A 57,671-nucleotide genomic window follows, 5' to 3' on the forward strand; every position below is an offset into this window, starting at 1 on the left:
GCCGGCGCGCAAATTGAAATTCCGCTGGAGTACACAAAGAAGTATCTGCCTTTTCGAAATTCTAAAGGAAACCTAGAAAGATCTAGCACGGGTTTCATCCATCCCATTCGCATTCTTTCTGTGCCCGCAGATTATCAAGATGAGTTCACCGTAGAAAAGATCAATGACTTCAATACCACGGCCGGTGGTTTATCTATCTTTGCTTCTATTATTGAAGATATTGAAGGGACCGAAGGCCACTTCGCCATTCATACCACGTCAGAACCTAATGAAGCATTTCTTGAGTACTTTCATGCCGACGGAAGGCCGAAATTTCGCTATTCAAAATCCATTCGTAAAAGATTTGGCTCACGACTCAATCACTTGGTGGATGGCAAATCGTTATCTTCCGAAGAAAGAGAAAAGTGGCGCAGCATTTACTCTGAACTAAAAAGAGCGGCGACACGTACAGAGCCTTCAGAAAAGTCCTATATGATGATTGATTCCAAACTGGCCAAGCGTCTTTCAGCGCAGTTTGAAAAAACGGGTGCCATCTCTACGCGGGGAGCTTGGACCATCGCCACTCGAGCCACGGCTGTTCGTCATGGTTTTGAAAGTGTTCCGTGCGCCGAGTTTCAGTCCGAAGTTTTAAGGCAGGCTTATCAACGCGCAGGTTATCGAGTCACTGATGACTTTAATGAAAACAAAAAGAATCCATTGATCTGGCATCACACGGCGGCGGTGGTAAACTTCTCTGCAGCACTTTATCGAGCTGGTTGGATTCCGTGGGATGCTTCTGTTTATCGTCCCATCACTGGTAGCTTTATCATGCACCAAGTTGGAAAATCACCAGGCCACACATACATATCTGCAGGCGAAGACGGAATGATTGTCGTTGATAATGGCTCACCTCAGGGAAAGGACCTTCGCAAATCCAGTGCTCGTGTGCTGTCTATGATGTATCAGTCAGGCGTCTTCTTTTTACCGCCGGGAATCAACCCGCCCGCTTGGTCAGAGTAAGAATATTTCCTAAAAGACAAAGAACGACGCCGGTAATAATATACGGCGTCCACACAAAGTTTTCAAAAAAACTGGAAAGAGTGATCGCGATCACCGGAGAAATAACGCTGGTGTAGGCCGCTTTTTCAGCACCGATTTTTCCTGCCAAAGATAAATAAGCCCCAAAAGCGATGACCGAGCCGAATAACGCCAAGTAAAGAAGCGCACTTAAGAAACGTGCGTTCAGTGGTATAGCTAAGCTATCGCCATGAATAAGTGCTACGAGTAACGTGAAAATGCTTCCGTAAAGCATTCCCCAGGTGTTTGTGATTAAGACGGGAATACGCAATTGATAACTTTTTTGCGCGACCATGTTTCCAATCGAAGCGGACATGGTCGCAAAAAATCCGATCACAAGACCAAGAATGGTTTTTGAATTCGTATCAAAATGCAGAATCTCGTTAAGAAAAATAAAAACAATTCCTAGGCCACCTAAGAGTGAGCCCACAATCACACTGCGATTAATGGGTTTTTTGAAGAAAACCCTCATGCCGAACATGTTATAATAAATCAAAAGCGTGAAGGTCAGCGCCACCATCCCAGAGCTGATCATTGTTTCCGCGATATAGGTCAGCATGTAGTTCACTGAAAACATGAAAATTCCCTGAAGGGCGAAAAGAACATGTTCTCGACGCTGATACTTAAGATTTTGTTTTTTAAAGAAGCAAAAACCAAAGAGCAGAGCCGCGGCTAATAAGAATCGCCAGAAGACCGAAGTTATCGGAGAAGCTGCATCGACTTGAAATGTGATCACAAGGTAAGTAGAACCCCAGATCAACGTGCAGATGGTATACAGAATTAGGTTATCGAATCGTGCGGTCTTCATGAACTATATGTAACAAAAACGGACTTCGGGGTCACTTCGCATTTGTATGTGAACACACGCTTTCAATCGATCTTTAACCGCCGCTTCATTCAGGCCATAATGTAAGAGAGTTTTATTCGACGGAATTTCAAAAGGAGGTCCCAATGCTTAGAGCCGCGATTATCTTCTTCATCATCGCAATCGTCGCTTTTATCTTCGGAGCTTCAGGAATCGCAGGTATGTCGATGGAAATCGGCCGCCTACTGTTGATGGTATTCCTGGCTTTGGCGGTAATCACTTTCCTTATCAATCTTATCGGTGGGAAACGGGGACACAGGTGACGTCGTTGTTATAGCTTAAGAAATAAAAAAGCCCCAGTAATGGGGCTTTTGCTTTTAACGAAGCTTCTTAGTCTTCGTCGTCTTCGTAATCTTCATCATCCTCATCGTCGTCATCATCATCATCTTCGTCTTCATCCTCGTCATCGTAATCTTCATCAGCTTCGATGCGGATCAACCAACCCTCTTCGTAAGGGTCTTCCATGATAATAGATGGATCTTCAACAACTTGAGTGTTCACTTCAATCACAGTTCCAGACACTGGAGAGTAGATATCCAACGGACCATCGTCAGTCTCTAAAGTACCAATGACAACGTCAGCGTCGATTTTTTCTTGCTCAGCCGGAAGCTCAACAGAAGAGATCTCTTCAAAATCTTCCAAACCGTCTTCGTTGATGCCGATAGTGATAACACCATCTTCCTGACGGATCCAAAGATAACCCATAAAATTTCTTACGTCGTCTGATGCCATTGTCTTTTCCTAAGTTGTGTATTTTTAGAGATTATTCCCTAACCAGGGAAAGATGTCCAGCGGGAGCAAGCAAGCTTGCCCCCACTTCTTTTGAATAGCGCAATTAACAGTCGTAGTACAAGTGGAATTCGTACGGAACAGGTCTTTGCTGAACCGGACGCACTTCTTTGTCGATTTTGTACTGGATCCAAGTTTCGATCAGATCTTCACTGAACACGTCGCCCTTTTTTAAGAAGCTGCAGTTATCGCGAAGATTATTCAAACTTTCTTCCAAAGTTCCAGGGACAGAAGGAATTGCCGCTGCCTCTTGCGGAGGAAGACCGTAAATATCTTTATCAAGTGGATCACCTGGGTGAATCTTATTGATAATACCATCAAGGCCCGCCATCAAGATCGCCGCCTCAGCAAGATAGATATTTGCCGTTGGATCTGGAGTACGGAATTCAATACGACGCGCTTTTGGATTTGGTCCGGAATTCGGGATACGCATTGCTGCAGAACGATTTTTAAAGCTGTAAGCCAATTTTGTTGGTGCTTCGAAACCTGGAACCAGACGTTTATAAGAGTTTGTCGTTGGATTGATAATGCCGCAAAGAGCAGGAGCATGTTTCAAAACGCCGCCAATATAGTAAAGCGCCATTTCAGAAAGACCCGCATATTTGTTACCCGCGAAAAGATTTTTTCCATCCTTCCACAAAGACATATGAATGTGCATTCCAGAGCCGTTATCACCGAAAACAGGTTTTGGCATGAACGTCGCTGTTTTGCCGTAACGTTTTGCCACGTTTTTAACGATGTATTTAAACCACATCATTTTATCGCCCATGTTCAAAGCTGTATCGAAGCGGAAGTTGATCTCGCCTTGACCTGCAGAAGCTACTTCGTGGTGATGACGTTCCACTTGCATTCCGCATCTTTCAAGTTCCAAGCAGATCTCGGTGCGTAGATCTTGTTGTGTGTCTGTTGGAAGAGCTGGGAAGTAACCTTCTTTGCTACGTACTTTGTAACCCAGGTTACGGCCGCCTTCATCGCGACCCGTGTTCCAAACAGCCTCTTCGCTGTCGATCATATAGAAAGCGGAGTTGCTGGTTTGTTCATAACGAACATCATCAAAGATAAAGAATTCAGCTTCAGGACCGAAGTAAGCCGTATCGGCAATGCCTGTTGACTGCATGTAAGCGATCGCTTTTTTTACCAGCTGACGAGGGTCGCGGTTGTAAGGCTGCAGAGTCTCTGGCAAACAAACGTCACAGATAAGTGAAAGAGTTGGAACCTGCATGAATGGATCCATCATGGCTGTGCTTGGATCCGGCAAGATGATCATGTCAGATTCTTCAATACCTCTCCATCCGCGGATAGAACTTCCGTCAAAGCCGAAGCCGTTTTCGAAAGTTTCATCAGTCAATTGATGAAGGGGAACAGTTAAGTGTTGCCAAGTTCCGATCATGTCACAGAACTTGAGATCTACCATCTTTGCGCCTTTTTCATTGGCGAACTTCAGTACGTCTTTACCAGTCATCTGGGTCATTTGGGCCTCCGAGCCTTGCTTAAAAAAACAATCCTAAAGTGCCTGCTCGTCCTTCTCACCAGTGCGAATGCGAAGAACAGATTCCACAGGAATCACGAAGATTTTTCCGTCACCAATTTTTCCTGTGTGTGCAGTTTTACGAATAGCCTCTACTGCGCTATCGATCAGAGCGTCAGGCAGAACTACTTCTATTTTTATTTTTGGTAGAAAATCGACGACGTATTCGGCGCCCTTGTAGACCTCGGTACGTCCTTTTTGTCTTCCGAACCCGCGAACTTCTGAGACAGTGATACCTTCTACGCCGACTTCTGCTAGTGCGTCGACGACATCATCGAGCTTGAAGGGTTTTATGATCGCCTCAATTTTTTTCATTGAACCTTTTGTTCGGGAAAACGTTGTGAAGAGGATAGCAAGTTCACGCAAGAATGCAAAAACTGTTAAAGTCATTTAATTTTTTTAATTGCCAATAACGCAAAACAGAAACTGTCACTTCTTGGAAAAAAAGAGCAACTGCTCAGAAAGCGGCTTGCGGTGCCCTGTGGTTTTTGGTACACACGGGACCTCTTTTAGGAAAAGCCACTATTGTTGTCGTACTCGGGGGGGATAATGACTACAACACGTTTTTTCGTCTACGGATCTTTCTGTGAAGGCATGGTTCACTTTAACAAGATCCAAAATTTCTTGGAATCTTCAGTACTTGCGCGCGTTAAAGCGACGGCTTACCGATTAAAAGTAGGCTTTCCGGCTATTGTTAAAGCCGGCAGTGACCTGGTTCCAGGTCAGCTAGTGGAACTGAAAAGCTCAGAGTTGCTTTTGAGCCTCATGGATGAGTTCCACGGCTACAACCGCCACGATCCAGAGCAGAGTCTTTATTCTAGAGAAGAAGTGGATGTGTATCCAGAAGGCGCATCGACTCCAGTCCGCGCTTGGATTTACTTCCTAAATCCATTAAAACTTCCGGTGAATGCCGCTGTGATTCCTGGCGGAGACTGGAAACGTTCTCTGGAAGAACATCCATCTTTGACGTCGAAGCTTTCAGAAAAGCAAGTGACGTACATTCAAAAGCTAGGAAAATCGACTGGCCGAGAGATTGTTCCTATTGACCTGACTTTGTATCGCGAACTCATGAACTTAGAGCTGATCGTCGATAAAGGTCGTCGTTTAGCTTTATCCAAACTTGGCCAAGAGGTTTATAAGCATCTTGCCTAGTTCTGATTCGCAAAAACTTTTCCGCATTGTTCTTATCGAGCCCGAAATTCCGCAAAACACCGGAAACATCGGGCGCACCTGTGTTGCCACCAACTGCGAACTGCACTTGGTCGGCAAAATGGGTTTTGAAATCAACGACACCAACTTAAAACGCGCTGGTCTCGATTACTGGCCCCATCTTTCCTGGCACCGTCACGCCACATTTGAAGACTGGTGGAGCAAAGTCGAAGACACATCCCGCATCTGGCTCTTCACAACAAAAACAAAACGCACTTACTTCGAACCCAAATTCCAACCCGGCGACTGGTTCGTCTTCGGAAAAGAAACCAAGGGCCTGGATCCTGACCTCTTACTAAAATACCCAAACCAAACAGTAACAATCCCCATGATCGGCGAAGGAGCGCGCAGCCTAAACCTCGCTACTAGCGTTGCTATTGCTGCTTACGAAGGGGTTCGTCAGGTTAATTATTCGAAGTAGTTCTTTGCTTCACACGACGGATTTGCGCTTGGAAAGTGGGCTTAGCCTTAACCGCTGAGTCGCTTCGGCGGGCACGCCCTCCAGGCTCAGTCGGTGCCGAGCCTTTGGCTCGGTTCGCGCCATCGTGGCGCCACCGAAGGCCCTTCTTCGGACTCATCGCTTAAGGCTAAGCCCACTTTCCAAGCGCAAATCTGGTGTAAAGAAAATCTTTTTCGGAAAAGAACTGATGTACTTGTATGCGAGAATTTAGAAATGCGTAGGAGTTTTCTGTAAGCTTCCGCGAGTGGTTTTTCTGGCCTTCGGCGTTTTTTAAAAAGCGCTATGAGTATTAATTAAAAAATTTTAAAAGACGAAACCAACTTAATTTTAGTCATCAAAATATTCACAATTTATTTGTCGCTACCTCTGACGCAAAGACGAAGACGGGGAATGAAGAGGAAAAATAAAGTTCCACAAAGTTAGCTTATGCGAGCCTTCTTGGAGGGGAATTTAGGTGGTGTGTCTCCGAAGACAGGCCTTTGCCGGCGCCACGATGGCGCGAACCGCACAAAGTGCGGCGGCAACTGAGCCCGGATGGCGTGCCGAACGAAGCGAGAAACACCACCTAAATTCCCCTCCAAGAAGGCGTCGTCCGAAGCCAACCTTTCGTCGAGGAAATGTATCTTTTCCGAATGAATGACGCAGACTAGTTATGGCACGTTACCTTGCCGCCTTAATGGATTTGGGTCTATTCTCTAAGACTATGATTACACAAGCGCTTACAAAAATTTTCGGTACGAAGCATGATCGTGAAATGAAGAAGATCCAGCCTACAGTGGATCGTATCAATGCCCTAGAGCCAAAGATGGCGGCTCTCACGGATGAACAACTTAAAGCAAAGACTCCAGAGTTCCAAGAGCGTCTTCGAAAAGGCGAAACTGTTGATGATATTTTGCCAGAGGCGTTTGCGGTTTGTCGTGAAGCTTCGAAGCGCGTTTTGGGAATGCGCCATTACGATGTTCAGATGATCGGTGGTATCGTTCTGAATCGCGGTAACATTGCCGAGATGAGAACGGGTGAAGGTAAGACGCTTGTGGCGACTTTGCCAGTTTATTTGAATGCGCTTACAGGTAAGGGTGTGCATCTTGTGACAGTGAATGACTACCTAGTACGTCGTGACGCTGAATGGATGGGTCGTCTTTACGGTTGGTTGGGTCTTACGACAGGTATCATCGTTCATGGTTTGAACGATCAACAACGTAAGCAAATGTATGCTTGTGATATCACTTATTGCACGAACAATGAATTGGGCTTCGACTATCTTCGTGACAACATGAAGTTTGATTTGAATGACTACGTTCAACGTGGTCACAACTTCGCGATCGTGGATGAGTGTGACTCCATCCTCGTGGACGAGGCTCGTACGCCGCTGATCATTTCAGGTCCTGCGGAATCTTCGACGGATAAATACTATGCGGTGAACGCGATCATCCCTCACTTGAAGCGTGATGTTCACTTCACGATGGAAGAAAAAACGAAAACAGCTTCTTTGACTGACGAAGGTAACGCGAAAGTTGAAGAGTTGATGGGTCTTTCAAATCTTTACGATCCACAAAACATCGAAATTCTTCACCACGTTTACCAAGGTTTGAAGGCTTACTACCTTTACCGTCGTGACGTAGAATACATGATCAAAGATGGCGAAATCGTGATCGTGGATGAGTTCACGGGCCGTCTGATGCCGGGTCGTCGTTGGAGTGATGGTCTTCACCAAGCGATCGAAGCTAAAGAAGGCGTTGAAGTTAAATCTGAAAACCAAACTTTGGCGACAATCACTTTCCAAAACTACTTCCGTATGTACACGAAGCTTTCAGGTATGACGGGTACGGCGGATACAGAAGCGGTTGAGTTCAAAAAAATCTACAACCTTGATGTGAATGTGATTCCAACAAACAGACCTATTCAACGTAAAGACCAAGAAGACGTTGTGTATAAGTCTGAAAAAGCAAAATACAAAGCGATCACTGCCGACATCAAAGAGCGTATCGCCAAAGGTCAGCCGATCCTTGTTGGTACCGAGTCTATTGAAAAATCTGAATCTTTAAGTGCGTATCTTCGTAAAGAAGGTATTAAGCACGAAGTTCTTAATGCGAAACAACACGAACGCGAAGCCGAGATCGTAGCGCAAGCCGGTCGTAAGGGCGCTGTGACTATTGCTACCAACATGGCCGGTCGTGGTACCGACATCATGCTGGGTGGTAACGCAGAAATGTTGGCAAAAGCTTCTGTAGGCAATGATGATTCACCAGAATTCCAAGAAGCCTTGGCAAAAGTTAAACCTCAAGTTGAAAAAGAGCGTGCGGAAGTGCGTGAACTTGGCGGTCTTTATATCATCGGTACAGAAAGACACGAATCTCGTCGTATCGACAATCAGCTTCGTGGTCGTGCTGGTCGTCAAGGGGACCCAGGTGAGTCTCGCTTCTATCTATCTCTAGAAGATAAATTGATGAGAATCTTCAATGGTGAGCGCATCCAGAAAATCATGGAAATGCTGAACATCCCTGAAGATGAACCAATCACCGCAAAAATGGTTACGAATGCGATTGAAGGTGCACAACGTAAAGTCGAAGGTCACAACTTTGATATTCGTAAAAACTTGATGGAGTACGACTCTGTCATGAACGCGCAAAGAAACGCGATCTATGGCATGCGCCGTAAGGTCTTAGAAGGCCAAGAGATCGAAAGAACCACTTTGGATTGGTTGGGTGACGTGGTTTCTAATCTTCTTGATACTTACGCTCCAGAGGGCGGCAAGAAAGAAGATTGGAGCATGGATGGTTTGAACAACTCTCTTGTTCAAAGCTTCGGTTTCAAAATTGATTTCGCTAACATGCCAATCAACTCTGATACGGTGACAGACGCTGTGAAAAACGGTGTTAAAGAAGTTTTTGAAAAACAAAAATCTTCAATGGGTCCTTTCTTTGAACAAGTTCAAAAAATGATTCTTCTTCAAAGCATCGACCATCACTGGAAGAACCACCTTTACGTGATCGATAAATTAAAAGAAGGTATCGGTCTTCGTGGTTATGCTCAGAAAGATCCTTTGATCGAGTATAAAAAAGAAGCCTTTAAAGCTTTTGAAAACTTGAATAACACGATCAAGAGCGATGCGATCGAAAAAATCATGCGTGTTCAATTGGTAGCGCAGCAATCAGAAGAACAAGTTCTTGAAAGCTTGCGCCCGGAAGAAGCGGATCTGGATGAGTTGGATTATTCTTCTCCTTCAGAAACTGACATTGGTCACACTCTTCCAGAAGTTGAGACTTCGGCAGATGCACCAACACGTAAGATGACTTTCCAAAGCGGACCTCGTGATGATCGTCCGATGAATCGTGAAGAACGTCGTCGCCTTGAAAAACAAGGTAAAGGAAAAAGATAATTGATCCCTTGTCCGAGTTGCCAGTCACCGGTAGAGATTCTTGATAAGCATTTGGGGACGTTATTCACGTGCCCCCATTGCAACGCAGTTTACTTTATCGATTGGAACGGACAGCCTGAGATGGCGGAGCATGAACCTGAAGCTCCGCCGGAACCTGAAATACAATCTGGTACAGAATTCGAAGGTGGAGCTGATTTTCAAGCGGGCACTTCTTTCGAAAATCCTACGCCGCAAGATTTTAATGCCTATGGTGTAAATCCGGTTGAGCCCGCGCAAGACTTTTCTGCCGGCGCTGAGCCGACGGTTTATCAAGGACAGATTCCACAAGAAGTTCCCGAAGAAAACACGCCTCAGGAAGATCCTTATTTAACTCCCGCGGATGAGATTCCTCCGGGCAGTGAATTTGAAGTTCCAGGTGGTGTTAATTATCAAACTTCGGATTCTTCTTACGATACGCCGGTAGAGGCTCCTGTCGAGACGCCTTTAGAAGAACCGTCAGAGCCTATTGAAGAGGCTCCTTACGATTTCTCTCAGACTTTAGATCGCATGCCGGAGTCGACCACGAATGTGGCGACGCCCGATACTCCCGACTTCTCGGACGTGACTGATTTTGCCAATGCCGACACCTTGGCTGGCCCAATGACCTATGCCGTGATCATTGAGGGTATAGAGTCCAGTCACCTGGTGATGCAGCTTAAAGAGGCTATGACGGATTCCCGCTTTGGTTGGGATGTGACTGAACTTCTAAATCAGATTGGTCAGGGAAGACTGGTCCTAAAAGGCTTGTCTCCGGCTAAAGCCAGCGTCCTAATCAACCGAATTAAATATCTGCCTTTTAAAATTTCTTGGAGGCAAGATGTACTCTCTGGTTCTTAAAATTTCGTTGAGCTTTTTGACACTATCTTCGGTGGCGGTGGCTAATGAAGCTCCGGCTGCTGAACATGGCGAAGCCCCTAAAGAAGGTGCAAAAGCCGAAGCTCCTCCGAAAGAAATCAAATCCAGTGAAGATTCTTATGCCGTTGTACAAGCACGCGTGCAGGCTTTAGAAGCCAAAGTGCGTTCTGCCGAAACAGAAATTCAGAAGCTCATCACTGAGAAACAACAAACAAAAGACTCTGCGCGTGTTGCCGAGATCATCAATCAGATGAAAACGTTGCATAAAGATCTGAACACGAACGTGAAAGAATACGATCAACAGCGGGCTCTTTTGAAATACCGTTATCCAGAAAAAGGTCAAACAGAGAAGCGCGAGTACGAGCGCATCGAAGTGAAATCCATTGAAGAAATGGAAACTCAGATGAGCTTGGGGAACTCCGTGAAAAAGACTTTGCAAAAGGTGCGCATTCAATACGAGAAGCCTAACAAAAATGAAATGGGACATACGGTTGCCGAAGAAAAGAAAAAGTCCCCAGAGTCCGCGCCAAGTATCGTTGATCCGGTCATCCTAAAGAAGTAATAGTTCCTATATTGACTCTTATTTTGGACGTTATTTAATACTCCTCAGGGACACTGAGGGGTTTCAATGAAACAATTTTCTTTCTTAATTGTATCGGCGTTAACGATCACAGCTTGTTCAGGTGGAGGCGGCTCCGGATCCGAAGCGCCGGTTGATCAATTCCGTCCTTTTGAAAAGCCAGCCAATGCGATGACGGCGGCGGATGTTACCTACTATACGGATCTCAACAAAGCCTTAATAAAAATCGTTCCCGCACCCAATGCTATCTTCACCTCTGTTGTCAGCGGGGCATCCGCAAAAACAGTGGAGGTTGAAGAAAGGCAAAAATCCATCGAAAAACTTTCACCTGAAGGTGTGGCTCTTTTAAAGAGAATCAAAAAAGAATGTGAAGTCTTTCCCGCTTTCGGGGCGCAGTGGGGAGACACGCAAATTCGTGAAGGTTCTGTTTCGGGTGAACGGGCCCAGATGTCGATTGCAGCAAAAGGATGTCCGCTCAGCTTCGTCGAAGAAGGTGAAGCTATCACTCGCGTAAATAGCGTGCGCGCTGATAAATCTTCGCAAGTCGCAGAAATTTCAAATCAAGTGACTCTTAAACAGAAAGTGTTCAGTGTAATTCAAGATCCAAAACTGCGCGAATCCACGAAGGTGGAACAATATACGTTAGAGCTGATTTCTGTAGGTAACGCCGACGTTAAAATTGAAAAAGAAAAGATGTCGATGATTATGAAAATCAGTGGAGCGGGACGTGTGGCTGTAAAGCTGGCAGATGGCGACACCGTCAGTGGACCACTTAAGCTACAGATGAGCGTAAATAGCGCGACCGGTGAAATGCAGATGCAGTATCTTATGGACTTACAGACCTTGCGCGGAGCTTTGCGCATCGTCGCAGTTGCTTCGCAGGCGCAGACGGAGCTTTACATTAATGGAGAAAAAGCGGACCCAGCAGGGTTTGGCGATGCCATCAATCCGAAAAAAGGTCTGGGCCAAGCTCCACAGGCTTTCCGTAAGTTTTATTCCTTGTTGAAGTAATTATGACATAGATTGGGACGACCGCTTGACGGAAAAGCGTTCTTCCCACATGATAGATTCATATCCACGAACCAGGAGGGCCTATGATTGTAAAATTCAATAAATCAAACAACAGCTCTCTGGGTCTATTCGCTTAGTTTTAAATTCCTAAGACAATTCAAATCCACGAGAGCTCCATTTTTCCATTAACTTGAAAAACTATTGGAGTTTTTGCGTGAATTCATACTCACACCTCAATTCTTGGGGATGGGATTTATTTTTTGAACTACAAATTGAAAACAAAGAAGACGATCTGAAGTTGGCGCGCGTGATTGGTCAGGAAAGAGACCTTTACCGTGTGACATTTGGTGAATCGACCAGCCTTTTGGCGCAAGTATCAGGACGCTTTCGTCATGATTTTGCAAATGCGCCTGGCGCGTTTCCCGCCGTGGGCGACTGGGTGCTTTGCCGTATGGAAGAGCATCAAGACAAAGCTCTTATCCAAAAAGTTTTAGACCGTCGCACGTGTTTTTATCGTCGCGATCCGGGGCAAGGTGTGCAAGTCGTCGCGGCGAATGTCGATGTTGTCTTCATTGTGACGTCACTCAATCGCGATCTGAACGTCAATCGTTTGGATCGATACTTGAGTATTGCGTGGGATAGCGGCGCCTCGCCTGTTATCGTGTTGAGCAAAGCCGACTTAGTCGAAAACGCCGAAAGTATTCTGCATGATCTTGAAAACACTTATATCGGAGTTCCGATTTACGCCGTCAGTGTCTTTGAACCGCAGACGTGTGAGGGCTTAAGAAAATATTTGAAACCAGGAAAAACAGCCGTTCTTATGGGATCTTCCGGCGTTGGAAAATCCACGTTAACGAACTTTTTTCTGGGCGAAGAGATTCTTAAAACTCAAAGTGCTAGAGAAGACGACGATCGCGGTCGCCATACCACCACATCTCGCAGCTTGTTTCGTCTGAAAGAAGGAGCTGTGTTGATGGACACTCCGGGTATGAGGCAGTTGGGATTGCATGATCAGGAAGAAGGCGTGCAGGAATTATTTTCGGACATCCTGTCTCTTTCAGAGCAATGTAAATTCCGAGACTGCGCCCATAATCAAGAACCCGGTTGCGCTATTCATAATGCTTTATCCAACGGAGATTTGGATCCCGACCGATGGGAAAGCTACTTGAAACTGCAAAAGGAAGCGTCTTATCAGGAGCGTCGATTGGATCCCGCGAAAATGGCGGAGGAAAAGAAAAGATGGAAGAAAATACATCTGGCCGCTAAAGTTCATATGGCAAGAAAGAGCCGGGGAGAAATCTAACCCCGGCTTCGGCCGCTTCTTTTTTGTATTAAAATGAGACAAAAGAAAGTGGCGGCCTTTCAAGCTTCTTAGTAAACTAGTAGCATAGAAGGATGGGGGAACTATGCTCCGTTATTTGGCTATTCCTGTCGTGATAATCGGTCTTTTGACGACAGCCTGTCAGACGTCAATGCTAAAGCAGTTTGGCGAAGTAAAACCCGGCATGGAAAAAGATGACGTTCTTGATTTAATGGGAAGCCCCTCTCGCACCCAACGCTTTCATGGGAAAGACCGTTGGACCTATGTTTTTTATGACGATCGCATCCGTTTTGAAAAAGAAGTTCAGTTCTTTAATGGCAACGCCATCTATGTAGGTGATATTTCTCAACCAGAAGTCACGAAAACGGCGATGGCCGTTGATGCTATCAATGATCAGAAGAACAAAGAGATCGACGAACAAATCGCCAAAGAAGTCGAGCAACACCGCAAAGAGTATAGCGATTATGAAGCGAAAGCTCGCGGCGAAGATAAAGTCCGCTACGTCCCTGAATTTGAATCTATTCGCTAGCTTTTAAGATAAGCGGTTCGCCAAGAACCGAGATGACTTCGTACCCGTTGATCTGCAAAGTGTCTTCGGGGTTTATTCCGTAAAACTTCACGCCTGTCCAAGTCCATTCCGTCGGCCAAAACTCGACAACGTGTCGGAAAAAAATCTTTCCTTCTTCGCGGGACCCTTCCGCGGCTATAGGAAACTCATACTGAGAGGTAGGACTTTTTAAAATCTTGGAAAATGGAATGGGTAAAGTATCGATGTGGCGTTGATCGGCCGCAACCGTACAAGGAACACGCACGATCATTTGTGGAATTTCTCCAGAAAACGCAATTCCTTCCGCCGCAAAAATTAAATCCACCGTAGGATACTGTTCGCAGGCAAAAACCTTGCTTCCCGAATCATTCTTCATCAAGAAAAGGCCCAGACGCATTGCGGGCCCTTGAGATGTCGAAATGACCGAGGCTTCTTTTAAAACTTGGTACTTAAATGCTTTTTTAAATTGTTCAGGAGATGCTTCAGTCAAATCATAATCAAACGTGGTCGCAGTGACAGCGGCACCTTCTTCAGTAGAGGCAACACCACGAAGTTGATTCACTTTTTTATTAAGAAGTAAGACACCGAAAGGCAATGCAGCCATTAAAAGCACGAGGCTTATCATGCGCGACATTTTTTGCAGATTCGTTTTTTCTTTTTTCATCTTAATACTCGCACTTGATCGTTTCACGATCGGCTGCAGTTAAAGAGTCTCGTTTCACGGCACCATTTAATGTCGACCACATCACACTCGGCACTGTGCGATGTTTTAATCCCAGCACATGTCCCAGTTCGTGGATCATAAGACTTTCTAAATGAACATCATAGGGTGTCGTTGCTTTATCGACGAAGAAATTGAAGTACTTATGATCAACGGCAATATCAGATTCGTAAATCTGATTTCCGCGCCAATAAAGATTCGTGACCGCTTGCAGGGTCTTTTGGGCTTCCGGCCACGTCTTCATCCAATGGACGGTGTTCGTAGCGTTACGTGTAACTTCAGTGCCCAGATTCGCGCCTGTTCTATCAAATCGGAAAAGCGTCATGCCGGCAGCATCATTCCAATGCTGAGCAGCCCGTTTAATCACTTCATCATATTCAGGCGGGTATTCGCTATGAAGTTGCAGCACAACAGGAATATTGAGCTTCCAAGACACACGTTGACCATAACTATTTTGAATGAAGCCGCAGTCGGTTTCAGCGGCGCTGGCCAAATGATCATCATCTCCAGGTCCTAAAGAGGGACCTTGCTGGCAAGACACAAGGGCGATGGCAGCGGAAATGAGGAAAAGCAATTTATACATATCCCTCAGTTTACACGAACTTTATTTTCAAATCTGTGAATAGAAAGTGCTTAAAAGAAAAGCTCGACCTAGGTCCTAGGTCGAGCTGAAGCGCTTAGAAGTAAGAATCGGCCCAATCAATCAAAGTGCCGTTGATCCAAGAAATTTTTTCTTTCTGAGTGATGCGACGGCCGCCTTTCAAAAAGTCTAAAACTTCTTTTCGCATGTCCAAAGCTGTGGGCTCATGCAAAATCAAAGCGCCGCTCTCTGTGTCGTGGATGAAGCTACGACGATTTAAATTCACGCTACTGATAAAACTTAATTTCTTATCAATAACTAGAATCTTTGCATGCATGATCGAGCGTGAATCTGTCCACTCATAGATCTCAACATTTTTCAAATGGCGGTTGATCCCTTCTTTATTTACGTCTTCCGCAATTTGTGGGGTGCCGTCACCTGCTAGGTGGATACGAGTTAAGATCTTCACTTTGACTCCACGTTGGACGGCGCGATCCAAAGCCGCGCTGATGGCCACAGAAGGACGGAAATAAGGTGTCGTCAGTAGCAACTCGAACTGAGCTGAATCAATCATATTGATATAGAACTTTTCCAGCTGGAAACCGTCAAAGAAAGGCAAAGACATCACATGGCGAACCAACGGATAGAGGTTCGGTAAAGCCGTCAAACGTAAAACCTGACTTTGGGAAGCCGCTTGCGGGATGTTTACATTCGTTGAGCGGAAGCGATTGGATACGGGATCGCGCATCCAGAATGAAAGCATTTGCGCCATTACAGACTGAATGAAGGGATGACCGCGCATCTCAACTTCGAAATCATTGTAGTAAATGTAAGGCTCTTCGCCTTCACCGTAGTTCTTCAAATACTTGTAGGCTTTGTAGAACGGAGTATCACTGAAGATGTAAGAGTCACGGATATTTCTTCCGCCCGTGATCAAGAAGCTATCCTTCCAGTTCGTCGAAGAATACCCCATAACGATTTTCGTGTGATTCACGCGGTGAAATTTATCAAGCCAAGAGCCGTCTTTGGCTTCTGATAAACGATACTTATAATATTGAACCTTCACGTTGGGCATTCCAAATGCCAACCATTCAAGAATACGCTTATCCTTTTTAGTCATGGTCACTTCGGGTACCAGAACGCGAATCTGTGTGCCACGCTCGGCATGATGACGAAGGGCACGCGCCAGCACCATTCCATAAAAGTCAGCAGAAAAGTTCAAAGAGGAAACCCAAATAATATCGAACTTAGGTGCTTTATCGAAATTCAGGGCCGCCATGGGATTTTTGTCATTAAAATCTTTTCTGGATAGAGGAGAGCCCGTTAAAGAAAGCACGCGGCGATTCATTGAAAGATACGGATCGCGCAAGTTGATCAGTTTATCAAAGCTTTGTGGGCACGTCGTAAATAGATAGTCCTGTTGCCAGAAAAAATTTGTCACATTGTTGCCACCAAAATTTCCGACAGGACGGGCACACACATCAATTTGATTAGTGAGCTTAACCCATTCCGGCGTTGTCATTGCAACGTCGACAAGCTTGATCGTATGAGTCCACTTACGGTCTTTATCCGGATCATAGTATCTGAGCTGACAACTTCTAACACCCGGAGAAAGCTTTACCCTCACGCGCTGGCCATTTTCTTTGTTGAAATACCAGTTGAATTCATACACGCGACCGCGTGTTTCGTTTTGGAAGAATAAAAATCCTGATTGATAAATAATATCGCCGTCGCAATCCAATCGCGCCTTAAGATATTTTTGACGTTGATCTTGTCGGTCTCCGGCAAAGGGCGTTGTTTCGACCGGCAAATTGTTCATAAGGCGCAGAGAATAGTTAGAATAGAAACGGTGCTCAAGCGGGAAAGCGTTTGTTGCGTTGATATCCTCGCTTTTAAACTCGTTCAGGTTCGTGATTTCGACGATCTCTTCTTTTTCAAATAGTGGTGAACGGAAAGACGCTGAAAACCAAGGCCCTAAGCCGTCCCATTCACGCAATGAAAGTTTTGATGAAAGGACGTCGACTTCTTGTTGGCGCTCTTTCCAAAGACGGTCGACTTGATCGCGCACATAAGGATCTTGATACATACGACCATCAAAAGCTTGAGGTGCGCTCAGACCTGTTTGTGTTTGGAAGAACTGCTGATTCGCTCTCCAATCGTTGTTCCAGAACTTAGAAAGCTCTAAATCGATTTCCTGGATACGATTCACACGTTGATCATCATAGATGACCGAACTCGGTGTTCGCTGAGCGCTAGTACATGCCGACACTACCAAAATTATTGCGAATAAAACGGAGAGACGTTTCATTCTTTGTAGTTCGGTTATCTATACGGAAAAGTTTAGGTTTTCAGGCGGGAATTCTAAAATTGAGACGGTGAATTTGGATTAAATTTTCAGAAGGGCCTAAGAACAAAAAAGGAGGCTTTTCGGCCTCCTTCTAAAGTCGAGTCTTATTCAAAGAACTCTGCCATGGCATTGTCGTCGCGGAAGTAAGTTTTGAAGTCCTTACTTACGAAAGAGCTTTCAACAATGCGGCCTTCCGTGCAGTCTTGGTACTTGTCTTCGCTTTCATCTTCATAATCGAAGTCACAAGAAGCCGTGTCCCAAGCTTTTTCAGAATATGTGATTTTGTAGCCAATAAGATTTGAAGACTTAAAGATCGCAACCACTTCGTCTAAACGCGTGTCACCTTCGGATTGATAGTCGCCTTCAAGAATAGTGTCCGCCCAGATGTTGGATTGGTGAATCATGATCTTATTCAAAAGATTCAGATCCTGCTTCGTCAACAAGCCAGATGATTTTCCGTTTGAGTAAACAACCGTGTGGTAAAAAGGTTTTTCGCAAACATCGTCGCAAGCCTGGTTGTATTGTTCCATCGTATCGTAGAAATCGCGGCCACCAACGAAGTACTCGTCAGCTTGAGCCGTCAAAGAAAGAGTCGCGATAACCAGGAAGCCTAAAAACTTCTTCATATATCCTCCGAGATGGCCGAATATAAACGCCATCACGTCGAAAAGTGCAATGCAAAATTGGAATGATATTATCAACGGAAAGCTAGTTGGGAGCCAATTCCATCAATTTGCGCTTCAAAATCTTGCCGCTATCGCCCTTAGGTAAGGACGGTAAAAACACAAAATGCTTAGGGATTTTGAATTTTGCCAGATTTCGAACGCAGTGTTGGTGCAGCTCATCCGCGGTCAGTCTTTCTTGGCCTGCCACTATAAAAGCTTTACCCACCTCGCCCCATTTTTCGTCAGGAACGCCAATGACGGCCGCTTCCAATACCGAAGGATGAGTGCGAAGAATTTGTTCAATCTCCGGAGGATATACGTTTTCTCCACCCGAGATGAACATGTCTTTTTTGCGTCCGACGACGTAGTAATAGCCTTCAGAATCCCGGCGTACAAGATCGCCGGTGTAAAGCCAGCCCTCTTTGATGGCTTCATTGGTGGCTTTTTCATTGTGCCAATACCCCTGCATGCACATCGGTCCACGCAGAATCAATTCACCGACCTCATTGTCTTTAAGCTCTTTGCCTTCCATATCGACTACTTTGGCTTCGATATAAAAGTTGGGAAATCCAATAGAGCCGATTTTTCTAAGCGCATCTTCTTCATTTAAAGAAAATACGTTCGGGCCAAACTCCGTCAGGCCATAACCCTGACGAACTGGAATCCCTTTTTTGTCCCAAATACGAATTAATTCAATCGGCATCGGTTCGCCGCCCACGATGGCATAGCGAATGTTAGAAAGATCCACTTTATTAAAAAGTTCTGAGCGCGCCATCATATCCATTGTCGTGGGAACTCCGAAAAGCAGGGTCGCTTTTTCCTTGGCGCTGAGATTTAAAATTTGATCGGCATCAAACTTCTTTAAGAAAACTACTTTAGCGCCGCGATGAATGAATGGCGTCGTCAGAACGTTCCAACCTCCCGTATGAAAGAAGGGGAGGAAGATCACAGTGCAATCGTTTTGCGAGATATTCAAACGCAGGGTCGTGTTGATCGAGTTCCAGAAGATCATCTTGTAGGTCAAGATGGCTCCTTTGGGAGAACCCGTTGTGCCCGAGGTGTACATGATCATCACAGGATCATTTTCTTGTGAAGTGAAGGAATACTCTTCGGCAGGACCGCTAGATTCTAAGAAACTTGCAAAGCTGTTATCACCCTGAAGCTTTAAAAGCTCGGGCTTTAAAGACGAAGGTAGATTTTGCACAACCTCGCGATAGGCCTCTTGAAACAGAACTAATTTGGGCGAAGAATCCGAGATGATGTGATCCACCTCACGTTGAGTAAGACGGAAGTTTACCGGCACCATGATGGCGCCCAGGCGCTGCAAGGCAAAGAAAAGAAAAACGTATTCCAGTTCATTGGTGGCAAGGACCGCCACGCGATCCCCTTTACGAATGCCAAACTGGTTGTGCAGGTAGTGAGCTCCGCGATTGGCCAAATCAAAAAGCTTGGCGTAAGAAAATTCACGTCCCGTATCGCCATCTTTGATAGCGATATTGTGAGGCGAATAAAGTTTCCAGCGTTTCAGCCAATCCAGTTCCATTATGTGTCGTATCCCCATTCAAGTGCGAGGGCGGCCATGCTCATACCACCGCCAGAGCCCAACATAAAGACCATATCACCTTTTTTCATCTTCTTTTGGCGGGCAGCATCGGCCAAAGCCATTCCAATAGAGGCAGAGCCCGTATAGCCGAAGCGATCCATTACGTAATGGGCGCGTTCACGAGAAAGGTTTAACTTATCCATCGTTTCGTAAATGCTCTGAACGTTAAACTGAGTGATGAAGAAATGCTTGATGTCTTCAGGCTTCATGCGCTGACGGTCTAAAAGCATGTTCGTCAAACGCGGCCAGTGAATGCCGTTTGTTTCTGGTGGAATGCGTTTCGGGAAAGCCAATAGATGGCCTTTGTTTTCAACCACTTCATGAGTTACAGGTTGCGCCGTACCTCCGGCGTAAATTCCCATGTAGTCGTGATATTGTCCGTCGGTGTACATTTGACTATCGATAAAGCCGCGCGTGTCTTTCGCGGGTTGAATGACAACGGCGCCGGCACCATCCGCAAACAACGAAGCGATTTTGTAGTCGTCAAAGTTCAAATACTTACTCATGCCGTAAGCACCAACGACCAGAACGTTTTTATATTTTTCGTCAGCGGCAATGTATTTTGAAGCAATATCACAGCCCACAACAAAACCCGCACACGCCGTATTGATGTCGTAAGTTCCTGCATTCACTGCACCCATGCGATAAGCGACAACCGAAGCGGTAGAAGGAGAAAGGTAGTCGGGAGTGTCTGTAGATACGATGATAAGATCTAAATCTTTCGCGGTAATACCCGCATTTTTCATCGCCTCTTCCGCCGCGGGAATAATAAGATCTGATGTGCGCTGATCTTTTTCCATCCAGCGACGTTCGCGAATATTACGGCTTTCGCTTAAGAAAGTGCCGATATCTTTTTTATACAAATCATTAAAGTACTGATTTGTAATCACACGCTCAGGCGCGTACATCCCTGTTCCTACAATTGTCGCTGTTCTTTTGCTCATTGTTTTTCCTTTGCGAATTCGCTTAACTACAAACCATTTTATCGATTTGGCAAGAAAAGAAATTTAGTGCATTTACTCTATTCACAGAGCGAAAAAGTGCGATTTTCTTTGACGGGATGGGGGCTTATTGGGTTAAGCCCATTGAATGACAAATATTAATTTTGATTTTAAAAATAAAAATGCAATCGTTACTGGCGGCGCTGCCGGTATCGGTTTTCAAATCACACAAAAATTTCTAGAAGCCGGCGGCAACGTTTCTATCTGGGATTATTCTGAACAGGCTTTGCAGACGGCAAAAACTGAATTCGCTAAATACGGAGCGCAAGTTCACGTTGCACAAGTTGATGTGACGAATCGTGAGTCAGTTGTAAAAGCGGCGTCTTCATTGCCATGGGCTGTGGATATCCTTGTGAATAACGCCGGTATCACACGCGATAAGTCTTTTGCGAAAATGGGACCTGAAGATTGGGATGCTGTTATCAGCACAAACCTAACAGGTCTTTTCAACGTTACAAAAACGTTATTAGAAAAATTCAATGCAAGCTCGAACCACAAACGCATCATTAATATCTCCTCCGTGGTTGGGCTTTATGGAAACTTTGGTCAAACGAACTATGCAGCAGCAAAAGCGGGCGTGATCGGTATGACGAAAACTTGGGGAAAAGAATTGGGCCGTAAGGGCTTCACTTCGAATGCCATCGCTCCAGGCTTCATTATGACGGCGATGACGAAGGCCATGCCGAAAGAAGTTCTTGAAGGTATGGCTGCCAAAGTTCCTGTAACTCGCCTTGGTGAAACTGAAGATATTGCAAACGCATGTTTGTTCTTGGCAAGTGAACAAGCGAGCTATATTAACGGCACGGTCTTGAGTGTTGATGGTGGAATTGTATTGTAAGTAATTAGGCCCTTTTTTGATCTTGAAACTGTTCTGGGGGAATTATGAAATCAGTTTTGTTAGCGGTTTTTGTAGTGGTCTCTGCTTTGTTTGTTTCGATGGAGTCTGTGGCTCAGTCGAAAGCTTATAAAGGATTTGTGGCGCTTTCGGCGACGAAGGAACTTTATGTTGATTATGTTCCTGCGGAAGCAAAACAGCCGACAGTTATTTTGATCAATGGTCTTACTTACAGCACTCGTCAATGGGATAACTTCACTGACAATCTTGTTGCGAAGGGCGTTGGTGTTCTTCGTTACGATCCAATCGGTCAAGGTCAGACTCTTTTAAAGTATGCGCCGATCCTTGCACCAATTCCCTATCAAGATCAGATCGTGGATCTGAAGGCTCTTTTAGAGAAAATGAAAATTAAAGGCCCTTATAATTTAGTTGGGCTGTCTTACGGTGGCGGCATTGCCGCAGGCTTTGCCGCTGCTTATCCAACTCTTGTGAAGAACTTGGTGCTCATGGCGCCCTTCACTCGTCCCCTGGATGGAACAGACAACTGGATTAAGGCGCAGATCTGGGCAACTCGTCAGATTTTCCCGTTCAATAAAATGTCGGATGATGATTTGTATGATTACTATCTCCATCAGATCGTCTATGCCACGTATCCGCAGGCAGAACCGATTGTCCTGGAAAATCCATTTAAGCTCGAAGCAACTTATCGCCTCGTACAAGGAATTCGTAAGGCTCGTCCGATTGATTTCACTCACACAATTCCAAATCGTGCTTTGCATTTGATGATTGCTCGTCAAGATCAGTACATCAATACAAGTGTGCTAGATGAGTACTGGGATGCCGTTCCTGAAGAGGCGCGTGCTAGCCGTCTTTACATCAACGGTTCTGAACACAAGATGGTGGAGGCCGTTCCTTACTTCACGGCAGCTTGGGTTTACGAGATCGTGACTGGCAATAAACGTCTTTATAAAGGTGATGACTTTGAAGGTTATCCTTTCCGTGGCGAAGTTCGTGCGGGACAGGAAAATATCAAAGTAGGTCGCGAATGATTCACGTCGAGGTAAAATCCGGCTTAGTTCCTGAAGATGTTTTCTTCATCCACGGCAATCTGGCTTCAAATCGCTGGTGGTTGCCGTCCGAAGAAATTTGGATGAAAGAAGCTCAAGGTAAGAACTATCAAGGCTCATTGATCTATGCCGAGTTTCGCGGTTGTGGCGGTAGCACGCCTCCAAAAAGCTCTGATGAAGTGAACATGCATCTTTTTGCAGAAGACTTCATTGAAGTCGTTCGCTCGCTAAAAAAGGGACCGGTTCACTTGGTGGGTCATTCAACAGGCGGACTGATTGCTTCCTTAATGATGGCTAAAGCGCCAGAACTTTTCGGAAAAGCGATTTTGCTGGACTCCGTGGGTGCGCAAGGTGTGACGTTCGACACTTCCATGATCACTGCTTTTGAACAAATGAAGCAGGATAAAAATCTAACGGGCGTGGTTCTAGGATCTACGATTCATAATAATAATCCCGAGTCGAAATTCTTTAAGGATGTCTTGGTAGAAGATGCTTTTCACGCCGTGAAAACCGTCGGTCATTGGGTTCTTCAAGCCCTAGATGGATTAGATATTCGCGAAGAAATTCAAAAAATTAAGAATGAAGTGCTCGTTCTTCACGGTGAGCACGACAAGCTTTTACCGATGTCGGATTCTGAGGCTCTGGCTTCTTTGTTTTCGCGAGGAAAATTTCAAGTTATCGAAGGTTTGGGCCACTGTCCCAACATCGAATCCCCTGAAAAGTTTGTGAGCATCACCCGCAACTTTTTGTTTCATCCTCTTTGATGCCCAGTGTCGCATCATTAGAACCTCGACTGGGTCGGCTTAATTAGTTGCCGACCTTAGTCTTTTAAGATACTTAGAACAATACATTACAATATTGTGACAAAACTATTTTGCGTCTCCTAGGGAGTGCCCACCTATGTCTGAAAATAGAGATGAGTATAATCGTGCCGGTTTGCTTGCGTTCGCCTTTTCAATGGCGTTTTGCTTTGCTTTCTTCTTCTACCTAGTTGCTATCAACAAAGGTGTCGATTTGGCTGAGAACGTAATCGATCCTAATGCTCCTGCAGCAGAGGGCGCGGCTCCAGTCTTTGATATCACTAAAGTTAAAGAACCTTGGGTGTCCTCTCCTGAGCTTGTGGCTTACGGCCAAAAAGTATTCATGACGAACTGTGCAATGTGCCACGGTAACGAAGGTAAAGGTGATGGTGCTGCGGGTGCGGGCTTGAATCCAAAACCTCGTAACCTTGTTGAAGGCAAATGGACTCAAGGTGAAGGCGCTATCTCCCACTTCAAAGTTCTTACTGTCGGTATCAAAGGAACTTCCATGGCTGCTTACGCTCACTTCAAGCCAGCAGATCGTTGGGCTCTAGTTCACTACATCGATTCTATCACTCAAAATAAATCTAAAGACGATCCTGCTAAAGTTGCTGAGTTCGCAAAAACTGCACAGTAATTAAAGGTTTATAAATGCTAACGAACGCACGTGTTTTTAAAATGAAAACAATGGGAATGCTGCTCTCTGCAAGCGTTCTCGTTTTGTTTTCAACCGCACGTGCTTACGATGGCAAGCCAGCTCCAAAGGTTGCAAGTGAAGCACCGAAAGAGTTGGAGGGCGTTGGTATCGACGAGAAACTAGGTGGCAAGATTGACCTGTCTTTAAAAGTGAAAGACGACAACGGTCAGGAAGTTACTCTAGGATCTTTCTTTGATGGCAAACACCCGGTGATTATTTCTCCGGTTTATTTTTCTTGTCCCGGTCTTTGTAACTTCCATTTAAATGGTCTTACGGACGCATTGAAATTGATGGATAAGAATTGGACAGTGGGGAAGAAGTACAAAATTCTTTCTATGAGTTTTGACTCAAAAGAAACTCCCGACTTGGCCGCGAAGAAAAAAGAGACTTACATCAAGCTTTATGAGCGTCCTGAAGCAGCATCGGGCTGGCACTTTGTGACGGCAGATGAGTCTGCGGTTCAGGCGATCACTCAGTCTTTAGGTTTTAAATTTAAATGGGATGAGACAGCGAAAGAATGGGCACATGCTTCTGCGGCCGTGATTATCACGCCTGACGGAACAATCTCTCGCTATCTGCCGGGGATTATGTTCAATCCTCAAGATATCAAGTTGGCTTTGAATGAAGCGACCGAAGGTAAAATCGGAAGCATCGTCGACAACTTAGTGCTCTATTGTTTTAAGTATGACCCACATCAGAGCAAGTACACTTTGGCGGCTTTCAATCTTATGAAAGTCGGCGGGGCCGTGATGGTTCTGGTGATGGTATTATGGTTATTGCCGTTTTATATTCGCTCTCGCAGATCGAAGAACAAGACGGCGGGGAGATAAAGGTACATGATGTGGTTTAATATTGCGAAGGCCCAATCCTTCATGCCAACGCAGGGGACCGAGATTGCAAAGCAGGTGGACAATCTGTACGGTTTCTTGCTGATTACAAGTTTCATCGCCTGCGTTCTTGTTATCGGTGGGATGATTTATTTCGTTTGGAAATACAGACGTAAAACTCCTAACGATAAAACAGCCTATATCTCTCACAACACCTTCTTGGAGTTCTTGTGGTCATTCATTCCACTTGTGATCTTCTTGGCGGTGTTTGTTTGGGGTTGGTACATTTATCACAACATGCGTTCGATGCCGAAAAATGCGTTAGAAATTAACGTATTAGGTAAGCAATGGGCTTGGGAAGTTGAATACAAAAACGGTTATAAAACTGTGAATGAAGTCGTTGTACCTATCGGTCAAGACGTCAAAATTCTTCTTACTTCTAGCGATGTGATCCACTCTTTCTTCGTACCTTCTTTCCGTATTAAACAAGATGCGGTTCCAGGTCGTTATACAGCTTTGTGGTTCCGCGCTGAAAAATTGGGTGACTTCCACATCTTCTGTACTGAGTACTGCGGTACTTCTCACTCTGCCATGATCGGTAAGTTGAAAGTTGTTTCTCGTGAAGATTTCGATCGTTACTTGGAACAAGGTCAGGAAGAAAGAAATCTTCCACTAGCAAAAAAAGGTGAAAAACTTTTCGCCGTTAAAGCTTGTGCCTCTTGCCACTCTGTAGATTCTCCTGCTGCTAAAGTGGGCCCTTCTTTGTTCCAAAAATTTGGTCATGAAGAAGAGATGGACAATGGCGAAAAGATCAAATTCGACGAAAACTATATTCGTGAATCTATCTTAGAGCCGAACAAGCACATCGTTAAAGGTTTCCCTAAAGGTGTTATGCCTACCTTCCAGGGTCAGTTGAATGAAAATGAACTCAGCGCACTTGTTGAGTACATCAAGGAATTGAAATAAGGAGCGCACCTATGGCTACAAAATCAGCTCATCACGGTGACAACTACATTAATTTTGAAAAAGGCCTATGGTCTTGGTTAACGACTGTTGACCATAAACGTATCGGTCTTATGTACATGATCTCTGTTATGTTCTTCTTCTTCGTGGGCGGGGTTATGGCCTTGCTTCTTCGTTTGGAACTTTTTGCTCCAAACGTGACGGCGAACGTAGGACAAGTTTTGAAAAACGGAGACGTTTACAACCAAGTCCTTACTTATCACGGCGCGATCATGGTCTTCATGGTTATCGTTCCTGGTATCCCGGCGATCTTGGGTAACTTCTTCTTGCCTCTTCACTTGGGTGCAAAGGACGTGGCTTTCCCGAAAATCAACTTGGCAAGCTGGTACTGCTTCATGGCGGGTGCGGCTTTGGCTGTTTTGACTTTCTTCTTTAATAAAATCGACACTGGTTGGACGTTCTATACTCCATACTCAATCAGAACTGGCACTGCGACAGTGATGATGGTTTTGGGTGCGTTCATCATGGGTATGTCTTCAGTTCTTACGGGTTTGAACTTCATCGTGACAGTGCATAAACTAAGAGCTCCTGGCATGACAATGCACAGAATGCCATTGTTTGTATGGGCTCTTTACTCAACAGCGATCCTGCAAATGTTGGCAACTCCAGTGCTTGCGATCACTTTGTTGTTGTTGGCAGCAGAAAAACTATTCGGTGTGGGTATCTTTGATCCGGCACTAGGTGGTGACCCGGTCTTGTTCCAACACTTCTTCTGGTTCTATTCGCATCCAGCGGTTTACATCATGATCATCCCAGCGATGGGTGTTGTGTCTGAATTGATCACAACGTTCTCTCGCAAAGTGATCTTCGGTTATACGGCGATTGCTTACTCTTCACTAGGTATCGCAGCGGTGTCCTTCTTCGTTTGGGGTCACCACATGTTCGTATCTGGTCAGTCTGAAACTGCGGGTATCATCTTCTCATTCTTGACGATGCTGGTTGGGGTTCCAACGGCGATCAAGATGTTCAACTGGGTTGCGACACTTTACAAAGGTTCCATCTCTTTTGATTCTCCGATGTTGTTCGCATTGGGCTTCTTGTTCTTGTTCGCTATCGGTGGTGTGACAGGTATCATGCTTGCGACTCTTCCAATCGACGTTCACTTCCACGATACTTATTTCGTAGTGGCGCATTTCCACTACGTGATGGTGGGTGGTACTTTGATGGCGTTGATGGGTGGTTTCTACTACTGGTTCCCAAAAATGTTCGGAAAGATGTTCAACGAAAACTTGGCTCGCCTTTCTTTCGTATTCATCTTCATCGGTTTCAACGTGACGTTCTTCCCTCAATTCATCTTGGGCGCGATGGGTATGCCACGTCGTTATTTCGATTACATCCCAGCGTATGAAACTTTAAACAAAGTTTCTACAGTAGGGTCTTGGTTGATCCTGACTGGTTTCTTGTTCGGTCTATACGCGATCGTTCAAGGTATCAGAAAAGGTCCAAAAGCTTCTATGAATCCTTGGAACTCAAAAACTTTGGAATGGCAGACGTCGTCTCCTCCTCCACACGATAACTTTGCAGTTGAACCAATTGTAACAGCGGGGCCTTATGAGTACAGATAGCACTACACACGGCGGAGTCCGTTCAGCTCACGTATCTCACCACTTTAAAACAGCGGAACAAGAATACGATAGCGGTAAGCAGGGTATTTGGTTGTTCATGGTAACTGAGATCCTGATGTTCGGGGCGATCTTGGTTGGTTACGCGATTTTCCACAATATCTATCCTGAGATGTTCGCCGAAGGTGCGAAAACTTTGGACTGGAGAATGGGATTCGTTAATACGCTGGTTCTGATCTTCTCTTCTTTCACAATGGCGATCTCGATCTCTTACGTGCAAAGAAATGAACAGAAGAAGGCGGCGATTGCTTTGGCAACGACGATCCTTTGCGGTGCGATCTTCATGTGTATCAAGTACTTCGAATACAGCCATAAGTTCCACTTGGGTCTTTACCCAGGCCGTTTCTTGGATGTAGCGAAAGTCGGTGCAGAACACGCAAACCTTGGTATGTACTTCGGTTTCTACTACTGCATGACAGGTCTTCACGGTCTTCACGTGTTGATCGGTATGGGCTTGATCGCTTGGTTGTTGATTCGTACGATTCGCGGCGATTTCCACTCTCAATACTGGATCCCAGTAGAAGGTGTTGGAATCTTCTGGCACATCGTCGACTTGATCTGGATCTTCTTGTTCCCTCTTCTATATTTGGTGGGGTAATTAAAAATGGCTAGCAACACTCAAAACGATCCAAATGTTTTGCATCCACACATCACGCCGATGTCCACTTACCTTAAAGTGGGCGGCGCTTTGTTTGGTTTGACTTTCTTGACCGTGATCGCGCATCAATTCAACGCTCAGCTTGGTGCTTTCGCAGCTTTCGTTGCGTTTGCTATCGCGGCGGTGAAAGCGGCTCTGGTTTTGTTGTACTTCATGCACTTGAAAGACGACACAAACATGAATCGCGCTATTTTCGCGTCTGGTTTCTTCTTCCTAGTAGTTCTTCTCCTCTTCAGCGTTGTTGATATCGCAACACGTGTGACTGAGGTAAGTCCTCTATAAGATCGTGCTAAGAACATTCGCCGATCTTACCAAATTTGGCATAGTCGTCTTCTCGGTTCTTGCGGGATTAGCCGGCTATGCCACTGGTTTTCAAATCGAACAAACATTTAGCTGGAAAGAGTTCTTAGAAACTCTGTTGGGCATTTACTTCCTGGCTTCCGGATCTTTGGCTTTAAACCAAGTTCAAGAGTGGAAACTGGATCAAAAGATGCCTCGCACATCCAAGCGTCCGATTGCGGCTGGAAAAATTAAACCAGCAGCAGCAGGGATTTTGGCAGTCAGTTTCTTAGTTGTTGGTTTGAATTTCTTGTTCACCCTTGAGCCTGTTGCAGGTTGGGTGGGCTTGGTTTGTGTTTTCTTATACAATGTCGCATACACCATGTACTGGAAGCGCCGCTGGGTTTATGCCGCAGTTCCAGGTGCCATTCCCGGAGCATTGCCGGTGACGATTGGTTATGCCGTCGCCAATCCTGACATCTTCAATCCCGAGTCACTGTATCTATTCTTGATTATGTTCTTGTGGCAGATGCCGCACTTCTGGGTTTTGGCGATTAAGTTCAAAGACGATTATGCGGCTGGAGGAGTTCCGACTTTGCCAGTGGCACTAGGGATGGAACGCACTCTTTTCCAAATCGGTCTTTATACTTTCGTTTATGTGGGTGTGGCTTTAGCGGCACCGATGTTCGTGCATGCCAGTTGGATGTTCGTTCTTTTGACGTTCCCGTTCTGCTTTAAGGTTCTGCAGGAATTCTATCGCTACTATAAATCAAACGGCACAGAGCGCTGGTTGGCTTTCTTTATGTGGCTGAATGTTTCGATGCTGGTCTTCATCGTGATTCCGGTGATCGATAAATGGAACTTCCTGTTCATTCATTCCAATTAAAGAAGTGCCTTCGCTAGAGGGCCTCATCCGTGACTTCTTTTGCCGCGTTGGATTTTAAGTCCCGACCTTGGTTCTTTAGTCACTTGTACCGTTGGGAACGCTTCAAATAGAGACACCTACAAAGACTTAAGCTGCGCGATAATAGTTAGCAAGAGCAGAACTACTATCAAAAAAGCTTTAGTAACTTTTAAGATCTTCCGAATAGTACGTAAGGTTTGGTTACGCATATCGGACTCCTTTGAAAGGTAACGGACAAAGGAGTCTAAAAAAGAGGATCTAGCGAAGGCGAGATCCTCTTTTGCATTTTTGAAGCCTATTTGTTTTTGAATTCGTCAGGCGTATCGATTTGTTTGAAGGGGTGAGCCTTTTCAAACGCGGGAAGTTTCTTGCAGTTTTCGTTGATCTTCATCAGTGTTGGGTACTTTGTGATGTCGACCTTGAAGCGTTGGCAAGTAAGTAGCTGTGGCACTAGGAACAAATCCGCCATGGTGATCGTGTCGCCGAAACTGTAAGTACCAGAAAATTCCTGCAAAGTTTTTTCTAAAGTCTCAAGTCCTTGAGGCAACCAGAATCCGGCCCATTCTTCCTTTTTGGTTTGATCGTAGCCGTGAGTTTTTTCTAGATAATTTAAGGTCTTTAGGTTGCACATAGGGTGCATAAAAGAATTGATCACTTCACAGACTTGGCGAACGCGGGCTTTTAGGTAAGCATCTTTGGGGAAGAGTGCGGGCTCTGGAAACACCTCATCCAGGTATTCCATGATCGCGAAGGACTCAGGAATGTTTTTTCCGCCGTGAACCAAGGTTGGTAGACCACCTAAAGGATTGATCTTTAAATACGCTTCGGATCTTTGTTCCGCCTTCAAAAGATTGATCGGTTTGTATTCGAAATCCAGGCCTTTCACATTCAAAGCCAGACGAACACGGTAAGAGGTGGAACTTCGAAAGTAGTTGTAAAGTGTCATTGAGGACATATACTTACTCCTAGTGAGATGGCTTATTTCATTCCCGATTTTTAGATCAGTCAAAGGACTTTTCGGTGCCTAATAGATTTATCTTTTCACTGCGTTTTTCCACAAAAGTTTTCTTGAAATTATGCATGCTGGCTTTAGCCATGATCGTTTTCATGACTTTGTTCCGCATGAATTTATATTTCCTCTCCGTTTTTCATGCGACGGCAGAGGTGCCTTTTACGGAAGTTCTTCAATCTTTCGTTGCGGGTTTAAGATTTGATCTTTTGATCTTTGGTTTTTTATTTATTCCACTTTATTTCTTCTTGTTAATTCAAGCCGTAACAGAGAAATGGCCACGTGGAATGTTCGTCTTTTACAAAAGCTATTTTACGGTCATTTGGTTTTTGATCTGCGTAATGAGCTTCATTGATTTCTTTTACTTTGCTCGCCATGGGCGCCGCATGCGTTTTGAAGAATACATGTCTTGGCATCCGCAAGTCTTTATCGAGCAAGCGCAAGGACTTCAACCGAATCAAACTTGGATCTTCATCGTAATTACGATTTTGTTATTTAGCTTAGGCTATATGCTGATTAAAAGTCTTAAATTTGGTGAGTGGAAGGATGAGTATTCTCCGCAAAGAGGTTCGACTTTGGAGGCATCTCTACGTATCTTGCTTCCACTAATCCTTATCGTTTTGGCCGCTCGCGGGACGGTGGAGCCTCATCATTTAGCTTTGGAGCACAGCGAAGTGTCCTCGAATACGGCTATAAATGAGATGGCGCTGAATGCTGTGTGGTGTTTTGATAAATAAATAAAGTTGTGGGAGGATTTTCCCACTTCGAAAAGAAGATTTTAGGAGGATTTAAGGATGAAAAAGTTAGCTCTTTCATTGATGATAGTTGTGGGATTGATGTCCTCTTCAGCGTTGGCCGACATCGATTACGGATTAGAAGTTGGTATTCGTAGCCAATCTGGCGATGTGGATTCAGGAGCGTCTACGAGCTCACAGATGGGATTCCAATTCGGAGCAACAGCGCACTTTCCGATTTCAGGTCCTTTGCACCTAAGAACGGGTCTGCTTTACACACAAAGGCCTTTGACGGTCGATGGTCCTCCAGAAAATAAAGTGACGATGAACTACTTAGATATCCCTGTAGCTCTTATGTACAAATTTGAAGAGTACGCAGGTGTGTTTGCCGGTGTTTCTTTGGGTATGAACTTGGATAAGAATGCTGACATTGGAAATGTGACTGGAGTTAAGTCTCCGCTGATTCCTCTTTTGATTGGCGCAAGCTTCAAGTTTGCTCCTGATTTTGGAATTGCATTGTATTATGAATCAGCAAGTGGCGAAGTGGCTGATGGTTTGAAAGATTATCGTGCTGTTGGTGCAAACTTGCAGATCACTTTTGACTAAGGATAAATCGTGAAACTGGGTTCTTTAAAATCAGCGCTAAGTAAAGATGGTGAACTGTGTGTTGTCAGCCGTGACTTAAAAACGGCCGTCAAAGCAACACATATTGCTCCAAATTTGCGAGAAGCGCTGGAGTCGTGGAAAGACAAAGAAGCTTCTTTGCAGAAGCTTTATACGGATTTGAATGAAGGGAAAGCCGCGAATGCTTTTCCTGTAAAGGAAAGCGATTTTCATTCAGCGCTTCCACGCACATGGCTTTTTGCTGACGGCTCTGCTTTTATCTATCACATCAAACTCGTTCGCATGGCTCGTAAAGCGGCTTTGCCTGAAACACTGGAAACAGTTCCTTTGATGTATCAAGGGGAGTGTGGTCAGTTCCTAGCGCCGACCGAAGATATTCCGCAGCGTGATTTCGCTCATGGAACTGACTTTGAAGGCGAAGTGGGTGTGGTTACAGATTTTGTTCCAATGGGCGTCACTCCGGATGAGGCTTTAAAGTACATCCGTCTGTTTGTTTTGATTAACGACGTGTCTTTACGCGGTTTGATTCCTGAAGAGCTCGCAGGCGGTTTTGGTTTCTTCCAAAGTAAGCCCGCTTCAGCGCTTTCTCCGTTTGCAGTGACAGCGGATGAGTTGGGTGAAGCCTATAAAGGCGGTCGGGTTCATTTGCCGTTGAACGTGACTTACAATGGTCAGTTTTTCGGAAAAGCGAATGCTGGTGCCATGCACTTCCATTTCGGTCAGTTGATTGCGCACGCCGCAAAGACACGCAATTTGGCGGCGGGAACCGTGATCGGTAGTGGAACTGTTTCAAACGATGATCACGCTAGTGGTTCAAGCTGCTTAGCTGAAAAGCGAATGATTGAACAAATTGAAAACGGCGCCATCAAGACGCCGTTTATGAAAGCAGGCGACACTATTGAAATGCAGATGTCGGATGCTCAAGGTCAAAGTATCTTCGGAAAAATTTCTCAAAGGGTGAAGGCTGTTTAAGCCTTCACTTATTTTACAGCCTCAATAACTCCACATGCGATGCGTGGACCTGAGTTTCCAGCGGGTTGAGATTTCAAATCATCTTTGTCTTTGTGAATGATGACAGATTTCCCAATGATGCTGTTAGGCCCTGGCTTTAATGTCAGTCCTTCTACCGTCATGGTCACATTGGCTTTACCTTTGTTGTTCGCCATCAAATTTCCTAAATCGCCTGCGTGACGATGCTTAGAATCTGCAGCGCCGTGATGCGCCTGAGTCGGATTAAAGTGGCCGCCAGCTGAAGAGAAATCACCTTTAGAACAATCACCTACTTCGTGAATATGAAATCCATGAGGGCCGGGCTTTAAACCTTCCGCCATCGTTTCGATTTTCAGGTTTCCATCTTCGGTAAAATGAATAATCCCTTTTACTTTTGAGTCGTGAGAAGCCTTGAGGACAGCTTGGGCTCTTGTTGGAGCCAAGACCGCGGCGTCTTGAGACGACGTTTGTTCTGAGGTCTTGGAAGTTGTTGAATCTGAAGTCTTTTTTTGAAACAAGCTACAGCCGGCAAATATCAAAGCAACGGGTGCTACGAGTAATATTTTTTTCATCGAGGTTCTCCTTTGCAAAGTTCTACAGGAGCATTTTTACCTGCGCAGATTAAAATGTCATTTATCTATTGGCGAAGTAAGTCAGAAGTCCGACAAAAGTGAAAGTCGTAAGGTAAATGAAAAGAACCACGCGTCCCACGCGAATTTTATTAGCTAGAAGGGCTCTTGTTGCGAGTGTGGTCATAAAGACCTCCCTTAATACGTTAATTATCTCACAAGCATAAAAGCCGTCTCCAATAGATATTTGCTAATGCAGGCATAGATAAAACCTCTAGATGTTTCAATACGAGAGTCTAGGTCCGATATAACCGAGGGCATCATCGAGTGACAGTGCTTAGTCCACCCAAGGAAGCTTAGACGATAGGAGTTTTTATGTTCTTCCTGATTCTGACTTCACTCATTTCGTCTTCTTATGCTCAAGAAAAAATTCAGATCAAAACCGTGACCCCCCAAGGTTTTGTAAAGTCTGTTGATCAGGTACGAATAGAATTCAAGCAACCTATGGTGCGCTTTGGAGAAATCAAACTTGATGCTCCGGCCCGCAGCGAATGCTTTAAGGATGGTCAGGGCCGATGGATCGATACCAAAAACTGGGTTTTCGATTTTAAAAAACCTCTTCCAGGTGGAAGCGCGTGCGCAATCGAAGTGGCAGGGCAAAGCTTTCAGTTCAATACCGGCGGTCCTCACGTGACAGAAATTTTTCCGCGCGTGTATCGGAATATCGATCCTCAGCAAAATTTCGTCGTGGTGTTAGATGCGCCCGTGAAAAAAGAAAGCGTTTCTTCCGGAGCGTACTTCGTTGTTGAAGGCCTGGGGGATCGCATTCCTGCTGAGATCGTTTCTGAAAGTGAAGCAAAAAAAATTAAAGCTTCTGCAGAAGACGAATACAAATATGAAAAAGACAGCTTTAAAGGTGAATTCATCGTGGTAAAGGCCCCACGCAGTTTTCCAGCTGGAGCAAAAGTCAGCTTTATCTGGGGTAAAGGTATTCAGTCACTGGCGGGATATTCGTCACCTGAAGAAGAGACATTTGAATTTACTGTGTCGGAGGCTTTTAAAGCTCAATTTTCTTGTGAAAGAGAAGCCCCAGGGAAACCATGTATTCCTCTTTTGGGTATGAGCGTGACATTCAACGCTTCGATTGCGGTGGCAGATGCTAAAAGAATTTATATTGAGACTAAAGAAAAGAAGAAAATATTCGCATCGAGTCTTGAAGGTACCGCAGAAAAAGAGCGCGTAGGATATTTAAATTTCAAAGGTCCGTTCCCACAAAACTCTCAATTTCAATTAGTGATTCCTGCGGATATCAAAGATGAAGATGGAAGATCGCTGACCAATAAGTCGCAGTTCCCTTTGACGATAAAAACTGGGGAAGATCCTTCGCTATTAAAATTTGCTTCCGATTTTGGAGTTATTGAAGCAGAACAAGCGATGTTGCCAGTGACGTTACGTCGTGTTGAAAAAGGTCTTCAGACAAAATTTTTAGGGTGGACAGGGCAGCTATCTGCACTCCAGTTCAAAGAGGTGATTGCAAACCTTAATAAAATTCAAAAGGAGCCCACGGGCGAAACCTCATTGGTTCTAGCAGGTAAAGCCGCCGTCGAAAAAATCCAAGTTCAGAAACCGCTGAAGGCCTCTGACATGGAAGTTGTTGGAATCCCGCTGAAGAAAAAAGGTTTTTATGTCATTGAAATGCAAAGTGCCCTTTTAGGCCAAAGCCTTTTGGACAGAAAGGCCCCCTTCTTCGTAAGAACGGCAGCCTTAGTAACTAATCTAGCGACACATATTAAACATTCAGGGGATGAGGCCTGGGTGTGGGTCACAGAGCTTAAAAATACTCAAGTTGTGCCTCAGACCACAGTGCGAATATTCGATATTTACGGTAATGTCGTGGCTGAAAGTAAAACAGATTCGAAGGGGCTTGCTTACTTCAAATTTAAAAAATCTTTTCCGACCAATCCGAAATACGATTCTTACTATAACGACGGTTTTTTTGCGGTCGCTGAAAAAGGCGATGACTTTGCTTTCACGCATTCATCTTGGGATCGAGGTATTGAGTCTTGGCGTTTTCAGCTTGGATATAACAGTTCTTCATCACCTTTGATCGCCCATGCCATCTTGGATCGCACCTTGTTTAAACCCGAAGAAACATTGTCCTCGAAAATCGTTATTAGAAAACCAAATCAGTCCGGTTTATCAATGCCGATGGAAAAAGAGTGGCCAACGACTTTGGTTCTTTCACATGATTCAGGTCTGCAATCTTTCAAGCTTCCTTTGAAATGGAATAAAAAGAACGGGACCGCCTTGGTAAAATGGAGCATTCCTGCGGCGGTAAAAATGGGCCGTTGGACAATGATAGCAGAAAAAGAGACACCGTTAATCTCAATGTCTATAGGTGAATTTTCTGTCGAGAGTTTTCGCGTGCCACTCTTACAGGTTCGTCTATCAAGCTCGCAGCCAAATTATGTTTTAGAATCACAGGTCCCTGTTCAGGTCAGTGGAACATATTTTTCCGGTGGTCCCGCTGCGGGTCTTCCCATGAAGATGCGTTGGAGTGTTGAGCCCGACACCTTCTTGCCGGCAGATGATGACTTCCAAGAATTTTCTTTCGCCAATGGCTCGGTTAAAGAAGGTCTTTTCCGTAGTGGAGAAGATGAAGGTGCACGGCATATTCCGCAAAGTGGCGTCATTGATTTTAAACTCAATCCGCAAGGAAGCACTGAAGTCCATGTTAAAAATTTGAAATATGGAGGCGGACCTCAACGCCTTCGTACTGAAGTGGAGTTTAAAGACCCCAACGGCGAAATTCAGACGGCCATTCGTTCTTTCGGGATGTGGCCATCGTCAGTGATTCTGGGGATTAAAGCGAAGTCGTGGTGGGCGGCCCCGAATCTCGTAGAGTTCGATGTTGTTGCATTGGATTTACAGCAAAGACCATTAAAAAAGCAGAAAGTCCAAGTCGACCTTTACACAAGTCAGTACTATTCACATCGAAAGCGCTTGGTGGGTGGATTTTACGCCTATGAAGATTTTAGAGAATTTAAAAAGATTGGCGAACTTTGTCGTGGTGAAACAAATGACAAAGGCATTTATAGCTGTGCAGGTAAAACCAAAGTCACGGGCTCGGTTTTAGCCGTTGTATCGACCAAAGATGCCAATGGCAAAGAAGCGCTGGCAAATGTAAATCAATGGATCGTGGCTCCAGGTGAAACTCAATGGTTTGGCTCAAACGACAACGATCGTGCAGATCTGATTCCATTTAAAAAGGCTTACGAGCCTGGTGAAACGGCTGAGTTTCAGTTGCGAACTCCATTCCCGACGGCGAAGGTTCTGGTAACCGTAGAACGTGACTCAGTTCTTTACTCTGAGGTTGTGGAGGTTAAAGGCGAAAACCCAGTGATTCGTCTTCCTATAAAAAAGGATTACGCACCCAATGTGGTGGTTTCTGCTTTTGCCATTCGTGGACGTTTGAATGATCCCAAACCCACGGCGCTAGTTGATTTAGGAAAGCCGGCGTTCAAGTTAGGGATGACTAATATCAAAGTAGGCTGGAAGGATTATTCTTTAAAAGTCGATGTTACTACGGATCGCAAATCCTATAAGGCCCGCGATAAAGCCCAAGTGCGTGTCCAGGTAAAAGACGCCAATGGAAAACCTGCAGCGCAAGGCGAAGTGGCTTTAGTTGCCGTGGATGAAGGTCTGCTTGAACTTCGCGACAATAATTCTTGGGACTTATTGAAAGCGATGATGAAGATGCGTGCTCATACTTTGCAAACAGCCACATCTCAAACTTTTGTGATCGGCAAACGTCATTTCGGTTTGAAGGCATTGCCTATCGGCGGTGACGGCGGCGGAGCTTTAAGACGAGAGCTCTTCGATACACTTCTTTATTGGAATCCGTCCATCACTCTAAATGCTCAAGGTGAAGCGAAGGTGGAGGTTCCTCTTAATGATTCAACGACTAGCTTTAGGATCGTGGCCATCGCATTACAAGGCCAAGATCAATTTGGAACGGGCTTTACGTCCATTCAATCTTCTCAAGATCTTATCATCATGCCGGGCTTGTCGACAGTGGTCCGTGAAGGCGATCAATTCTTAGCGGGGTTCACTGTGAGAAATGCCTCGGCCCAAACTCAAGATTTGCAGTTAAGCTTAAAAGTTCTTCCGCTAACAGAGTCATTTTCGTCCCAGAAATTGAAACTGGCGGCAGGTGAATCGAAAGAAGTGCAGTGGAAAATAAAAGTTCCTTCGATTGGAACTCTAGAGTACGTGATGACGGCACGGAATACTCAAGGTAAGGTTTTAGACGAAGTTAAAAAGATACAAAAAATTCTTAGTTTGCGTGAGCCAAGAATTTACCAAAGTGAGTGGGGTGCTTGGCCGGAATTTACAAAACTTTCCTTGAAGCAGCCTGCGGATGCGGAACTTGAAAAAAGTTCGATTGTCATCGAGACAAGCGCAACTCTGGACGGTTCTTTCGAAGGTATTAAGGATTTCTGGAAAAACTATGACTATAATTGCTTAGAGCAGCAGATTTCTCGCGCGGTTTCGACGAACGACAAAAAGCTGTGGGCAAAGTTATCTTCTCAACTGCCGACTTATCTATCAGAGGAAGGTCTTTTAAAATACTTCCCAACGTCGCACGCTCGCGGAAGCGTGATTCTGACGTCATACGTATTAAACATCGCACACGAATCAGGATTCAGCTTGGGAGAAGAGACTGAAGGCCGCCTTTTAGATGCGTTGTCTGCCTATGCGGAAGGACGTCTGAAAGAGGATGAAGGTTTCAGCCGCAGTGATGAGACTTTGAAGAAGATTTCAGCTTTTGAATCTTTATCCCGTTATCGTCGATTGAATTTGGATCTTTTAACGAGCATTGATTATCAACCCAATCAATGGCCGCTTTATACTATGGTCGAATGGTATCAGATTCACTTGTGGGAAAAAGACATTCCTCAACGAGATAAGAAAATTTCGGATTTAGAAAATCTTTTACGCAGTCGTTTCAGCTTTTCAGCGAAAAGGCTTCAATTGAAAGAAGAAAATCGTGAATCTATGTCTTGGTTGATGCGGGATTCAGAAAGCTCGATCCTGCGCTTGATCCTTGCCACTTTAACTTCCGAAAAATGGAAAAGTGATACCCCTCGCCTTTATCAAGGTGTTTTGGCCCGCCAAACCCATGGTGCTTGGATGCTAACCACAGACAATGCTTGGGGAAGTTTAGTCATGCGCAAAATTCAAGCGGCTTACTCAAAAGAAAAAGTTCAGGGGGTTTTCGAAGCAGAATTAGAAGGTAAGAAAACTTCTTATGATTGGAATAAAGGAAGTGCCGGCGTCTTGGTTCTTCCCTGGAATAAAAAAGAATCCGAGGTTCAGTGGCAGCAAAAAGGTGAGGGCAAGCCCTGGATTACGGTTTCTGCCAAAGTTTCAACCCCGGTCACGAAACCTCTTTTTGCAGGATTTAATGTGGAAAAAACTGTGACACCTGTGGAACAAAAGAAAAAAGGTGTATGGAGCGTCGGGGACGTAGCAAAGATCCAGCTTAAAGTAAAAGCCTCGGCACCACAAACTTGGGTGGTTATTGAAGATCCCATCCCAGCAAGCAGCAGTCTTTTGCAAAGTTCTTGGGCTACAGCCGTTGAAAGAAAAGAAGAGCTGGTGCGATTCTATCAAGCATGGTTTAACGGTGAAGAGAACTTAGAATACACAATTCGTTTTAACCAGGCAGGCACGTATAAGCTTCCTGCAAGCCGAGTTGAAGCGATGTACAGTCCTGATATCTTTGCCGAGCTTCCAGAAAGCCAGTGGGTGGTTCAAGAGTGACGAAAAAGTTTTTAACCGCAGGGGCTCTTTCAACAGCTTTGCTCACTTTGGGAAGTGGAATCTATTTTTATAATTCTCTTCCCGTATTGCGTTCGTACGATCAGGTTAAAACGCAATATCAAAGCTCGGATTTGTACATTCTTAGCCATGAGGGAAAACTTTTACATCAGTGGCGTAAAAACAAAGACAATCGAAGTTTTCAGTGGACGGCACTGGCCGATGTTTCGCCGGTTTTAACTTCCGAAATTTTGAAATCGGAAGACCGATTTTTCCATGAACACTCAGGGGTTTCATTCTCGTCACTGATGGCAAGTGTGTATCAAAGATTATTTAAGGGTTCTTCCCGCGGAGGAAGCACAATCACCATGCAGCTTTTAAAGCTGATCACTCCAGAGCGCGTGAAGTATTCGGGAATGACAGGCAAGCTTCGGCAAATAATAGCGGCCTACCAACTGGAACGATTCTGGTCCAAAAAAGAAATACTCGAAGCTTACCTTAATCTGATTCCTCTTCGTGGTGAATACCGGGGTGTCGCTGCGTCTTCGTGGTCTTTGTTCGACAAATCACCTACTGGATTGACTCTGAAAGAAGCGGTCGCGTTGGCCGTGTTAGTCCGGGCACCCAATGCCAGCGTGAAAGATTGGAAAAATCGCGCCTGCTGGCAAGAGCCCTCATTGTGTTCTGAGTTTCCCGGCTTTATTGCGGAGCTTTCGAAAAAAACTTTAGAGCCATCACAGCAAAATTTGGCTTTGCACTTAGCGCAAAGATTGAGTCCACGCTTTACTAGTGGCGAAGTTAAATCCACCGTCCACCTTGATGTTCAAACCTACACTCAAGAAGTGGTCAAGTCGCAGATTCTGAATTTACAAGAACAGAACGTGAATGATGCCGCCGTTCTGGTGATCGAAAATGCCACCGGTAATGTTTGGGCTTACGTAGGTGGAAGTGGCATTTCAGATAAGAGATATGTCGACGGTGTTCGTGCCTATCGTCAGGCAGGATCTACATTGAAACCTTTCCTTTATGCCACGGCCTTTGAAAATAATATTTTAACGCCCCATTCATGGATCGAGGATTCAGCGGTCGACATCGTTTTTGAGAGAGGCATTTATAAACCGCAAAATCATGATAAGCAGTTCTATGGCTGGGTGCAGGTTAAAACAGCGTTGGCCTCTTCTTTAAATGTTCCGGCGGTGAAAGTTTTCAAACTTCTGAATGACGAAAGCTTTTGGACTCGTCTTCAATCTTTGGGATTTAAAAATCTCAAAGAGCCTGAACACTATGGACCTGCGTTGGCATTAGGTGTCGCCGACGTGACACTCGAAGATCTGACGCAAGCGTACCGGACTTTGGCCAACAACGGCATATACACTGATTTGCGCTTTACCTCTAATGATCCCGAACCGGAAGCAAGACAGGTTTTTAAAACAAAAACAGCTCAGGAAGTGTCTTTCATTTTGGCGCAGAATGAAAACCGCGCCTTGGGATTCGGATTAGATTCTGCGCTTTCAACTCAAAGGGCTTCGGTTAAGACGGGAACAAGTAAAGACATGCGAGATAATTGGTGCATCGGATATAATTCTCGTTTCACGGTCGGTGTTTGGGTCGGAAACTTTTCAGGTGAACCCATGTGGAATGTGATGGGAGTTACCGGGGCCGCACCGATTTGGAAAAAAGTGATAGCGTTTTTAGAGACAAACTATCCGTCGCCAAAAATTTCTGAAGGCTCTGTTTTGGCAAGCACTACGGCGATCGCACCTGAAAAATATCCTCAAGCTCGCATTGTATATCCTCAAGATGGGATGATTATGGCCTTAGACCCGGCAATTCCGATAACTCATCAGAAAATGCCCTTATTGGCAGAGGGGTCACATCCCGAAAGATTGCAGTGGAGAATCAACGGCAAAAAGGTCACTGGAAGTAAGTCAGTATTGTGGACGCCCGAAGCCGGACGTCACACTTTTGAACTTTATCAAAACCAGAAGCTTGCGCAAAAAGTGCAAGTTCTAGTGAAGTAAATTACATGTCGTAGTGGAATAAAATGGGAGTTTGCAAATCCGGGTGCAAGCTCAGCTTAACGGGGCAATTTAAAGCGATGTCTTCTAATTTCTTGCGATAATCGTGCGGAACACTTTGTGGAAGATGTAAAACAATGTGCAACTTGGCCACGCGACGAGGGTTCAAAGCCATTTCTTTTTCTACGGTGACGCGTGAACCTTTCAGCTCAACACCGTCTTTTTCTGCGGCAATCGCCATTACGGTGAGCATGCAAGATCCAGTCGCTGCGCCTAAAAGATCTGTTGGGGAGAAAAGTTCCCCTTTCCCATTATTATCTTTCGGGGCGTCTGTGCCGATGCGGGCTCCAGAAGGAACATGCGTCAGTTCACAATGTTTTTCGCCTTGATAATGGGCTTCCATTTTTACCATGTGGGGACTCCTAAGATGACATTTCTTCGATGATTTTTCTTAAGCGCATTTCGGATGATTTAGACATATCCGCATAAACTTTGCGCAAGTGATTTGATCGAACAGGATCGTTTTTAGAGGACTTCATTTCACGGCCGAATTTTAAAGCGGCACACACACTTTCAATCACTAATTTTCTTTTTGAATCTTTAGTGATGAAGTCAAAAGCTCCAAGAGAAAGAGCTTCAAGGGCGCGAGAGTGATCGCCGTGCGCAGTTAACACTACAAATGGAGTCATCTGACCTAATGAACGCACGTAAGCTAAAAACTTAAGCCCATTCATCTGGGGCATTTCGATATCAGAAAGAATAGTGTCGAATTCTTGAGTTTTCACGTGCTCAAGGGCGGCTGCGCCATTTTCAGCTTCGACGATTTCGTCTACAAACTCTTTAAGAAAGTGTTTTAATAACTCACGGATATCGGAGTCGTCTTCAACGATCAATAGACGGCTTTTTTCTTCAGTGCCCATGAGAAATCTCCTTACAGAGAATATTTGTTAATCACACCGACCAACGTGTCTTTTTTAAACGGTTTAGCAATGTGATCATCGCAGCCCGCTCTTAAAGACTTCTGCCTGTCTTCAGAAAGTGCATGCGCGGTGAGGGCAATGATAGGGGTGTGAGTTTTCTGGTTCTCGTTTTCCCACTTGCGGATTTCATCGGTGGCCGCATAACCATCTAGCTCAGGCATTTGCACGTCCATAAAGACAATATCAAACTGACCTGACTTTATCTTATCTATAGCCTCAAGTCCATTCTCGGCTTCAATAATTTCATACGGCCCGTTTTTAAGATAGTGCGTAAAAAGAGTGCGGTTGTCTTCTGTGTCGTCGGCAACCAGGATCTTAATTTTTTTATTGGGGTCACGCTGCTTCGGAGTGGCAAAGTCGAGTTCTTTACCTTGAAGCGGCAGAGGCTTTTGGGTCACAGGATTATAAACTTGCTCGCGATACGGGACTGTAAAGAAAAAAGTTGTTCCGCTGCCTTCCCGACTCTTAAACCAAATTTTACCGCCCATAAGTTCGATCAAGCTTTTGGAAATAGCCAATCCCAATCCGGTTCCGCCGTATTTACGCGTCACTGAGCTGTCAGCTTGGGTGAACTTCTGGAATATTAAGTGTTGCTTAGAAGACGGGATACCTACACCGGAATCGCTGATGCTAAAAAGGACTGTGTCCTTTTTAGAAGGATTCTTTGCCACGGAAACTCGAATGTGGCCGTGCTGAGTGAATTTCAACGAGTTTCCAACCAGATTGATCAAAACCTGTCGAAGCTTGTTCGGATCACCCATGACGTACGGAGATATCCCTGGAGAGATCTCGAAAGAGTAGCTCAAGGCTTTCTCTAAGGCTCTTGGTTTCATCATGTCTTCTACGTCGATCATGAGCTTATTCAAATCAAAGGGGATATTTTCGATAGAAACTTCGCCGGCTTCAATTTTAGAAAGGTCCAGGATGTCATTGATAAGCGCCATCAAAACTTCGCCAGCCTTCACGAAAATTTTGACGTAGTACTTTTGATCGTCATCAAGCTTCGTTTCTTGAAGTAGATCGGCCATACCCATTATCGCATTCATTGGAGTGCGAATTTCGTGACTCATATGAGCCAGGAATTCCGATTTAGCCTGAGAAGATTTTAGGGCTTCATTTTTCGCAGCAATCAAAGACTGCTCTACGCGGCGAAGCTCGGTGATGTCTTGGGTAGTTCCATACACATACACTGGGTTTCCGTATTCATCATATTCCGTACGGCCGCGACATCGCACCCAAATCATTTCGTTCGTGCCATTCTTTTTAACTCGCAAATCCACATCAAATGGTTGCATGCTTTCGTGCGAGTTTTTCAGGGCATTGTCGAATAGCGAAAGATCCTCAGGGATAATCATGGAACGGAACAGATTGTAAGTCGGATTGACTTTATCTGCTTGGAATCCAAGGAGGCTATATTCTTCTTCTGACCAGATACACGATCCGGTTTTTATTTCCCAACGGAAAGAGCCTGTTTTTGATAGAGATTGTGATTCTTTTAAAAGGTCTTCTTTAAGCTTCAGCTCTTTCGCAATTTCTTTTTTCCAACTTATATCTCGTCCCGCGGCGATCAGAAGGATTTTGTCACTGGAGTCGCCCTTGATGCGAGACCAGGAAATTTCAATGGGAATTTCTTTGCCGGAAGTTTGTTTTAACGTACCTTCGATATTAACTTCCGCACCTTCGGCGCTGTCTTTTATTTTTTCATCCAGGACCGAATAATCCATTTCTACCCAATTTCTTAAGTCGGTTCCTCTTAGAGACGCCGAAGGCACTCCCAAAATTTCAGCGGCGGCCGGATTAGACGTCTGAATCTGAAGTTGTGAGGGCAATGTCTCAACAGGAGCTGAGTATTCAAGGATAAAAAACGTTTCATGGAGTGAGTAAAATACGTTTTCTAGAAAGTCTTTTTGAGATTTGATGTCATTATAATGCTCAGAAACTGCATTGAAGGATTCAAACACGCTTTTGAATTCACCCTTACGTGGAACACTGAGTTTTTCGAAAGAATGAGAACGCAAGCGATGAAGGGCATGAGAAAGTTTTTTGAGCGGATGGAAAAGATTTAAAGAGACCCAGTAAGCCGCAGCAAACGATATGACGATAATCAGAAGGAGACCTGACAAAAGAGTGCCAAGGTGATTTTTTAACGGCGAAACGGCATCCTGTAATCCCATTTTTGCAACAAGGATCCAGGTCGTTTCCCCGGGAAGAATAACTTTGCCGACGGATTTCAGAGATCGGTGGCCCGTATAATCTTCGGACTCGTCGACGAGCTCTGACATCTCTAAATATTCTTTAAGCAGCGGCTGCGACAGGCTAACGATCATGGCCGTTGATTGAGAGCGAAGTATCAGTTCACCCTCGTTTGTTGATGGATGCCGTTTTTGCAAGTCATCTATAAGACGATTGGGATTTTCAAAAAAAAACCGGGACGTGTTGCGCATAAGCCCTTCTGGCCCAAAAGCGACGATCTCCCCTGAGTTTCCTAATCCTAACGACTTCCAATCGCGATTGTTGGAAAGAATCTCGTCAATTCTTTGCACGGGAATTTGAAACACCAAAGTCCCAAGATTTTTGTTAGAGTTCGCTGCGTAAATTGGTGTCGCTAAAAATGCCACATTCTCGGGCCAGAAATGAGCCAAAGGCGAGAAATCAAAAAACTTCGTCGTCGCGTTGGGCGCTTCCGTAGACCACTTAAATACTTGCGCCAGACGGGTATTGGCGAAGCTGCCAGTTAATAAATTCGCTCCAAAGTTCAATCTTTTATTAGCCGTGTATACGATATTGCCAAGGTTATCGATAAGGAGAATGTCACTTAAGTGATTTCTCTCCATCTGATTAAGGATGAAGTTATGAATGACGGCGTGATTCTTAAAATATGAAAGTTTGGGTGCTTGAGAAGGCTCCACGATTTCACGTGAATTTTTATTTTCATGCAGAGCTTCTTGGAGAAACTGTGCTTGAAGAAAGATGCTTGCGGGAGTCATTTGCGAAAGTGAACGCAGTATATCTTCGGTCTGCGGGGACTGGTATTGTCGCGCGATTAAAGGCCGCCAGCCACTTTCGCTTCCTGATCTTTGTAGATATTGGCGGATTTCTTCCTGATCTGACGAGGATTTTTTCAAAAAGTTCTGAATGCGACGGGTATCCGCCATTGTCAGCAGCACGTTATTAAGATGCTGGAAATCTTGCGTGAGTTCTTTTGTTTTGGCTGCGCGAGCTTGAACTAGTTTATCAACGCTTGATTGCATTAAGGCCGATGCGCCTACCCGGTATCCGATGTTACCCGCAATGAGTAAAGTACCCAGAACGAGAGCAGTCGTGAAAAGAAAAAGGCGCGTTCTGTGAGTCATGAATCCTACATCGTGACGTAGCGAATTTCGATGTTTAGGAAATGAATTCTCATTCTTTTAACAAGGTCTTTAAGCGGAGTGCTATCGTTGGCTTTTGCAGCTTTTTCCATCTGCGCAGCTAGCTCGCTCAGTTCGTTGAAACCATAGCCCGCAGCTGCACCCTTAATTTTATGTGCAAGCTGAGCAATCGTCACAAGATCATTTTTTTCCACTAATTGTTCGAGTGTCTCGATATCTTTTTTACGATTCTCGACAAACTGTGGGATGAGATCCTGTAGATCGGCATCAATTTCGACAGTTACTTTAGACATTTCCATGCACTCCTTATCCCGAAATGAACTCTGCTTTACAATGCATTTTAGTTTAGATTAGTGTTTATTGCATACATTTAATAACGAGGGTAACGTCATTAGAAATTCCTCACGGAGAACATTTGTGTTGAAGAATATCTTCGTCCTTGCCGCCTCGTTACTTTTACTTTCTTGCACTGTGCGTGAAGAACTGGGCTCCAAACATCATCCCGTGCAATTTGCTCTTGTTCCCGGTCAGGACGCCGTTGTTCTCTCAGAAAATGGGAAACTTTTAGAACGCTGGATTCAACAACAGACTGGCATTTACGTTAAAATGCAGGTGCCAGTGAATTTTATAGCCGTAGTTGAAGCATTAGGCTCGCAACGTGTTGATGTCGCGATCATGAATCCTTTTGGGTACATATTGGCGCACCAAAAATACAAGGCAGAGGCCTTTTTGATGGGGGTCAATCGGGGACGCTCGGAATATTGGGGGCAAATCATCACGAAGAATCCCAAAATCCGTTCGCTCGCGGATTTAAACGGAAAAAAATTCGCGTTTGTCGATCCGGCGTCAACTTCGGGTTATGTTTTGCCAGCCAAGCTGTTGAAAGATGCGAAAGTTGAATTGGGAGAAATTGTTTTCGCTGGCAAACATGACGGCGTTGTAACCATGGTCTATCAGGGCCGCGTCGACGCGGGTGCTACCTATCACACGCCAGCTGAAGATGGTGTGCCGCAAGATGCGCGACGCCTCGTGATATCACAGTTTCCTGATGTTTATGAAAAAGTGCGCATCTTGGAAAAAACCGGTTCCGTTCCTAGTGATCCCGTTGTTTTTCGCAAAGACTTTCCTGCAGAGTTACGAGCTAAGATTGTCGATGCAATGAAAAGCTTTTCTTCAACCCCTGAAGGAGAAAAAGCCTTGAAAAATCTTTATCATCTCACGGATTTTAAAGATTGTACGGACAAAGACTACGATCATGTCCGTCAGATTCTTTTAGATATTGGGAAGAACGTTCAGGACCTTGTTAAATAAAATAATTGGCGTATAATGCCCTTTATGCGCCTTTCTTTCAAAAATCTCATTCTTAGATTTTGTTGCAGCAGAGAATTTCTGCTGATGGCCGCTTAGTCCCTTTTCCATTCCGCTCTCATTTTTTAAAAATCAATTTTCTAATAAACTCTTACCTTTTTTAGGAGGAAGCATGAGCACACAACCTCGCATATTTATCACTGATCAAGATCATCACCGTTTAATGGCTTTGCTATCGCAGGTGGAAGGCCCTTGGGCTGAAGCTTTAGAGGAAGAACTCGGGCGGGCTCACGTTATTGCGCAAACAGAAATTCCTCGCAATGTTGTGACTATGAATTCGCGCGTGAAATTTTTAGACGAAGCCACAGGTCAAGAAAGTGAAATGACGCTGGTTTATCCTCAAGACGCAAAGCTTGAAGAGGGACGCATTTCTATTTTGGCTCCGGTGGGTATGGCGCTATTGGGATTGACCGAAGGCCAATCCATCGACTGGAAAATGCCCAATGGTTTGGTGAAAAAACTTTCGGTGCGTCGAGTGGAATTTCAACCGGAAGCCGAAGGTCGCTGGGATCTTTAATTGCGTAATTCCACGCAGATTAATTTTTGTTTTTCAGAATTCTTCACGTAGTTGGCGCGAAACTCTTTTCTGCCCTGCGAGTAAAGCAGTTGCGCGTCGACTCTTAAATTTGCTGAATTCCAAAGCTGAACGAAGCTTTGATTATCTAACAGCGGGATTTGATACACTTTGGTGGGCGTGCTCTCGACGACTATAAAATTTTGAATAAGGTCGACCTTCCCCAGCTCCATATTTTCGTGTTCATCAAAATATTTTTTCATTCTTACTGAAGAAAAACCGTGCGGATCATTCTCGAAGCGACACGTGTACACAGAGCTTTCTTGAGCTTGTGCAAATGATGTCAGAAGAAGGATGACGAAAAGGACACTGCGGTTCATATTTTACTTATCGCCAAGACATGGAAGGACTTAACGAGGTATCTCTGGCCATTGGCCTAGAATTGACGTAAGTTTCTGTGCGCCCGAATTTCTGGGGAGGTTGAATATGCGCGTAATCGACATGACGGTTCCTGGTGGACCTGAAGTACTTCAGATGGCTGAAAGACCTCAGCCTCAAGTTCATCCTTATGAAGTTTTGATTGAGGTTGCCGCAGCGGGCGTGAATCGACCTGACTGTGCACAACGCCAAGGAAGTTATCCTCCGCCTCCCGGAGCTTCAGATATTTTAGGCTTGGAAGTCGCGGGTACAGTTGTCGCCTGCGGAGAAAAAGTTTCGCGCTGGAAAATTGGCGATAAAGTCTGCGCATTAATTTCAGGCGGCGGTTATGCCGAGTACGTGGCAGCGCCAGAAGGGCAATGCCTTCCTATTCCTCATTCCTTGGATATGATTCAAGCAGCTGCTTTACCAGAAACGTTCTTTACCGTGTGGACGAATGTCTTTGAAAGTGGACATCTAAAAAAGGGTGAACGCATTTTAATTCACGGGGGATCGGGTGGCATTGGCACTACAGCAATTCAATTGGCGCGAGAATTCGGGGCCGAGGTTTTTACTACGGCAGGAAAGAAAGAGTCCGTAAAGGCTTTGCGTGATATAGGTGCCAAGCACGTCATTCTTTATAAGAACGAAGATTTTGTGAAGGTGATTAAACAAGAGACTCAAGAAAAAGGCGTCGACGTTATTTTAGACATGGTCGGTGGCGACTATTTTATTCGCAACGTAGAGGCTTTGGCCTACCTGGGACGTTTAGTGCAAATCGCAACTTTGCACGGCACGAAAGCAGAAATTGATCTTCGCAAGATTATGATGAAACGTCTGACTATTACGGGGTCTACGTTACGTGCGCGGTCTGTCGAAGAAAAAACGCGTATTGCACAGGCTTTAGAAAAAAATGTGTGGCCTTTGCTGAACGCGGGAAAATTAAAGCCCGTGATTTTTAAAACCTTCTCTTTAAATGAAGCGCGTGAGGCGCATGAACTTATGGAGTCTTCGGCTCACACGGGTAAAATCGTTCTTGTTGTTAAAAACTAGGTGTCTAAGACTCCTTGGGCCACCGTCGCGACAAGCGCCGTAAAGTTGTGCATTTGTTTTTTCGAAAGCGTCAGCTCTTCATTTTCAGAATTTTGCACGGCCTCATCAAGCACCTTGGTTAACCCCTGTTGCAACCGGGCGTAGGACTCTTCCGAAAGCTTCATGCTGACTAGACGATGTAAAGATCCTTTCTTCTTTTCTAAAGCTCTTTGCAACGTCAGTTCAGACCATTCTTGATTTAAAATTTTGACGAGCTTTGTTTCTTCATTCCATTTGAACTTTCCAACATGTCGGGGAGTGTAGGTCCCGCGCTTTAACGAGAGAAGTTCCAAGCTCACAAGCTTATCCAATATTTTTTTTAGTTCGGTCTTAGAAAGCTTTTGAAGTCCTTCAATTTCGCTTAAGTCGCGGCCTTCGACAGTAAGACGCCAATAGACGGCTAGCAAGGACCGTTGTTTCAATAAAGCCTCTTCCTGCTGCTTTGATAAGGTGACTTCCGCTATAAAACTCTTTTCCGACAAAGAGAAAAGCTGTCCAGGTAAAATCCCTAAAGCATCACAAATTTGCAGGATGCGCCGGAAGGAAATGTCTTTCGCGTTGAGCATTTTCTTTACGCCTGATTCGGTCATTTTCAAATGCACGGCAAGTTCGCTGTAGGTCACTTCACGGGTGCGAAGGACTTTTTTAATCGTCTCCAAATATCGAGAGTGCTCCATAAGTCTCCTGATGTGTCTCTCATAGTACCTAAATCGGGAACTTTTAAGAAGAATATTTAGATAAAAGTATCTTAAGGCGATACTCTAGATATGGAAAAGTCATTAAAGTATTCTTACCGCCGTCAAAATTTAGGAAATAAGTTTTCTCGAACTCTGTTTGTCATTCCATCCGGGGACCTTCGTATGCGATCGCATTCGGTGGCATACAGGTTCAAAGCCGCGTCTGACTTTTTATATCTTTGCGGAGTCGAAGTCTCTGAAGCGTATCTGGTTGTCGCTGGCCAGAAATCTTATTTTCTTTCTGATCACATCAGTCAAGAGGTGGCCCTGTGGGAAGACGTAAATACATTGATGGAGGAAGACCGTGAAAAACTTCGTGGAATTGAATTTGCTTCAATAAGCCAGTTGCGAAACATTCTGCAAGATCATTTAGGTAATTACGACCGCCTGGCATTTCCTATCGGCAGAAGCGAGTTGTTAGACCGTCTTTTGTTAGAGCAGGTTTCATTTCAGAATCGACGTCGATCTCGTTATACGAATATTCCATTGGCACTATGCGATTCCAGAACTTTAGTGGGAGCGCTTCGCCACACCAAAGATCAAGACGAGATTCGATTGATGCGAACGGCGGCGCAAAAGAGCTCTGCCGTCTATCAAGAGCTATTTAAAACACGTCTTGCGGGACTCACGGAAAAGGACGTAGCGTCCTTTCTAGAGTCTGAATTTATGAAACAAGGAATGCACTGGACCGCATATGAAACCATCGTTGGAAGTGGCGAGCGGGGAACGACGTTGCATGCTCGCGCGACAGAACGAATCTTACGAGCGGGGGAAGCCGTGCTGATCGATGCTGCCGGGGAATTTCAGGGTTATTGCGCAGACATCACACGCGTATTGCCAATTGAAAAATCTTTTAGCAAAGAACAAAGGACTATCTACCAGATTGTGCTTAACGCGCAAAAAGAGGTCCTCAAAAAAGTTCGCGCTGGAGAAACTTTAAGTTCCCTTCATGAGACAGCTCAGCAGTATTTAGTTGAAGGTCTTAATAAAGAAGGAATTAAAGGTGACATCACCCAACTGATGCCACACAGCACTTCACATTGGATAGGCATGGATGTTCATGATCCTTCTGCTTATGTTGATGAGTCAGGAAATGCTGTAAAGCTGACAGAGGGCATGAGCTTTACAGTCGAGCCAGGTCTGTACTTCCGTGAAAGAAGTTCCGTCTATTATGGAATTGGTGTGCGAATCGAAGATGACGTGGTTGTTACAGCTGAGGGCTGTGAGGTTCTCTCTTCCGCCTCAAAAGAAGTGGAAGAAATTGAATCCTTAAGGCCGAGCTAAAGTTGAACTAAGTTTCTTTCGACTTCCAAAACCGGCGAGGTTAAAGGCGTGATCGTGGCTTTGGCATTTTTAAATTTTTTCAGTGCTAAAGCCATTTCTTCGTCAATCTTTTCACGACGGGCCTTTAGCAAAAAGTATTTTCCTTGCTTGTTGAAATAAGTGCGGCTGACATCAAGGATTACGTCGATGGGTTTAAAGCCACGAGCTGTCACCATTTCGATGGCGGCTAAGTCTTTGGGGATTTCTCCGTGGATTTCTAGATTTGGAGCGATACTTTTGCACTTGGCCAAAAATTCCTGCTTCTTCGGACTTTTTTCGTAAAGGTGATAGCGCATCTGTGGAAACTGGATCGCGTAGATAACAGCCGGAAGTCCACCGCCAGATCCAAAGTCAGCGGCCGCTTTTAAATTTGCAGGAAAGTACTTCAAAGGCAGAAGGCAGTCGATGATGTGATTGTCGATCAGCTCTTCAAAAGTCATTTTACGGCTGATTAAGTTCAGCTCTTCGTTGGAAGACCATAAAAGGTCAATGTAAGCCTTTAATAAAGGCAAGGCCTCTTCACGAAAACCGAGCTGTAAGATAATGGGGATTCTGGACTCAAAGTACATAGTCCCCAAGTTAGCGCAAAAAAAATAGAAAGGCGAATTCTTTTAATGTGTCACAAAGCCGGGATCATCAGTGACCTCGACCTTGCTGGTAATGCGTCGACTGCCTAAGACGAAAATAAGCAGTGAAAGAAAAGCCGTGCCTGCAAATATCAAAGAAATCGGAAAAAGCTCCTGAGCCTTAAAGACTCCAACAAAAACGGATGCCAAAGAGCCTACCGTCATTTGCAAAAATCCCAAGAGGGCCGCAGCACTGCCCGCATTTTTACTAAACGGCGCTAGCGCAAGTGCCGCCGCATTCGGGTTGGCAAGCCCTACTGACGAAAGATAAAGAAACAGCATCGTGATCGTCGAGGCGAGCCCCAACCAACCATTTCCCGCTCCAATCGGAAAAAGAAAACCCATGACTGCTAAAAATGAAAGGGCCGAAAACAGAATTTTTTCATTCGAATAAACGCGTGAAAGAGGAATATTGAATTGGCTCGCACCGATAAATCCCACCGCTAAAAATCCGAAGACCCATCCGTAGGCTTGTTCGCTGACTTTAAAAACCTCCATGAAGATTGTCGGAGAAGCGGCCAAATAAACGAAAAGCCCGGCGAAGGCGACTGAACCCGCAACGGCATAAGTGAAAAACTGGGGATCCTTAATAATGGAAATATAATTTAGAAGAATTTGTCCAGGATGCAAAGAGTGTGAGGTGTCAGCGGCCCGTCCTTCCGGAAGCAGAAACACCGTCACAAGGAATAGAGCGATACTGAGAACGGCCAAGGCAATAAAGATCGACTGCCAGCCAAACGCGACAGATAGAAATCCACCTGTCGTCGGTGCAAGCAACGGCGAGACTCCAAGGATTAACACCAGCAAAGAAAAAATCTTTGAACTTTCTTTCGGAGAAAAGAAGTCGCGCACCATCGCCATGGCCGCCACATTTGCGGCACAACCTCCGAAGGCTTGGACGAAGCGGAAAAATACGAAGGACTCCATCGACTTCGACATGAAACATCCGATCGTCGCGAAGATGTAAATCAAGAGTCCGATGTACAAAGGTTTTTTTCTGCCGAAGCGATCTAGCAAAGGACCGTAAAGAAGTTGCCCCACGGCTAAACCAATAAAGTAACTTGATAATGATAGCGACATTGCGGATACGTTCGTCGAAAAGAATTCGGCCATCTTAGGAAACGCGGGAAGATACATGTCGATGGAAAAAGGGCTTAATGCCGTAAGGGCACCAAGAATCAGAATCAATGAGAGAGAGCTGCGCTTTTCGTTTTTCAAGAGGGTAATTCCTTAGGTCTAGAGCGGACAAGAGAATGTAACCATGATAGTTACATTCGGTTTATTTGTAATTCAAGGGCTATTTGGTCCTGTCGATAATTTCTTCAACTCGCAAGAAAAGGGGCGAATTTCCCTCTGAGATATAGAGGGGATTCATAATAGACCTGTCACAATTTAGACAGTTTTAAAAACAGTAAAGCTCTGCGTAAGGCCCGCCGATGGGTTACGTATGAAAAACACTATCTACAACAAAATCACTTTATTGGCAGGTCTTATCATCCTTCAATCCTCATTCGCTTTAGCGATGGGGCAGCGCCTTCCATCTTCAGGAGGAGGAAGCACGCGACCAACAACTCCAACAACTCCAACCACTCCAACGACACCGACAGAGCCTACGACACCACCGGCCTCCGGCAGCGATGTGACGCCATCTTGGGAAGCTAAAAACTCGGCAGGAAAAACTTGGACCGCTCACGTCAACAACGAACTCGATCGACTTGGTGAAGATATGCTGGATGTGATTCCTGCAGACGCCAGCACTTTCTGCCCCAACTATAAAAATCTGACTTATGCTCAACGTAAGCAGTATTGGACTCATTTCATGTCCAACATGGTTCGCTTCGAAAGTAACTACAACACGAACACTTCTTACACGGAAGCCTTCAATGACAGTCAAGGCCGTCGCGTTGTCAGTCGTGGTCTTCTGCAAATCTCGATTGAAAGTGGCAATGCTTATGGTTGTAATTTTAAATCAACAAAAGATCTGCACGATCCATTGCAAAACCTAAGCTGTGGTATTCGCATCTTGAATCGCTGGGTGGGGCGTGATGGACGTATCGCCGGCAAGGTGAGTGGCAGCTGGCGTGGTGGTGCTCGCTACTGGGCGGTTCTTCGCGCAGGCGACAAAACGTCTTATCAAACGATCCTAAGCTCCAGTAAGAAGTTATCTATCTGTAAATAATTTGTAAATCGGATTTCAGGGCCATCATCATCCCAGTGGCCCTGGAATTCTTAAAAGAACAAAGTCGCGGTGATAGATCCTTCACGAAGAAGGTAATAATTGTAAAGACCACCGATCATCAGATTTCTTGTCAGTGTATATTGAATTCCTCCGAAGTACTCTTCCTTCACTTTTACGTACTCCAACGTTTTCGTCTCGTAATTATAGGCGGGAGTGGGCGAGTCTTCGTCTCTTTTAGCGGCGGTAAAAATAAATTTTCCCAGCGTCAGACTGGCGGTGTAAAGATTTATCTTGGATTCAAAAGACTCATCTTCTGTTTTTAGATGCATGTTGGAATAGTTCAGAATCACCGAATTTAAATACAAACCGACGTTATAAGTCTGAACTTTATACTTGGTCAGCTCTTCTGCCGGCCCACCGATACTTCTGGCGTCCCACTGTGTTTGATCCTCGTATATGGAGTAGCCGAAAGAAATAGGGCCCAGCGCTCCGCTTAAACCACCACCCGGAGTGACGTTGTAACTCTTCTTATTATACTTCGCCATTAATCCCAGCTTTAGGTTGTATTTTTTAAGCCCACTTCCTTTTCGCTCCAGTAAATTAAAAGCGGCAGCTAAGGTGATTTTTTGATTCGGGTATTTTAGCTTTTCATCTTTACGCAGAAAAAGATCGTCCGTAGTTTCAATTCCGGGCGCACCAAAAAAGGTGTCTTCGCTGTTTGAAGGGGACAGGGCTGCTCCCATGCGACCTGTTCCTCGTACCAACGAAAGATCGGCCTCTTGAGAAAAATAGATCGCCTCAATTCCGTAGCCCTTTTCCGTCGGAACGGCTGAAGGATTGATTTTGATCTGCGTTCCCGGGGAGGGACTGCTTGGATCGCGCCGAAAACGACTGCACTCGTTGATGAGATAACAGTTCGTTTCCGCTTGAGCAAAACTAAGACTGAGCTGAATTAAAAATAAGATGGAAAAGAACCTGATCACTCTTTAAAAAGAGTAACTTCGAAAGCCGAGGCTGTCTAAAAATTGCCTTTGCTCCACGGCCTTGGTATAGCTGGTCCATGTACAAACTGCGACCCTATCAGTTGGAAGCCGTTCAGGCGACGCTGAAACATTTTAGGAAAGAAAAGACACCCGCAGTGGTTGTACTTCCCACTGGGGCGGGAAAGAGTCTAGTCATCGCCGAGCTTGCGCGTTTAGCTAAGGGTCGTGTTCTGGTTTTAGCGCACGTGAAGGAGCTGGTAGAGCAGAATCACGCCAAGTATATTTCTTTCGGCCTTGAAGCTGGAATTTATTCTGCGGGACTTCAGCGCAAAGACATGGATCAGAAAGTAATCTTCGGAAGCATTCAGTCCATTGCGCGGGCGCCGGAAGATTTCTTTGATAGTTTTTCTCTGTTAGTCATCGATGAGTGTCACCGCGTTTCTGTGCAAGACGATACTCAGTACTTTCAAGTTATTTCGAAGCTGCAAAAGTCGAATCCTGAAATCTGCATTCTTGGGTTGACGGCCACGCCCTACCGGCTGGGATTAGGCTGGATTTATCAGTACAACGAACATACAAAAACATTGCAAACGGATGAAGAGCGCTTTTTTAAAAAATGTATCTATGAACTGACCATCAGCTACATGATTAAGAATAAGTATCTTACGATGCCGGTGAAGATTGATTCTCCGGTCGCATGTTATGACTTTTCTAGCTTAAAGCTTCATGGCACGAGCTACGTCGCAGCTCAGGTTGAAGCTGTTTTAAAAGATCAATCGCGAATAACTCCATTAATCATAAAAAACATTATCGATATGGCGAAAGAACGTCAGGGGGTGATGATTTTCACAAGTTCAGTCACTCATGCCATAGAGATTATGAAGAATCTTCCGCCTTACATAGCTGCCCTGGTAGTGGGGGATACTCCCGGACCCGATCGGGACGAAATTATCGAGGCCTTTAAATGCCGTAAACTGAAGTATCTGGTAAATGTGTCGGTGTTAACGACCGGTTTTGATGCGCCTCATGTAGATGTGATCGCTATTTTGCGGCCGACAGAATCCGTCAGTTTGTATCAGCAAATCATCGGCCGGGGTTTGCGTTTGTCTGAAGGAAAAACAGATTGTCTGATTCTGGATTACACCGGGCAGGGACATGATCTTTTTTCTCCGGAGATAGACGAAGACAAGCCTTCCTCTGAATCAGAGATCGTGGACGTGCCTTGCCCGCAGTGTGGAGTGATCAATCATTTCTGGGGAGTGCGAGATCATGAAGGTCAGATCAAAGAACACTTTGGGCGGAAGTGTAAAGGCGCTTTTGAAGATCCCGTGACCCACGAGATCGAGGCTTGCGGTTTTCTTTTTCGTTTCAAACGTTGCGAAAAATGCGGAGTAGAAAATGATATTGCAGCCCGAAGTTGCAAGTCTTGTGAAAATGTTCTTGTCGACAACGACAAAAAACTGAAAGAAGCGATGTCACTCAAAGATGCCCATGTTCTGCATGTTGAAACTATGACTTTCACAAAGGGTCACGACAAAAAAGGCCAGGATCGTCTTGAGGTTCGGTACTACGACCACAGTGCACAATTTTTAACAGAGTACTTTTATTTGGACAGCCAGGAAAACTGTCACGCTTTTTATTTTAATTTCATTCGCATGCACAACCGATTGCCTGAAAGAAAAATCTTCGTGCGCAATGTTGATGAGGCATTGAAGTATGTTCCTGAATTCCGAAAGCCTCTTTTTGTTGTCGCACGGAAGGTGAAACACTTTTGGGCTATTCGAGAAAAGATTTTTGAATAGAATGAGTCCATCTTAGAATTACATTACTGACATCATGACTGGGCTTTTCTCTAAATGAACTGAAAGTAGCTTGAGCTTATGTGGGTTGGAAACTCATACTAAGCACATCATGCGACATCTAATAATTGTATTTAGTTTATTATTTGTTTCCGTCGGTGTCTTGGCCAAACCTAGAGTTCTTACTTTTATTACTCACGAGGCACCTCCTCATATGAGTGAGTCTATGCCTGATAACGGCGCTGTCTTTTACAGTCTAAAGAAAGTTCTGGAAAAGAAGGGTTACGATATTAAAGTGATTTTTGCGCCCTCGTGGATTCGAGCAAAGATGAATGCCGTAAAGGACCCGAAAATTGATGGCTTGGCGCCCGTGCGAACCATCGAAAATACGGACCAATTTGTTTTCACAAAGTTATTTTATAAAAGTGCTTGGCTGATCGTCGAAAGAAAAGATCATCCTATTGTATGGAGTAAAGTTTCTGACCTTGCAAAATACACGGCAGGTAATATCCAAGGTGTTGAACTGCGCGATGGAATTAAAGAGCTCGTGGAGTCCGGAAAGATGAAAGTCGAAAACGTAGCGTCACCGCTTAGCAATTTCTTAAAAGTGGCTACGAAGCGTGTCGATTTTGCTTTTTCCGATGAACTTGTATTTCGATTCACCATGGGTACTGAGCCAGAGCTGAGACCTTATCAAGGTGTCTTACAGTTAAATCCGAAGCCGATCGTCATCGATAGCTACGGAATTGCACTTAAGAAGTCCGAAGATGCAAAGGCGATCGTGAAGCACATAGAGCTTCACGAAGGTGACTTTGCAAAATACACAGAAGAATATCTAACAAGTCTTCTTCCTAAAAAGCCTTAGCCGACGATTTTTTGCAGATTTTCAACTTGTTCGCCAAGCACTTTGGCTTGTCTTAGCATGACCTCGGAAGACGCGGCGGCTTCTTCTGCAGAAGCGGCATTAGACTGAGTGGCCTGATCCAATTGGTTCATGGCTTTTGATATCTGCGCAATACCTGTAGACTGTTCATTCGATGCCGAAGCGATCTCTGTATTAAGATCAGTGACCAATTTAACTGAAGTGACTATTTCTTTCAGCGCAACGCCACTTCGGTCGGCGATCACTGTACCTCTTTCAACTTCAGTGACTGAGTCTTTAATCAAGGATGTGATTTCTTTTGCAGCTTGGGCGGATCTTTGCGCCAGTGATCTTACGGCCTCTGCGACAACGGCGAAACCTTTTC

At 44.9% G+C, this 57,671-nt stretch carries 54 protein-coding genes and 1 pseudogene (2 of these 55 cut by a window edge); 32 read left to right on the forward strand and 23 right to left on the reverse strand.

Annotated features, from left to right (window positions below; genetic code table 11):
• Positions 1–999: the 3' portion of a hypothetical protein gene (locus ACLWBD_RS01180; RefSeq protein ID WP_413569250.1), read on the forward strand. Its footprint begins 201 nt before the window's first position; only the last 999 of its 1,200 coding nucleotides appear in the window; its start codon lies beyond the left edge, outside the window; its stop codon occupies positions 997–999.
• On the opposite strand, the gene ACLWBD_RS01185 is transcribed toward ACLWBD_RS01180, so the two are convergent.
• On the reverse strand, positions 974–1,864 hold the full coding sequence (locus ACLWBD_RS01185; RefSeq protein WP_063206075.1) for a DMT family transporter: 891 nt from the start codon (positions 1,862–1,864) through the stop codon (positions 974–976). The genes ACLWBD_RS01180 and ACLWBD_RS01185 overlap by 26 nt on opposite strands.
• 143 nt (positions 1,865–2,007) lie before the next feature.
• Here ACLWBD_RS01185 and ACLWBD_RS01190 point away from each other — a divergent pair, with 143 nt between their 5' ends.
• Positions 2,008–2,184, forward strand: a complete 177-nt coding sequence (locus tag ACLWBD_RS01190) for a DUF1328 family protein (protein ID WP_081111042.1) — start codon at positions 2,008–2,010, stop codon at positions 2,182–2,184.
• A 67-nt stretch (positions 2,185–2,251) separates the two neighbouring features.
• Here ACLWBD_RS01190 and ACLWBD_RS01195 read toward each other — a convergent pair whose 3' ends face one another.
• The 3 genes from ACLWBD_RS01195 to ACLWBD_RS01205 all read right to left on the reverse strand — a co-directional run bounded on the left by ACLWBD_RS01195 (position 2,252) and on the right by ACLWBD_RS01205 (position 4,553).
• Positions 2,252–2,653, reverse strand: a complete 402-nt coding sequence (locus tag ACLWBD_RS01195) for a glycine cleavage system protein H (RefSeq protein ID WP_063206076.1) — start codon at positions 2,651–2,653, stop codon at positions 2,252–2,254.
• A 103-nt stretch (positions 2,654–2,756) separates the two neighbouring features.
• Positions 2,757–4,172, reverse strand: a complete 1,416-nt coding sequence (gene glnA, locus ACLWBD_RS01200; RefSeq protein ID WP_063206616.1) for a type I glutamate--ammonia ligase — start codon at positions 4,170–4,172, stop codon at positions 2,757–2,759.
• 42 nt (positions 4,173–4,214) lie between these two features.
• Entirely contained in the window at positions 4,215–4,553 is a 339-nt protein-coding gene (locus tag ACLWBD_RS01205; RefSeq protein ID WP_063206617.1) for a P-II family nitrogen regulator, read from the reverse strand.
• Between the two features lie 234 nt (positions 4,554–4,787).
• Here ACLWBD_RS01205 and ACLWBD_RS01210 point away from each other — a divergent pair, with 234 nt between their 5' ends.
• The 8 genes and pseudogenes from ACLWBD_RS01210 (at position 4,788) to ACLWBD_RS01245 (ending at position 13,621) form a co-directional block, all read left to right on the forward strand.
• Entirely contained in the window at positions 4,788–5,390 is a 603-nt protein-coding gene (locus ACLWBD_RS01210) for a gamma-glutamylcyclotransferase (protein WP_413569251.1), read from the forward strand.
• Positions 5,383–5,868, forward strand: coding sequence for a tRNA (cytidine(34)-2'-O)-methyltransferase (locus ACLWBD_RS01215; RefSeq protein WP_063206077.1), 486 nt, complete (start codon positions 5,383–5,385; stop codon positions 5,866–5,868). The genes ACLWBD_RS01210 and ACLWBD_RS01215 overlap by 8 nt, the downstream gene beginning before the upstream one ends.
• A gap of 742 nt (positions 5,869–6,610) precedes the next feature.
• Positions 6,611–9,079: pseudogene (gene secA / locus ACLWBD_RS01220) on the forward strand (preprotein translocase subunit SecA); the annotation flags it as partial.
• Positions 9,080–9,406: 327 nt separating this feature from the next.
• Positions 9,407–10,162: a hypothetical protein gene (locus ACLWBD_RS01225; RefSeq protein WP_413569252.1), complete on the forward strand. Its 756-nt coding sequence runs from the start codon at positions 9,407–9,409 to the stop codon at positions 10,160–10,162.
• Positions 10,143–10,742, forward strand: coding sequence for a hypothetical protein (locus tag ACLWBD_RS01230; RefSeq protein ID WP_413569253.1), 600 nt, complete (start codon positions 10,143–10,145; stop codon positions 10,740–10,742). Before ACLWBD_RS01225 ends, ACLWBD_RS01230 begins: the two co-directional genes overlap by 20 nt.
• A gap of 66 nt (positions 10,743–10,808) precedes the next feature.
• The gene (locus tag ACLWBD_RS01235) at positions 10,809–11,771 is read left to right on the forward strand and encodes a hypothetical protein (RefSeq protein ID WP_063206080.1); all 963 of its coding nucleotides are present in this window, start codon (positions 10,809–10,811) and stop codon (positions 11,769–11,771) included.
• Between the two features lie 214 nt (positions 11,772–11,985).
• The gene (gene rsgA, locus ACLWBD_RS01240) at positions 11,986–13,074 is read left to right on the forward strand and encodes a ribosome small subunit-dependent GTPase A (RefSeq protein WP_413569254.1); all 1,089 of its coding nucleotides are present in this window, start codon (positions 11,986–11,988) and stop codon (positions 13,072–13,074) included.
• 103 nt (positions 13,075–13,177) lie between these two features.
• The gene (locus ACLWBD_RS01245) at positions 13,178–13,621 is read left to right on the forward strand and encodes an outer membrane protein assembly factor BamE (protein WP_413569255.1); all 444 of its coding nucleotides are present in this window, start codon (positions 13,178–13,180) and stop codon (positions 13,619–13,621) included.
• Here ACLWBD_RS01245 and ACLWBD_RS01250 read toward each other — a convergent pair.
• From ACLWBD_RS01250 to ACLWBD_RS01275, 6 genes are all read right to left on the reverse strand, one after another.
• Entirely contained in the window at positions 13,611–14,303 is a 693-nt protein-coding gene (locus ACLWBD_RS01250) for a hypothetical protein (RefSeq protein ID WP_063206082.1), read from the reverse strand. The two genes, ACLWBD_RS01245 and ACLWBD_RS01250, sit on opposite strands and share 11 nt — an antisense overlap.
• Before the next feature lies 1 nt (position 14,304).
• Positions 14,305–14,943, reverse strand: a complete 639-nt coding sequence (locus ACLWBD_RS01255; protein ID WP_063206083.1) for a matrixin family metalloprotease — start codon at positions 14,941–14,943, stop codon at positions 14,305–14,307.
• Between the two features lie 94 nt (positions 14,944–15,037).
• Positions 15,038–17,209: a phospholipase D-like domain-containing protein gene (locus ACLWBD_RS01260; protein WP_413569256.1), complete on the reverse strand. Its 2,172-nt coding sequence runs from the start codon at positions 17,207–17,209 to the stop codon at positions 15,038–15,040.
• 182 nt (positions 17,210–17,391) lie between these two features.
• Positions 17,392–17,913 carry a hypothetical protein gene (locus tag ACLWBD_RS01265; protein ID WP_063206084.1) on the reverse strand — a complete coding sequence of 174 codons (522 nt, stop codon included), beginning with the start codon at positions 17,911–17,913 and terminating at the stop codon, positions 17,392–17,394.
• A gap of 82 nt (positions 17,914–17,995) precedes the next feature.
• Entirely contained in the window at positions 17,996–19,495 is a 1,500-nt protein-coding gene (locus tag ACLWBD_RS01270; RefSeq protein ID WP_413569257.1) for a class I adenylate-forming enzyme family protein, read from the reverse strand.
• Positions 19,495–20,499 (reverse strand): ketoacyl-ACP synthase III, encoded by a 1,005-nt coding sequence (locus ACLWBD_RS01275; RefSeq protein ID WP_063206086.1) that lies wholly within the window; start codon positions 20,497–20,499, stop codon positions 19,495–19,497. Before ACLWBD_RS01275 ends, ACLWBD_RS01270 begins: the two co-directional genes overlap by 1 nt.
• A 145-nt stretch (positions 20,500–20,644) precedes the next feature.
• On the opposite strand from ACLWBD_RS01275, the gene fabG reads away from it, so the two are divergent.
• The 10 genes from fabG (at position 20,645) to ACLWBD_RS01325 (ending at position 29,250) form a co-directional block, all read left to right on the forward strand.
• The gene (fabG, locus tag ACLWBD_RS01280; RefSeq protein WP_413569258.1) at positions 20,645–21,394 is read left to right on the forward strand and encodes a 3-oxoacyl-ACP reductase FabG; all 750 of its coding nucleotides are present in this window, start codon (positions 20,645–20,647) and stop codon (positions 21,392–21,394) included.
• 44 nt (positions 21,395–21,438) lie between these two features.
• Positions 21,439–22,440 (forward strand): alpha/beta hydrolase, encoded by a 1,002-nt coding sequence (locus tag ACLWBD_RS01285; protein ID WP_413569259.1) that lies wholly within the window; start codon positions 21,439–21,441, stop codon positions 22,438–22,440.
• Positions 22,437–23,222: an alpha/beta fold hydrolase gene (locus ACLWBD_RS01290; RefSeq protein ID WP_413569260.1), complete on the forward strand. Its 786-nt coding sequence runs from the start codon at positions 22,437–22,439 to the stop codon at positions 23,220–23,222. The genes ACLWBD_RS01285 and ACLWBD_RS01290 overlap by 4 nt, the downstream gene beginning before the upstream one ends.
• A 136-nt stretch (positions 23,223–23,358) precedes the next feature.
• Positions 23,359–23,895 carry a c-type cytochrome gene (locus ACLWBD_RS01295; RefSeq protein WP_413569261.1) on the forward strand — a complete coding sequence of 179 codons (537 nt, stop codon included), beginning with the start codon at positions 23,359–23,361 and terminating at the stop codon, positions 23,893–23,895.
• Positions 23,896–23,945: 50 nt separating this feature from the next.
• A complete protein-coding gene (locus tag ACLWBD_RS01300) occupies positions 23,946–24,785 on the forward strand; it encodes an SCO family protein (protein ID WP_413569262.1) in 840 nt (279 codons plus the stop codon).
• Between the two features lie 6 nt (positions 24,786–24,791).
• Positions 24,792–25,748: a cytochrome c oxidase subunit II gene (gene coxB, locus ACLWBD_RS01305; protein WP_413569263.1), complete on the forward strand. Its 957-nt coding sequence runs from the start codon at positions 24,792–24,794 to the stop codon at positions 25,746–25,748.
• A gap of 11 nt (positions 25,749–25,759) precedes the next feature.
• Positions 25,760–27,370, forward strand: a complete 1,611-nt coding sequence (ctaD, locus tag ACLWBD_RS01310) for a cytochrome c oxidase subunit I (protein WP_413569264.1) — start codon at positions 25,760–25,762, stop codon at positions 27,368–27,370.
• Complete coding sequence (locus ACLWBD_RS01315; protein ID WP_063206094.1) at positions 27,357–28,025, forward strand: cytochrome c oxidase subunit 3 family protein; 669 nt, start codon at positions 27,357–27,359, stop codon at positions 28,023–28,025. Before ctaD ends, ACLWBD_RS01315 begins: the two co-directional genes overlap by 14 nt.
• A gap of 6 nt (positions 28,026–28,031) precedes the next feature.
• Complete coding sequence (locus ACLWBD_RS01320) at positions 28,032–28,367, forward strand: cytochrome C oxidase subunit IV family protein (protein WP_063206095.1); 336 nt, start codon at positions 28,032–28,034, stop codon at positions 28,365–28,367.
• 4 nt (positions 28,368–28,371) lie between these two features.
• Entirely contained in the window at positions 28,372–29,250 is an 879-nt protein-coding gene (locus ACLWBD_RS01325) for a protoheme IX farnesyltransferase (RefSeq protein ID WP_413569265.1), read from the forward strand.
• Between the two features lie 313 nt (positions 29,251–29,563).
• Here the strand turns inward: ACLWBD_RS01325 and maiA are convergent, their stop codons facing one another.
• Positions 29,564–30,223 (reverse strand): maleylacetoacetate isomerase, encoded by a 660-nt coding sequence (gene maiA / locus ACLWBD_RS01330; protein WP_413569266.1) that lies wholly within the window; start codon positions 30,221–30,223, stop codon positions 29,564–29,566.
• A gap of 113 nt (positions 30,224–30,336) precedes the next feature.
• On the opposite strand from maiA, the gene ACLWBD_RS01335 reads away from it, so the two are divergent.
• Genes ACLWBD_RS01335 through ACLWBD_RS01345 form a run of 3 tightly spaced genes read left to right on the forward strand, consistent with a single transcriptional unit; the run spans position 30,337 to position 32,607 of the window.
• Complete coding sequence (locus ACLWBD_RS01335; RefSeq protein ID WP_413569267.1) at positions 30,337–31,014, forward strand: hypothetical protein; 678 nt, start codon at positions 30,337–30,339, stop codon at positions 31,012–31,014.
• Positions 31,015–31,071: 57 nt separating this feature from the next.
• Positions 31,072–31,617 (forward strand): outer membrane beta-barrel protein, encoded by a 546-nt coding sequence (locus ACLWBD_RS01340; protein WP_413569268.1) that lies wholly within the window; start codon positions 31,072–31,074, stop codon positions 31,615–31,617.
• Positions 31,618–31,626: 9 nt separating this feature from the next.
• Positions 31,627–32,607, forward strand: coding sequence for a fumarylacetoacetate hydrolase family protein (locus tag ACLWBD_RS01345; RefSeq protein WP_413569269.1), 981 nt, complete (start codon positions 31,627–31,629; stop codon positions 32,605–32,607).
• Between the two features lie 8 nt (positions 32,608–32,615).
• On the opposite strand, the gene ACLWBD_RS01350 is transcribed toward ACLWBD_RS01345, so the two are convergent.
• The gene (locus ACLWBD_RS01350) at positions 32,616–33,197 is read right to left on the reverse strand and encodes a superoxide dismutase family protein (RefSeq protein ID WP_063206101.1); all 582 of its coding nucleotides are present in this window, start codon (positions 33,195–33,197) and stop codon (positions 32,616–32,618) included.
• A gap of 61 nt (positions 33,198–33,258) precedes the next feature.
• Positions 33,259–33,381, reverse strand: a complete 123-nt coding sequence (locus ACLWBD_RS01355) for a hypothetical protein (RefSeq protein ID WP_301335613.1) — start codon at positions 33,379–33,381, stop codon at positions 33,259–33,261.
• A gap of 188 nt (positions 33,382–33,569) precedes the next feature.
• Between ACLWBD_RS01355 and ACLWBD_RS01360 the strand changes: the two genes are divergently transcribed.
• Positions 33,570–39,020, forward strand: coding sequence for an alpha-2-macroglobulin family protein (locus tag ACLWBD_RS01360; protein WP_413569270.1), 5,451 nt, complete (start codon positions 33,570–33,572; stop codon positions 39,018–39,020).
• On the forward strand, positions 39,017–41,038 hold the full coding sequence (gene pbpC, locus ACLWBD_RS01365; RefSeq protein WP_413569271.1) for a penicillin-binding protein 1C: 2,022 nt from the start codon (positions 39,017–39,019) through the stop codon (positions 41,036–41,038). The genes ACLWBD_RS01360 and pbpC overlap by 4 nt, the downstream gene beginning before the upstream one ends.
• A 1-nt stretch (position 41,039) precedes the next feature.
• Here the strand turns inward: pbpC and ACLWBD_RS01370 are convergent, their stop codons facing one another.
• Genes ACLWBD_RS01370 through ACLWBD_RS01385 form a run of 4 tightly spaced genes read right to left on the reverse strand, consistent with a single transcriptional unit; the run spans position 41,040 to position 45,679 of the window.
• Complete coding sequence (locus tag ACLWBD_RS01370) at positions 41,040–41,447, reverse strand: OsmC family protein (protein ID WP_063206103.1); 408 nt, start codon at positions 41,445–41,447, stop codon at positions 41,040–41,042.
• A gap of 10 nt (positions 41,448–41,457) precedes the next feature.
• Positions 41,458–41,955 carry a response regulator gene (locus ACLWBD_RS01375; protein ID WP_063206104.1) on the reverse strand — a complete coding sequence of 166 codons (498 nt, stop codon included), beginning with the start codon at positions 41,953–41,955 and terminating at the stop codon, positions 41,458–41,460.
• Positions 41,956–41,966: 11 nt separating this feature from the next.
• Positions 41,967–45,368 carry an ATP-binding protein gene (locus ACLWBD_RS01380; protein WP_413569272.1) on the reverse strand — a complete coding sequence of 1,134 codons (3,402 nt, stop codon included), beginning with the start codon at positions 45,366–45,368 and terminating at the stop codon, positions 41,967–41,969.
• Positions 45,369–45,373: 5 nt separating this feature from the next.
• Entirely contained in the window at positions 45,374–45,679 is a 306-nt protein-coding gene (locus ACLWBD_RS01385) for an Hpt domain-containing protein (RefSeq protein WP_413569273.1), read from the reverse strand.
• Positions 45,680–45,803: 124 nt separating this feature from the next.
• On the opposite strand from ACLWBD_RS01385, the gene ACLWBD_RS01390 reads away from it, so the two are divergent.
• Together ACLWBD_RS01390 and rnk are read left to right on the forward strand one after the other, a co-directional pair.
• Positions 45,804–46,697 carry a phosphate/phosphite/phosphonate ABC transporter substrate-binding protein gene (locus tag ACLWBD_RS01390; protein ID WP_413569274.1) on the forward strand — a complete coding sequence of 298 codons (894 nt, stop codon included), beginning with the start codon at positions 45,804–45,806 and terminating at the stop codon, positions 46,695–46,697.
• A 169-nt stretch (positions 46,698–46,866) separates the two neighbouring features.
• Positions 46,867–47,271: a nucleoside diphosphate kinase regulator gene (rnk, locus tag ACLWBD_RS01395; protein WP_063206107.1), complete on the forward strand. Its 405-nt coding sequence runs from the start codon at positions 46,867–46,869 to the stop codon at positions 47,269–47,271.
• On the opposite strand, the gene ACLWBD_RS01400 is transcribed toward rnk, so the two are convergent.
• Entirely contained in the window at positions 47,268–47,648 is a 381-nt protein-coding gene (locus ACLWBD_RS01400) for a cell wall hydrolase (RefSeq protein ID WP_413569275.1), read from the reverse strand. The genes rnk and ACLWBD_RS01400 overlap by 4 nt on opposite strands.
• Before the next feature lie 106 nt (positions 47,649–47,754).
• On the opposite strand from ACLWBD_RS01400, the gene ACLWBD_RS01405 reads away from it, so the two are divergent.
• Positions 47,755–48,738, forward strand: a complete 984-nt coding sequence (locus ACLWBD_RS01405) for an NAD(P)H-quinone oxidoreductase (RefSeq protein WP_413569276.1) — start codon at positions 47,755–47,757, stop codon at positions 48,736–48,738.
• On the opposite strand, the gene ACLWBD_RS01410 is transcribed toward ACLWBD_RS01405, so the two are convergent.
• Complete coding sequence (locus ACLWBD_RS01410; protein WP_413569277.1) at positions 48,735–49,454, reverse strand: helix-turn-helix domain-containing protein; 720 nt, start codon at positions 49,452–49,454, stop codon at positions 48,735–48,737. The genes ACLWBD_RS01405 and ACLWBD_RS01410 overlap by 4 nt on opposite strands.
• A 90-nt stretch (positions 49,455–49,544) precedes the next feature.
• Between ACLWBD_RS01410 and ACLWBD_RS01415 the strand changes: the two genes are divergently transcribed.
• The gene (locus tag ACLWBD_RS01415) at positions 49,545–50,798 is read left to right on the forward strand and encodes an aminopeptidase P N-terminal domain-containing protein (RefSeq protein ID WP_413569278.1); all 1,254 of its coding nucleotides are present in this window, start codon (positions 49,545–49,547) and stop codon (positions 50,796–50,798) included.
• On the opposite strand, the gene ACLWBD_RS01420 is transcribed toward ACLWBD_RS01415, so the two are convergent.
• Together ACLWBD_RS01420 and ACLWBD_RS01425 are read right to left on the reverse strand one after the other, a co-directional pair.
• The gene (locus ACLWBD_RS01420) at positions 50,795–51,406 is read right to left on the reverse strand and encodes a 16S rRNA (guanine(527)-N(7))-methyltransferase RsmG (protein ID WP_413569279.1); all 612 of its coding nucleotides are present in this window, start codon (positions 51,404–51,406) and stop codon (positions 50,795–50,797) included. The two genes, ACLWBD_RS01415 and ACLWBD_RS01420, sit on opposite strands and share 4 nt — an antisense overlap.
• Positions 51,407–51,448: 42 nt before the next feature.
• Positions 51,449–52,681, reverse strand: coding sequence for a multidrug effflux MFS transporter (locus ACLWBD_RS01425; RefSeq protein ID WP_413569280.1), 1,233 nt, complete (start codon positions 52,679–52,681; stop codon positions 51,449–51,451).
• Between the two features lie 229 nt (positions 52,682–52,910).
• Between ACLWBD_RS01425 and ACLWBD_RS01430 the strand changes: the two genes are divergently transcribed.
• Entirely contained in the window at positions 52,911–53,642 is a 732-nt protein-coding gene (locus ACLWBD_RS01430) for a hypothetical protein (RefSeq protein ID WP_413569281.1), read from the forward strand.
• Positions 53,643–53,692: 50 nt separating this feature from the next.
• Here ACLWBD_RS01430 and ACLWBD_RS01435 read toward each other — a convergent pair whose 3' ends face one another.
• Entirely contained in the window at positions 53,693–54,625 is a 933-nt protein-coding gene (locus tag ACLWBD_RS01435; RefSeq protein WP_063206115.1) for a hypothetical protein, read from the reverse strand.
• A gap of 77 nt (positions 54,626–54,702) precedes the next feature.
• Here ACLWBD_RS01435 and ACLWBD_RS01440 point away from each other — a divergent pair, with 77 nt between their 5' ends.
• Both ACLWBD_RS01440 and ACLWBD_RS01445 read left to right on the forward strand, forming a co-directional pair.
• Positions 54,703–56,427, forward strand: coding sequence for a DEAD/DEAH box helicase (locus ACLWBD_RS01440; protein ID WP_413569282.1), 1,725 nt, complete (start codon positions 54,703–54,705; stop codon positions 56,425–56,427).
• A gap of 211 nt (positions 56,428–56,638) precedes the next feature.
• Positions 56,639–57,289, forward strand: coding sequence for a substrate-binding periplasmic protein (locus ACLWBD_RS01445; protein ID WP_413569283.1), 651 nt, complete (start codon positions 56,639–56,641; stop codon positions 57,287–57,289).
• On the opposite strand, the gene ACLWBD_RS01450 is transcribed toward ACLWBD_RS01445, so the two are convergent.
• Positions 57,286–57,671, reverse strand: partial view of a methyl-accepting chemotaxis protein gene (locus ACLWBD_RS01450; protein ID WP_063206118.1) — the 3' portion only. Its footprint extends 1,033 nt past the window's final position; only the last 386 of its 1,419 coding nucleotides appear in the window; the start codon falls outside the window, past its right edge — the gene reads right to left on this strand; it ends in the stop codon at positions 57,286–57,288. The two genes, ACLWBD_RS01445 and ACLWBD_RS01450, sit on opposite strands and share 4 nt — an antisense overlap.

Source organism: Bdellovibrio sp. HCB117, from assembly GCF_047305915.1.
Taxonomy (GTDB): Bacteria; Bdellovibrionota; Bdellovibrionia; order Bdellovibrionales; family Bdellovibrionaceae; genus Bdellovibrio; species Bdellovibrio bacteriovorus_B.

Coding starts and splice junctions, on each gene's coding strand:
- ACLWBD_RS01225 (WP_413569252.1), top strand. CDS start 9,407: ATGGCGGAGCATGAACCTGAAGCTCCGCCGGAACCTGAAATACAATCT.
- ACLWBD_RS01190 (WP_081111042.1), top strand. CDS start 2,008: ATGCTTAGAGCCGCGATTATCTTCTTCATCATCGCAATCGTCGCTTTT.
- ACLWBD_RS01295 (WP_413569261.1), top strand. CDS start 23,359: ATGTCTGAAAATAGAGATGAGTATAATCGTGCCGGTTTGCTTGCGTTC.
- ACLWBD_RS01245 (WP_413569255.1), top strand. CDS start 13,178: ATGCTCCGTTATTTGGCTATTCCTGTCGTGATAATCGGTCTTTTGACG.
- ACLWBD_RS01410 (WP_413569277.1), bottom strand. CDS start 49,454: ATGGAGCACTCTCGATATTTGGAGACGATTAAAAAAGTCCTTCGCACC.
- coxB (WP_413569263.1), top strand. CDS start 24,792: ATGATGTGGTTTAATATTGCGAAGGCCCAATCCTTCATGCCAACGCAG.
- ACLWBD_RS01275 (WP_063206086.1), bottom strand. CDS start 20,499: ATGAGCAAAAGAACAGCGACAATTGTAGGAACAGGGATGTACGCGCCT.
- fabG (WP_413569258.1), top strand. CDS start 20,645: ATGACAAATATTAATTTTGATTTTAAAAATAAAAATGCAATCGTTACT.
- ACLWBD_RS01400 (WP_413569275.1), bottom strand. CDS start 47,648: ATGAACCGCAGTGTCCTTTTCGTCATCCTTCTTCTGACATCATTTGCA.
- ACLWBD_RS01355 (WP_301335613.1), bottom strand. CDS start 33,381: ATGACCACACTCGCAACAAGAGCCCTTCTAGCTAATAAAATTCGCGTG.
- ACLWBD_RS01440 (WP_413569282.1), top strand. CDS start 54,703: ATGTACAAACTGCGACCCTATCAGTTGGAAGCCGTTCAGGCGACGCTG.
- ACLWBD_RS01340 (WP_413569268.1), top strand. CDS start 31,072: ATGAAAAAGTTAGCTCTTTCATTGATGATAGTTGTGGGATTGATGTCC.
- ACLWBD_RS01445 (WP_413569283.1), top strand. CDS start 56,639: ATGAGTGAGTCTATGCCTGATAACGGCGCTGTCTTTTACAGTCTAAAG.
- ACLWBD_RS01270 (WP_413569257.1), bottom strand. CDS start 19,495: ATGGAACTGGATTGGCTGAAACGCTGGAAACTTTATTCGCCTCACAAT.
- ACLWBD_RS01265 (WP_063206084.1), bottom strand. CDS start 17,913: ATGAAGAAGTTTTTAGGCTTCCTGGTTATCGCGACTCTTTCTTTGACG.
- ACLWBD_RS01195 (WP_063206076.1), bottom strand. CDS start 2,653: ATGGCATCAGACGACGTAAGAAATTTTATGGGTTATCTTTGGATCCGT.
- ACLWBD_RS01380 (WP_413569272.1), bottom strand. CDS start 45,368: ATGACTCACAGAACGCGCCTTTTTCTTTTCACGACTGCTCTCGTTCTG.
- ACLWBD_RS01205 (WP_063206617.1), bottom strand. CDS start 4,553: ATGAAAAAAATTGAGGCGATCATAAAACCCTTCAAGCTCGATGATGTC.
- ACLWBD_RS01370 (WP_063206103.1), bottom strand. CDS start 41,447: ATGGTAAAAATGGAAGCCCATTATCAAGGCGAAAAACATTGTGAACTG.
- ACLWBD_RS01360 (WP_413569270.1), top strand. CDS start 33,570: ATGTTCTTCCTGATTCTGACTTCACTCATTTCGTCTTCTTATGCTCAA.
- ACLWBD_RS01210 (WP_413569251.1), top strand. CDS start 4,788: ATGACTACAACACGTTTTTTCGTCTACGGATCTTTCTGTGAAGGCATG.
- ACLWBD_RS01255 (WP_063206083.1), bottom strand. CDS start 14,943: ATGTATAAATTGCTTTTCCTCATTTCCGCTGCCATCGCCCTTGTGTCT.
- ACLWBD_RS01415 (WP_413569278.1), top strand. CDS start 49,545: ATGGAAAAGTCATTAAAGTATTCTTACCGCCGTCAAAATTTAGGAAAT.
- ACLWBD_RS01230 (WP_413569253.1), top strand. CDS start 10,143: ATGTACTCTCTGGTTCTTAAAATTTCGTTGAGCTTTTTGACACTATCT.
- ACLWBD_RS01300 (WP_413569262.1), top strand. CDS start 23,946: ATGGGAATGCTGCTCTCTGCAAGCGTTCTCGTTTTGTTTTCAACCGCA.
- ACLWBD_RS01405 (WP_413569276.1), top strand. CDS start 47,755: ATGCGCGTAATCGACATGACGGTTCCTGGTGGACCTGAAGTACTTCAG.
- ACLWBD_RS01375 (WP_063206104.1), bottom strand. CDS start 41,955: ATGGGCACTGAAGAAAAAAGCCGTCTATTGATCGTTGAAGACGACTCC.
- ACLWBD_RS01290 (WP_413569260.1), top strand. CDS start 22,437: ATGATTCACGTCGAGGTAAAATCCGGCTTAGTTCCTGAAGATGTTTTC.
- rnk (WP_063206107.1), top strand. CDS start 46,867: ATGAGCACACAACCTCGCATATTTATCACTGATCAAGATCATCACCGT.
- glnA (WP_063206616.1), bottom strand. CDS start 4,172: ATGACTGGTAAAGACGTACTGAAGTTCGCCAATGAAAAAGGCGCAAAG.
- ACLWBD_RS01350 (WP_063206101.1), bottom strand. CDS start 33,197: ATGAAAAAAATATTACTCGTAGCACCCGTTGCTTTGATATTTGCCGGC.
- ACLWBD_RS01430 (WP_413569281.1), top strand. CDS start 52,911: ATGAAAAACACTATCTACAACAAAATCACTTTATTGGCAGGTCTTATC.
- ACLWBD_RS01315 (WP_063206094.1), top strand. CDS start 27,357: ATGAGTACAGATAGCACTACACACGGCGGAGTCCGTTCAGCTCACGTA.
- ACLWBD_RS01420 (WP_413569279.1), bottom strand. CDS start 51,406: ATGTACTTTGAGTCCAGAATCCCCATTATCTTACAGCTCGGTTTTCGT.
- ACLWBD_RS01385 (WP_413569273.1), bottom strand. CDS start 45,679: ATGTCTAAAGTAACTGTCGAAATTGATGCCGATCTACAGGATCTCATC.
- ACLWBD_RS01185 (WP_063206075.1), bottom strand. CDS start 1,864: ATGAAGACCGCACGATTCGATAACCTAATTCTGTATACCATCTGCACG.
- ACLWBD_RS01320 (WP_063206095.1), top strand. CDS start 28,032: ATGGCTAGCAACACTCAAAACGATCCAAATGTTTTGCATCCACACATC.
- ACLWBD_RS01235 (WP_063206080.1), top strand. CDS start 10,809: ATGAAACAATTTTCTTTCTTAATTGTATCGGCGTTAACGATCACAGCT.
- ACLWBD_RS01250 (WP_063206082.1), bottom strand. CDS start 14,303: ATGAAAAAAGAAAAAACGAATCTGCAAAAAATGTCGCGCATGATAAGC.
- ACLWBD_RS01285 (WP_413569259.1), top strand. CDS start 21,439: ATGAAATCAGTTTTGTTAGCGGTTTTTGTAGTGGTCTCTGCTTTGTTT.
- ctaD (WP_413569264.1), top strand. CDS start 25,760: ATGGCTACAAAATCAGCTCATCACGGTGACAACTACATTAATTTTGAA.
- maiA (WP_413569266.1), bottom strand. CDS start 30,223: ATGTCCTCAATGACACTTTACAACTACTTTCGAAGTTCCACCTCTTAC.